This window comes from Glycomyces sp. NPDC050141, assembly GCF_055586545.1.
Map to the genome: position 1 here is coordinate 1 of NZ_JBVJHZ010000028.1, position 57,671 is coordinate 57,671.

Annotated in this window: 45 protein-coding genes (1 of these 45 running past the window's edge); 28 read left to right on the forward strand and 17 right to left on the reverse strand. The window is 70.8% G+C overall.

What is annotated here, in order from left to right; all coding sequences use genetic code 11:
- Positions 1-227: 227 nt before the first annotated feature.
- The 3 genes from ACZ60M_RS17010 to ACZ60M_RS17020 form a co-directional block, all read right to left on the reverse strand.
- Entirely contained in the window at positions 228-1,664 is a 1,437-nt protein-coding gene (locus tag ACZ60M_RS17010) for a GuaB1 family IMP dehydrogenase-related protein (RefSeq protein WP_465419081.1), read from the reverse strand.
- Between the two features lie 176 nt (positions 1,665-1,840).
- The gene (locus ACZ60M_RS17015; RefSeq protein WP_465419083.1) at positions 1,841-3,583 is read right to left on the reverse strand and encodes an acetyl/propionyl/methylcrotonyl-CoA carboxylase subunit alpha; all 1,743 of its coding nucleotides are present in this window, start codon (positions 3,581-3,583) and stop codon (positions 1,841-1,843) included.
- Positions 3,568-4,425: a PadR family transcriptional regulator gene (locus ACZ60M_RS17020; RefSeq protein WP_465419085.1), complete on the reverse strand. Its 858-nt coding sequence runs from the start codon at positions 4,423-4,425 to the stop codon at positions 3,568-3,570. Before ACZ60M_RS17020 ends, ACZ60M_RS17015 begins: the two co-directional genes overlap by 16 nt.
- 131 nt (positions 4,426-4,556) lie before the next feature.
- On the opposite strand from ACZ60M_RS17020, the gene ACZ60M_RS17025 reads away from it, so the two are divergent.
- On the forward strand, positions 4,557-5,525 hold the full coding sequence (locus ACZ60M_RS17025; protein ID WP_465419086.1) for an ATP-binding cassette domain-containing protein: 969 nt from the start codon (positions 4,557-4,559) through the stop codon (positions 5,523-5,525).
- Positions 5,526-5,527: 2 nt separating this feature from the next.
- A complete protein-coding gene (locus ACZ60M_RS17030) occupies positions 5,528-6,289 on the forward strand; it encodes an ABC transporter permease (protein ID WP_465419088.1) in 762 nt (253 codons plus the stop codon).
- Positions 6,290-6,474: 185 nt separating this feature from the next.
- On the opposite strand, the gene ACZ60M_RS17035 is transcribed toward ACZ60M_RS17030, so the two are convergent.
- On the reverse strand, positions 6,475-7,746 hold the full coding sequence (locus ACZ60M_RS17035) for a nucleotide sugar dehydrogenase (protein WP_465419090.1): 1,272 nt from the start codon (positions 7,744-7,746) through the stop codon (positions 6,475-6,477).
- Between the two features lie 337 nt (positions 7,747-8,083).
- Between ACZ60M_RS17035 and ACZ60M_RS17040 the strand changes: the two genes are divergently transcribed.
- Positions 8,084-9,247 (forward strand): glycosyltransferase family 2 protein, encoded by a 1,164-nt coding sequence (locus ACZ60M_RS17040; RefSeq protein ID WP_465419092.1) that lies wholly within the window; start codon positions 8,084-8,086, stop codon positions 9,245-9,247.
- On the opposite strand, the gene ACZ60M_RS17045 is transcribed toward ACZ60M_RS17040, so the two are convergent.
- The gene (locus ACZ60M_RS17045) at positions 9,164-10,606 is read right to left on the reverse strand and encodes a glycosyltransferase family 2 protein (protein ID WP_465419094.1); all 1,443 of its coding nucleotides are present in this window, start codon (positions 10,604-10,606) and stop codon (positions 9,164-9,166) included. The genes ACZ60M_RS17040 and ACZ60M_RS17045 overlap by 84 nt on opposite strands.
- Before the next feature lie 2 nt (positions 10,607-10,608).
- A complete protein-coding gene (locus ACZ60M_RS17050; RefSeq protein WP_465419096.1) occupies positions 10,609-12,108 on the reverse strand; it encodes a glycosyltransferase family 2 protein in 1,500 nt (499 codons plus the stop codon).
- A 163-nt stretch (positions 12,109-12,271) separates the two neighbouring features.
- Between ACZ60M_RS17050 and ACZ60M_RS17055 the strand changes: the two genes are divergently transcribed.
- The 5 genes from ACZ60M_RS17055 (at position 12,272) to ACZ60M_RS17075 (ending at position 18,665) form a co-directional block, all read left to right on the forward strand.
- Positions 12,272-14,788, forward strand: coding sequence for a glycosyltransferase (locus ACZ60M_RS17055; RefSeq protein WP_465419098.1), 2,517 nt, complete (start codon positions 12,272-12,274; stop codon positions 14,786-14,788).
- A gap of 10 nt (positions 14,789-14,798) precedes the next feature.
- On the forward strand, positions 14,799-15,131 hold the full coding sequence (locus ACZ60M_RS17060) for a hypothetical protein (RefSeq protein ID WP_465419100.1): 333 nt from the start codon (positions 14,799-14,801) through the stop codon (positions 15,129-15,131).
- A gap of 116 nt (positions 15,132-15,247) precedes the next feature.
- Positions 15,248-16,102, forward strand: coding sequence for an ABC transporter ATP-binding protein (locus tag ACZ60M_RS17065; RefSeq protein WP_465419102.1), 855 nt, complete (start codon positions 15,248-15,250; stop codon positions 16,100-16,102).
- Complete coding sequence (locus ACZ60M_RS17070; protein WP_465419104.1) at positions 16,099-18,081, forward strand: CDP-alcohol phosphatidyltransferase family protein; 1,983 nt, start codon at positions 16,099-16,101, stop codon at positions 18,079-18,081. Before ACZ60M_RS17065 ends, ACZ60M_RS17070 begins: the two co-directional genes overlap by 4 nt.
- Positions 18,082-18,224: 143 nt before the next feature.
- A complete protein-coding gene (locus ACZ60M_RS17075; protein ID WP_465419106.1) occupies positions 18,225-18,665 on the forward strand; it encodes a hypothetical protein in 441 nt (146 codons plus the stop codon).
- A 5-nt stretch (positions 18,666-18,670) separates the two neighbouring features.
- Here ACZ60M_RS17075 and ACZ60M_RS17080 read toward each other — a convergent pair whose 3' ends face one another.
- Positions 18,671-19,576, reverse strand: a complete 906-nt coding sequence (locus ACZ60M_RS17080) for a polysaccharide deacetylase family protein (protein ID WP_465419108.1) — start codon at positions 19,574-19,576, stop codon at positions 18,671-18,673.
- A gap of 51 nt (positions 19,577-19,627) precedes the next feature.
- Between ACZ60M_RS17080 and ACZ60M_RS17085 the strand changes: the two genes are divergently transcribed.
- Positions 19,628-20,212, forward strand: a complete 585-nt coding sequence (locus ACZ60M_RS17085) for a non-oxidative hydroxyarylic acid decarboxylases subunit B (protein WP_465419110.1) — start codon at positions 19,628-19,630, stop codon at positions 20,210-20,212.
- Between the two features lie 2 nt (positions 20,213-20,214).
- A complete protein-coding gene (locus ACZ60M_RS17090) occupies positions 20,215-20,466 on the forward strand; it encodes a hypothetical protein (protein WP_465419112.1) in 252 nt (83 codons plus the stop codon).
- Between the two features lie 61 nt (positions 20,467-20,527).
- On the opposite strand, the gene ACZ60M_RS17095 is transcribed toward ACZ60M_RS17090, so the two are convergent.
- Positions 20,528-21,922, reverse strand: coding sequence for a UDP-glucose dehydrogenase family protein (locus tag ACZ60M_RS17095; RefSeq protein WP_465419114.1), 1,395 nt, complete (start codon positions 21,920-21,922; stop codon positions 20,528-20,530).
- A gap of 266 nt (positions 21,923-22,188) precedes the next feature.
- Here ACZ60M_RS17095 and ACZ60M_RS17100 point away from each other — a divergent pair, with 266 nt between their 5' ends.
- Both ACZ60M_RS17100 and ACZ60M_RS17105 read left to right on the forward strand, forming a co-directional pair.
- On the forward strand, positions 22,189-23,355 hold the full coding sequence (locus tag ACZ60M_RS17100; RefSeq protein WP_465419116.1) for an acyl-CoA dehydrogenase family protein: 1,167 nt from the start codon (positions 22,189-22,191) through the stop codon (positions 23,353-23,355).
- Between the two features lie 115 nt (positions 23,356-23,470).
- Complete coding sequence (locus ACZ60M_RS17105; protein ID WP_465419118.1) at positions 23,471-24,007, forward strand: hypothetical protein; 537 nt, start codon at positions 23,471-23,473, stop codon at positions 24,005-24,007.
- 46 nt (positions 24,008-24,053) lie between these two features.
- Here the strand turns inward: ACZ60M_RS17105 and ACZ60M_RS17110 are convergent, their stop codons facing one another.
- Positions 24,054-24,953 (reverse strand): sulfite exporter TauE/SafE family protein, encoded by a 900-nt coding sequence (locus ACZ60M_RS17110; RefSeq protein ID WP_465419120.1) that lies wholly within the window; start codon positions 24,951-24,953, stop codon positions 24,054-24,056.
- 385 nt (positions 24,954-25,338) lie between these two features.
- On the opposite strand from ACZ60M_RS17110, the gene mdh reads away from it, so the two are divergent.
- The 3 genes from mdh (at position 25,339) to ACZ60M_RS17125 (ending at position 28,418) form a co-directional block, all read left to right on the forward strand.
- Positions 25,339-26,289 carry a malate dehydrogenase gene (gene mdh / locus ACZ60M_RS17115; protein ID WP_465419122.1) on the forward strand — a complete coding sequence of 317 codons (951 nt, stop codon included), beginning with the start codon at positions 25,339-25,341 and terminating at the stop codon, positions 26,287-26,289.
- Positions 26,290-26,401: 112 nt separating this feature from the next.
- Positions 26,402-27,142, forward strand: coding sequence for a phosphatase PAP2 family protein (locus tag ACZ60M_RS17120; RefSeq protein ID WP_465419124.1), 741 nt, complete (start codon positions 26,402-26,404; stop codon positions 27,140-27,142).
- Positions 27,143-27,179: 37 nt separating this feature from the next.
- A complete protein-coding gene (locus ACZ60M_RS17125) occupies positions 27,180-28,418 on the forward strand; it encodes an APC family permease (protein ID WP_465419126.1) in 1,239 nt (412 codons plus the stop codon).
- A 132-nt stretch (positions 28,419-28,550) separates the two neighbouring features.
- Here the strand turns inward: ACZ60M_RS17125 and ACZ60M_RS17130 are convergent, their stop codons facing one another.
- Positions 28,551-28,943: a DUF3263 domain-containing protein gene (locus ACZ60M_RS17130; protein WP_465419127.1), complete on the reverse strand. Its 393-nt coding sequence runs from the start codon at positions 28,941-28,943 to the stop codon at positions 28,551-28,553.
- 24 nt (positions 28,944-28,967) lie between these two features.
- Positions 28,968-29,753, reverse strand: a complete 786-nt coding sequence (locus tag ACZ60M_RS17135; protein ID WP_392969949.1) for an HAD-IIA family hydrolase — start codon at positions 29,751-29,753, stop codon at positions 28,968-28,970.
- Between the two features lie 151 nt (positions 29,754-29,904).
- Here ACZ60M_RS17135 and ACZ60M_RS17140 point away from each other — a divergent pair, with 151 nt between their 5' ends.
- Positions 29,905-30,495 carry a heme-binding beta-barrel domain-containing protein gene (locus tag ACZ60M_RS17140; protein WP_465419130.1) on the forward strand — a complete coding sequence of 197 codons (591 nt, stop codon included), beginning with the start codon at positions 29,905-29,907 and terminating at the stop codon, positions 30,493-30,495.
- Here the strand turns inward: ACZ60M_RS17140 and ACZ60M_RS17145 are convergent.
- Positions 30,492-32,810: a DEAD/DEAH box helicase gene (locus tag ACZ60M_RS17145; RefSeq protein ID WP_465419131.1), complete on the reverse strand. Its 2,319-nt coding sequence runs from the start codon at positions 32,808-32,810 to the stop codon at positions 30,492-30,494. The two genes, ACZ60M_RS17140 and ACZ60M_RS17145, sit on opposite strands and share 4 nt — an antisense overlap.
- Before the next feature lie 207 nt (positions 32,811-33,017).
- Between ACZ60M_RS17145 and ACZ60M_RS17150 the strand changes: the two genes are divergently transcribed.
- The 12 genes from ACZ60M_RS17150 to rfbC all read left to right on the forward strand — a co-directional run bounded on the left by ACZ60M_RS17150 (position 33,018) and on the right by rfbC (position 48,969).
- Positions 33,018-33,377 carry an STAS domain-containing protein gene (locus ACZ60M_RS17150; protein ID WP_465419133.1) on the forward strand — a complete coding sequence of 120 codons (360 nt, stop codon included), beginning with the start codon at positions 33,018-33,020 and terminating at the stop codon, positions 33,375-33,377.
- A complete protein-coding gene (locus ACZ60M_RS17155; RefSeq protein ID WP_465419135.1) occupies positions 33,374-33,892 on the forward strand; it encodes an ATP-binding protein in 519 nt (172 codons plus the stop codon). The genes ACZ60M_RS17150 and ACZ60M_RS17155 overlap by 4 nt, the downstream gene beginning before the upstream one ends.
- 185 nt (positions 33,893-34,077) lie before the next feature.
- Positions 34,078-36,402, forward strand: coding sequence for a sodium-translocating pyrophosphatase (locus ACZ60M_RS17160; RefSeq protein ID WP_465419137.1), 2,325 nt, complete (start codon positions 34,078-34,080; stop codon positions 36,400-36,402).
- A gap of 154 nt (positions 36,403-36,556) precedes the next feature.
- Positions 36,557-39,316, forward strand: coding sequence for a type I DNA topoisomerase (gene topA / locus ACZ60M_RS17165; protein WP_465419139.1), 2,760 nt, complete (start codon positions 36,557-36,559; stop codon positions 39,314-39,316).
- A gap of 42 nt (positions 39,317-39,358) precedes the next feature.
- Entirely contained in the window at positions 39,359-40,537 is a 1,179-nt protein-coding gene (locus ACZ60M_RS17170; protein ID WP_465419141.1) for a glycosyltransferase, read from the forward strand.
- Positions 40,538-40,630: 93 nt separating this feature from the next.
- Positions 40,631-41,326: a phosphocholine cytidylyltransferase family protein gene (locus ACZ60M_RS17175; RefSeq protein WP_465419143.1), complete on the forward strand. Its 696-nt coding sequence runs from the start codon at positions 40,631-40,633 to the stop codon at positions 41,324-41,326.
- A 150-nt stretch (positions 41,327-41,476) separates the two neighbouring features.
- Positions 41,477-42,544, forward strand: coding sequence for a glucose-1-phosphate thymidylyltransferase (locus tag ACZ60M_RS17180; RefSeq protein ID WP_465419144.1), 1,068 nt, complete (start codon positions 41,477-41,479; stop codon positions 42,542-42,544).
- On the forward strand, positions 42,541-43,527 hold the full coding sequence (gene rfbB, locus ACZ60M_RS17185; RefSeq protein WP_465419146.1) for a dTDP-glucose 4,6-dehydratase: 987 nt from the start codon (positions 42,541-42,543) through the stop codon (positions 43,525-43,527). The genes ACZ60M_RS17180 and rfbB overlap by 4 nt, the downstream gene beginning before the upstream one ends.
- Positions 43,524-44,396 (forward strand): dTDP-4-dehydrorhamnose reductase, encoded by an 873-nt coding sequence (gene rfbD, locus ACZ60M_RS17190; RefSeq protein WP_465419148.1) that lies wholly within the window; start codon positions 43,524-43,526, stop codon positions 44,394-44,396. Before rfbB ends, rfbD begins: the two co-directional genes overlap by 4 nt.
- A 5-nt stretch (positions 44,397-44,401) precedes the next feature.
- Positions 44,402-46,315, forward strand: a complete 1,914-nt coding sequence (locus ACZ60M_RS17195; RefSeq protein WP_465419150.1) for a glycosyltransferase family 2 protein — start codon at positions 44,402-44,404, stop codon at positions 46,313-46,315.
- Complete coding sequence (locus ACZ60M_RS17200; protein ID WP_465419152.1) at positions 46,312-48,345, forward strand: glycosyltransferase family 2 protein; 2,034 nt, start codon at positions 46,312-46,314, stop codon at positions 48,343-48,345. Before ACZ60M_RS17195 ends, ACZ60M_RS17200 begins: the two co-directional genes overlap by 4 nt.
- A 30-nt stretch (positions 48,346-48,375) precedes the next feature.
- Positions 48,376-48,969, forward strand: coding sequence for a dTDP-4-dehydrorhamnose 3,5-epimerase (gene rfbC / locus ACZ60M_RS17205; RefSeq protein WP_465419154.1), 594 nt, complete (start codon positions 48,376-48,378; stop codon positions 48,967-48,969).
- On the opposite strand, the gene ACZ60M_RS17210 is transcribed toward rfbC, so the two are convergent.
- From ACZ60M_RS17210 to ACZ60M_RS17230, 5 genes are all read right to left on the reverse strand, one after another.
- Positions 48,970-50,610 carry a glycosyltransferase family 2 protein gene (locus ACZ60M_RS17210; protein WP_465419156.1) on the reverse strand — a complete coding sequence of 547 codons (1,641 nt, stop codon included), beginning with the start codon at positions 50,608-50,610 and terminating at the stop codon, positions 48,970-48,972.
- A gap of 111 nt (positions 50,611-50,721) precedes the next feature.
- Positions 50,722-52,356 (reverse strand): glycosyltransferase family 2 protein, encoded by a 1,635-nt coding sequence (locus ACZ60M_RS17215; protein WP_465419158.1) that lies wholly within the window; start codon positions 52,354-52,356, stop codon positions 50,722-50,724.
- Positions 52,357-52,482: 126 nt separating this feature from the next.
- On the reverse strand, positions 52,483-54,054 hold the full coding sequence (locus tag ACZ60M_RS17220; RefSeq protein ID WP_465419160.1) for a glycosyltransferase family 2 protein: 1,572 nt from the start codon (positions 54,052-54,054) through the stop codon (positions 52,483-52,485).
- A gap of 162 nt (positions 54,055-54,216) precedes the next feature.
- On the reverse strand, positions 54,217-55,863 hold the full coding sequence (locus tag ACZ60M_RS17225; protein WP_465419162.1) for a CDP-glycerol glycerophosphotransferase family protein: 1,647 nt from the start codon (positions 55,861-55,863) through the stop codon (positions 54,217-54,219).
- A protein-coding gene (locus ACZ60M_RS17230) for a hypothetical protein (protein WP_465419164.1) crosses the window boundary here: on the reverse strand, positions 55,863-57,671 show its 3' portion. The gene runs 279 nt beyond the window's last position; only the last 1,809 of its 2,088 coding nucleotides appear in the window; the start codon falls outside the window, past its right edge; its stop codon occupies positions 55,863-55,865. Before ACZ60M_RS17230 ends, ACZ60M_RS17225 begins: the two co-directional genes overlap by 1 nt.

Consider the following 57,671-nt stretch of genomic DNA (forward strand, 5'->3'; position numbering starts at 1 on the left):
TCCCGCGCCGTCCCGCTCTCCTTCCTCTCCCTCCCCTCCCCCCGCCCCCCCCCCCCCCCCCCCCCCCCACCCCCCCCCCCCCCCAAAACACCCCCCCCCCCCCCCCCCCCCCCCCCCCCCCCCCCCCGCCCCTAACACGCGACGAGCACAAGCGCGAACCAGCGCGGGCACCGAAACACCGCAGGCGCCCGCCAACCGGCCGACGCCCACGGATTCGCTTGCGGCACTTACCAGCTGCTGGGGACCGGCGCACCTTCGGTGTAGCCCGCCGCGGACTGCACACCAACAGCGGCGCGCTCGTGGAACTCTTCCAAGGTCGTCGCACCGGCGTAGGTCGCCGCGGAGCGCACGCCCGCGACGATCGAGTCGAGCAGGTCCTCCACGCCGGGGCGCTTCTGGTCCAGGTACATGCGGCCGGTCGAGATGCCCTCCTCGAACAGGGCCTTGCGGGCCTGGTCGAAGGAGGAGTCGCTCGCGCTGCGGGCCTTGACGGCCCGGGCCGAGGCCATGCCGAAGGACTCCTTGAAGGCCCTGCCGTCAGCGTCGTAGTGCATGTCGCCGGGGGACTCGTGGGTCCCGGCGAACCAGGAGCCGATCATGACGTTCGAGGCGCCCGCGGCGAGCGCCAGGGCGACGTCGCGCGGGTGGCGCACGCCGCCGTCGGCCCACACGTGCTTGCCGTAGCGGCGGGCGGTGGCGGAGCATTCGAGGACCGCGGAGAACTGGGGCCGGCCGACGCCGGTCATCATGCGGGTGGTGCACATCGCGCCGGGGCCGACGCCGACCTTGATGATGTCCGCGCCCGCGTTGATGAGGTCCGTGGCGCCTTCGGCGGTGACGACGTTCCCGGCGGCGATCGGCAGGTTCGGGGCGGCGTCGCGCACGAGCTTGAGCGCGTCGAGCATCTTCTCCTGGTGGCCGTGGGCGGTGTCGACGACGATCACGTCGGCTCCGGCCTCGACGAGCGCGGCGGCCTTGCCGGTCACGTCGCCGTTGATCCCGATGGCGACGGCGACGCGGAGCTTCCCGTCGGCGTCGGTGTTGGGCCGGTAGATGGTGTTGCGCAGGGCCCCGGACCGGGTGAGGACGCCGTGGAGGCGGCCTTCGGCGTCGAGGACGGGCGCGAGCTTGATGTTGGCGTCTTCGAGGATCTTGAACGCCTCGGCGTTCGAGATGCCCGTCGGCAGGGTGACGAGCCGGTCGGAGGCGACCTGTTCGAGCTGTGTGAAGCGGTCCACGCCGCGGCAGTCCGCTTCGGTGACGACGCCGAGCGGGCGGCGCTCGGAGTCGGTGACGATGACGGCGCCGTGGGCGCGCTTGGGGAACAGGGCGATCGCCTCGGCCACCGTGGCGGTGGGCGGGAGGGTCAGGGCCGCGTCGCAGTCGAGCGGGCGGGACTTGACCCGGGCGATGACGTCGGCGACCACGTCGACGGGGATGTCCTGGGGGATGACCGCGAGGGCGCCGCGGCGGGCGAGGGTCTCGGCCATGCGCCGGCCCGAGACCGCGGTCATGTTGGCCGCGATGATCGGGATGGAGTTCCCGGTGCCGTCGTCGGTCGACAGGTCGACGTCGAGGCGGGAAGCCACGCTCGACCGGTTCGGGACCATGAACACGTCCGAGTAGGTGAGGTCGTGGCCGGGTTGTCCGTCGATGAAGCGCATGGCTGTCCCCCTGTAGGGAGTGGTCGGGTTCCGGACGGAGGATTTCCGCCGCCGGGAACCCTAACCTGATTTCGGTCGATGAGAGCAGTGCTTGTGGTGCTACGCACAGCACTGACTATTGTCCCTCTACAAACGGCCGGTTGTAAGTCTGCGATCTGACAGATCGGTTACGTGGATCACTCCGAGATCTGGCAGATGGGGGCCCCGGCAGCCACGACGTCGCCGATGCCGACTTCGAGCCCGGAGACGGTGCCGGACTTGTGCGCCTCGATGGGCTGCTCCATCTTCATGGCCTCGAGGACCACGATGGTGTCGCCCTTGACGACGGACTGACCGTCGTGGACGGCGACCTTCACGATGGTGCCCTGCATGGGCGAGGGAAGGCCGTCGCCGCCGATGGCCGGACCCGCGTCGGCCTGCTTCTTGGGCCCGCGCTTCTTCGGCTTGTTCGATGCGACCGGGTTGAGGAGCCCGGCGGGGATCGACACTTCGAGGCGCTTGCCGCCGACCTCGACGACGAGGCTGGTGCGCTCCTCGCTGTCGCCGCCGGACGCGGCGCCCGCGCCGTACGGCTCGAGGGTGTTGTCCCACTCGGTCTCGATCCAGCGGGTGTGGACGGTGAAGTCCTCGGCGAACGCCGGGTCCTCGATCACGGCCCGGTGGAACGGGAGGACGGTGGCGAGGCCTTCGACCTCCATCTCGGCGAGGGCCCGGCGGGAGCGGCGCAGCGCTTCTTCGCGGGTGGGCGCGGTGACGATGACCTTGGCGAGCAGCGAGTCGAAGTTCCCGTCGATGACGGTGCCCTCTTCGATGCCGGTGTCGACGCGGACGCCGGGCCCGGCGGGGAGCCGCAGCTTCGTGACGGCGCCGGGGGCGGGGAGGAACCCGCGGCCCGGGTCTTCGCCGTTGATGCGGAACTCGATGGAGTGGCCGCGCGGTGCGGGGTCCTCGGTGAGCGGGACGGCTTCGCCGGAGGCGATGCGGAACTGCTCGCGGACGAGGTCGAGGCCGCTGGTCTCCTCCGAGACGGGGTGTTCGACCTGGAGGCGCGTGTTCACTTCGAGGAACGAGATGGTGCCGTCGACGGCGACGAGGAACTCGACGGTCCCGGCGCCGTGGTAGTCCGCTTCCTTGCAGATCGCCTTGGCGGCGTTGTGGATGATCGCGCGTTGCTCTGGGGTGAGGAACGGCGCGGGGGCCTCTTCGACGAGCTTCTGGTGGCGCCGCTGGAGCGAGCAGTCGCGGGTGCCGACGACGATGACGTTGCCGTGCGTGTCGGCGAGGACCTGCGCTTCGACGTGGCGGGGCCGGTCGAGGTAGCGCTCGACGAAGCATTCGCCGCGTCCGAACGCGGCCTCGGCCTCGCGGACGGCGGACTCGAACAGGTCGGGGATCTCGTCGCGCTCGCGGGCGACCTTGAGGCCGCGGCCGCCGCCGCCGAAGGCGGCCTTGATCGCGACGGGCAGGCCGTGCTCGTCGGCGAACGCGAGGATCTCGCTCGCGTCCTTCACCGGGTCCTTGGTGCCGGGCACCAGGGGCACGTTGGCCTTCATCGCCAGGTGGCGGGCGGTGACCTTGTCGCCGAGGTCGCGGATGGACTGCGGGCTGGGGCCGATCCAGGTGAGGCCGGCGTCGATCACGGCCTGCGCGAACTCGGCGTTCTCTGAGAGGAACCCGTACCCGGGGTGGACGGCGTCGGCCTCGGAGCGCTCGGCGATCCGCAGGAGCTTGTCGATCCGCAGGTAGGTGTCGGCGGCGGTGAGGCCGTCGAGGGCGAAGGCCTCGTCGGCCAGGAGGGTGTGGGGTGCGTCGCGGTCGCCGTCGGCGTAGACGGCGACGGACTCGTACCCGGCGTCCCGGCAGGCCCGGATGACTCTCACTGCGATCTCGCCGCGGTTGGCGATCAAAACCTTGCGCACGTTCCGCAGTGTAATGGCCGTGTATCGGAGGTTGGGGGGTCGCCATCACTAAGGGCGTGGATGAACTGGCATATACCGCCCAGGCTTTGGAGGGTCTCCATAAGGAGGGTTGTCGATTTTTTCGCATGATCTCCTAAACGGCCGTTCAGGTCGTCGCCGGAGTGTTCGAGGTCCTCGAGCATGGACTGGCGTTCCCGGGTGTTGTCGAGGAACCGGTCGCCCTTGATCGCCTCCCGCCAGTACTCGGCGTGCTCGGCGTCGAGGTCGTGGCCGAGCACGAGGTCGCCGGTGTCGATCCGGGCGGCCGTGTCCTCGCACCATTCGGCGTCGGTGATCCACAGGTCGATCTGGCGCTTCATCATCGCGCGCGCGTGCGCCGGGACGAAGGCGCCCTCGTCGCCGGGTGTGAATACCGGGGTGGTGGCCGCCAGCAGCACCGTCACCTGCTCGACGCGGGAGTAGAGCACTTCGGCCCGCTGGCGCAGCAGCGCGATGTTCTCGGCGGGGGTGAGGACCTGCGCGAAGGACCAGGCGGTGGCGAACGGGTCCTCGCCGCCCTCGACCTCCCACAGCTTCTCGCGCAGGGTCCGCTGGAACTCCGCTTCGCCCTGCGCGGTGATCCGGTAGGTGGTGCGGGCCGGGCGCGCGTCGACCGACTCGGTGGCGACGACCTCGATGCGGCCGTCGGCGGTGAGCCGCTTGAGCGCGTGGTAGATCGAGCCCGCGCCGATCTCGGCCTTGCCGGGCATCCGCCACGTGTCCAGCTCCCGCCGGACGAGGTAGCCGTGGACGGGACCGAGCCACCGGACGAGGCCGAGGACGAGAAGACGCGTACTCCACATGCCGCAATATTATCGCTTTGACTAATCTGTCGGGCTCTCGTATACCTGGTTGTGCTCTCAGATACCGCCTCGCTATAGTCAACGTTGAACAAGGAAATAGGAACATCGTTCGACCCACCCGTGAGGTACCCATGCTCATCGAGACCAAGGGGCTGAAGAAGACCTTCAAGTCCCGCGGCAAGGAGGTCGAGGCCGTCCGCGGCGTCGACCTGGCTGTGAAGGAAGGCGAGGTCTTCGGCCTCCTCGGCCCCAACGGCGCCGGCAAGACCACCACGATGCGGATGCTCAGCACCCTCATCGAACCCACCGACGGCCACGCCGTCGTCTGCGGCCACGACCTGGCCAAGGAGTCCGCGAAGGTCCGCCGCGACATCGGCTACGTCGGCCAGGCCGGCGGCACCTGGGGCGAGGTCACCGCCCGCGAGGAACTCGTCATGCAGGGCCGCCTGTACGGCATGTCGAAGAAGGCCGCGCAGGCCCGCGCCGTCGAGGTCCTCGCGGCGTTCCAGCTCGGCGAGTACGCCGACCGCAACGTCAAGACCTACTCCGGCGGCCAGAAGCGCCGCCTCGACATCGCGCTCGGCATCATGCACGAGCCGAAGCTGCTCTTCCTCGACGAGCCCACGACCGGCCTCGACCCGCAGTCGCGCGCCCACATGTGGGACGAGGTGCGGGCGCTGCGCGACCGCGGCACCGCGATCTTCCTGACCACGCACTACCTCGACGAGGCCGACGCCCTGTGCGACCGGCTCGCCATCATCGACCACGGCGAGATCGTCGCCGAGGGCACGCCGCTCGAACTGAAGAAGGAGGTCGCGGGGGACGTCGTCGCCGTCGGCGTCGCCGACCGCGCCGACGAGGCCCGGGACCTGCTCGCCGCCAAGGACTTCGTGCGCGAGGTCGAGGCGGGCGCACCCGACCCGGCCACGGGCGTCGCGGTCCTGCGCCTCTACGTCGAGGACGGCGCGGCCGCCCTCCCCGAGCTCCTGCGCGGCCTCGACGCCGCCGCGATCTCCCCGGCCTCCATCGAGCTGCACCGGCCCAGCCTCGACGACGTCTTCCTGAAGCAGACCGGCCGGTCGCTGCGAGAGGAGAAATAACGGTGAAGACCGTCCGCGACACCTGGCTCGTCTACTCCCGGGCCATGAAGCTCAACCTGAAGCAGCCGGTGTGGCTCATCGTCATGCTGGTGCAGCCGATCTACTTCCTGTTCCTGTTCGCGCCGCTGCTTGAGCCGATGGACGGGATGCCCGGCTTCGAGAGCGGCGCGATGGAGACGTTCGTGCCCGGCCTGATCATCATGATGGCGCTGTTCGGCTCCGCGTTCGTCGGCTTCGGCCTCATCGCGGAGCTGCGGCAGGGCGTGATCGAGCGGATGCGTGTCACCCCGGTCAGCCGGGTCGCGCTCATGCTCGGGCGCACGCTCTCGACGGTGACGACCACGCTGTTCCAGTCGCTCGCGCTGGTGCTGCTCGCGTCGCTGACCGGGAAGCTCGACATCTACTGGCCCGGCGTGGGGCTCATGCTCCTCATCGTGATGCTGACGGCGTTCATGCTCGCGGCCGTGTCGCTGGGGCTGGCGATCATCCTCAAGAGCGAGGACGCGATGGCGCCGACGATCAACACGCTCGTGCAGCCGATCATGCTCATCTCCGGCATCATGCTGCCGATGGTGATGGCGCCGCAGTGGCTGCAGAACGTGGCCGATTTCAACCCGTTCTACTACGCGGTGCAGGCCTCGCGCGACCTGTTCGCGGGCGAGCTGTCGACCGCGGTGGTGTGGCAGGCCCCGGTGATCCTCGGGGCGCTCACGATCGTGCTGGTGTGGTGGGCGACGAGGAAGTTCGCCCGCGCGGTCGCCTAGGCGCCGAAGGGGAACGCGAAACCGCCGCGAGCCGTGAGGCTCGCGGCGGTTTGCTCACCCTTTCGGGTGACATTTTCGTTTACGACGGTAAGAACGGCGGTTTTCTGTCGGACCCCCGCGAAACACTTGAATCGGGGTCGCCCCCCTTGGGAGGGCGGGGGACTGCCCGGGGGCGGTCCACCGGCTTAGAGGGCTTCCACGCCCTCGACGCCCCGCAGCGCACCCCTGGTGTCCAGCACCGGAACACCGGCGGGCAGCGCGGCCGCCTGGTACTCGCTGTGGTTGGTGAGCAGCACGATCAGGTCGGCCTTCGCGGTTGCGAGATCGTGGACGCGCTCGACCTGCTGCGAACCCACCGACCAGGTCGGCACGTGCGGGTCGTGGTAGGCGAGCTCCGCGCCCGCGGCGATGAGCTTGCGCGCCACCGGGGTCGAGGGCGACTCGCGCTGGTCGGCGATGTCGGGCTTGTAGGTGACGCCGAGCAGCAGCACCCGGGCGCGCGAGAGCGCGAGCCCGTCCGCGTTCAGCTTCGCCATCGCGCGCTGCACGACGTATTCGGGCATCCGGTTGTTGATCTCCTGCGCGAGCTCCACGAACCGGAACGGGTACCCGAGGGTGCGCACCTTGTAGGAGAGGTAGTTCGGGTCGATCGGGATGCAGTGCCCGCCGACGCCCGGCCCCGGGTAGAACGCCTGGTACCCGAACGGCTTGGTCTTCGCGAGGTTGATCGCGTCCCACAGGTCCACGCCGAGCTCCTGGCAGAACACCGCCATCTCGTTGACGAGCGCGATGTTCACATGCCGGTACGTGTTCTCCAGCAGCTTCGCCATCTCGGCCTCGCGCGGGCCCTTGGCCTCGACGATCGTGTCGATGAACCGCCCGTACAGGCCCTTCGCGGCCGCGGTGCACGCCGCGGTGAGGCCGCCGACGACCTTGGGGGTGTTGACGATCCCGTAGACGGGGTTGCCCGGGTCGACCCGCTCGGGCGAGAACGCGAGGTGGAAGTCGACGCCCGGCTCGAGGCCGGACTCCTCGCGGAGGATCGGCGCGACGACCTCCTCGGTCGTGCCCGGGTAGGTGGTGGACTCCAGGACGACGAGCGCGCCGCGCTGCACGTGCCGCCCGGCGGCGTGCGACGCGCCGATGACGGCGGCGAGGTCGGGCCCGCCGGCCTCGCCGAGCGGGGTGGGCACGCAGATGACGATCGCCTTCGCGCGGGCCTGCACCGAAACGTCCGTCGAAGCGGCGTACCCGCCGCGGAGCATGGTGTCGAGTTCGGCGTCCGAGACGTCGTCGATGTGGCTGGAGCCGGCGTTGAGCGCGTCGACGACCGCCTGCGAGCGGTCGAGGCCGACCACAGTGAGGCCCTTGGCGATCGCGGCCTGGGCGAGCGGCAGACCGACGTACCCCTGCCCGACCACGACCAGGTCGACGTGGGTCTGCTCAACAGTTGCCACAGTGGAGTCCTTTGCGATTCGGAGACGTCTCAGGGATGCTGCGACCAACATTAGCAATGGTGGCCGCCACTATCCTGACCAGGGGAGACGCAGGTTGTTGTAGGTAGTTTGTTCATATCGACGACACCTCGAATCCAATTTTTCGTCGCATTGCCTGCTTGTTCACCTGCTGCTCGAAAAGAGTTCACCATTTTTTGCGTGTCGGCACGGCGCGCGGAATGGCTTCCCAATGGCTTCGGAAATCCGCCGTTTACATGCGCCGATGCCCTATCTGCGGCGTGACACGGGTCCTATTCTCCGGTCAATGCGGGTGTGCCGTTGGGGCTACTATCGACACATGCCCGCTCTGAGCATTGTCATCCCCGTATTCGAGGCCGAGGAGTACCTTCCCGGTTGCCTCGACACCGTCGTCGACGGCGGCGGGGACGAGCTCGAGGTCGTCGTCGTCGACGACTGCTCGCCCGACGGCTCCCGCGAGGTCGCCGAGCGGTACGCCGCCCGCGACGCGCGCGTCAAGGTCATCAGCACCCCGGTGAACGGCGGGTCGGGCCCGGCCCGCAACTTCGGTCTGGCGCAGGCGAAGGGCGACTACGTGTGGTTCGTCGACGCCGACGACGAGCTCAAGCCCGGCGCGGTCGAGCGCGTGCTCGCCGCCGTCTCGGGCCCCCGCCCGCCGGATGTCGTGCTGGTGCAGCACGAGAAGCGCCGCGACACCGGTGTCATCGAGACGGGCGAGCTCCCCGGGCTGGCCGAGCAGTGCCCCGCCGACCCGGCCGGATTCACGCTCGCCGAATGGCCGCGCATCGTCGACTACACGCACACCCCGTGGACGAAGGTCTCGCGCCGAGAGTTCCTCACCGGCACCGGCCTCGGCTTCCCCACCGGCTGGTACACCGACATCCCGTGGACGTACGCGCTGCTGCGCCGCGCCGCGCGGATCGCGGTCGTCGTCGAATGCTGCTACCAGTGGCGCCAGCGGGCCGGGTCCTCGATCACCCGCACCCGCGACGACCGCCATTTCGACGTGTTCACGCAGTGGCAGCGCACCTGGGACGATTTCGAGGACGTCGAGGACGCAGGGGTCCGCGTCGCCCTGTTCAACCACATGGTGTGGCACCTGCTGCTGGTCATCGGCAACACCGAGCGGGTCGAGCCGAAGAAGCGCCGCGAGTTCTTCCGCCGCACCTCCGAGCTGTACCGCCGCTACCACCCCGGCCCCGAGGCATGGCGGCCCGCCGCCGGCGTGACGGGCCTGAAGCAGCGGCTCCTGGCCGCCCGCGCCTACGTCGGGTACGAGGCGTTCCGGCAGGTGTACCGGATCGCCAAGCGCGTCAACCGGACCCGGCCGAAAGTGCCCGCGCCCTCGCCGGAGGCCTCGGAGGTCGAGGCGTCGTCGGCGAACAGCTCGGTGGGCGCCTCAGTCGCCCAGCACGCGCCGGACGAGACGGCGGGCCTTGCCGCGCAGCCCACGCTGCCCGCTCCGCGCGTCTCCGGTTCCTGAACGCCCGAACACTTCGTTGAGCGGCCCGGCGAGCCGGGCGCTGCCCCACACCTGGTCGATGCCGACACCGAGGTGCGCGGCCCGCGCCGCGGCGGCGGCCCGCTCGAGCGTGACGGCCCCTTCAGGGCAGGCGGCTTCGACGAGGCCGAGCCGGTGCCGGCTCGCGTAGCCGGTGATCAAGGTGACCGTGTCGGGTCCGGGGCGTGCCGCAGCGGGCATCCGGATCACGTACGGCACTTGGGGATCGGGCTGGAATTCGGCGGCGAAGCGCACGCGCGGTTCGCCGTTGAAGGCCTCGAGGAGGAGCCGGGCGTCGAGGTCCGGGTCGTCGAGCATGGCGTGGCGGCCGGTGTGCGGCTCGGGCCAGTCGCCGGTGAGGGTGATGCGGATGTCGGGCGCCGTACCGGCCAGCAGTGTGTCCACAGTCGACTCGACGGCGGGGTCCGGACTGGACCCGGTCGCGATGACGATGTCGGCGAGGGGCGTCTGCCAGACCCGGGACGCCCTGGGCCGCTTCAGATCGAGTTCGGGGACGCGCCCGGCGATGCGCGGGCGCCGGTAGGCCTTCGCTAGCTCGCCTCGTTCGGCGATCTGGCGCGGGCCGAGGTGCCACGCGGAGGAGCGGTCGTCGGGGACGAACACGGCCCCGGCCTGGTGGAGCCGGTACCCGAAGATCGTGTCGGAGCCGAGCAGCACGTCGGCGTCCATGCCGCCGGAGGCGTCGAAGAGGCTGCGGTGCAGCGAGAACGAGGCGCCGACGAGGACGCGGAACGCCCGGTGGTCGGCTTGGCGGAGTCCGCCGGTGGCGTCGATGATCTGCTCGGTCCACTGCGGCTCTGAGCGTTCGGTGTCGTACAGGTCAGGTGCTTTGCCGGCGCGCACCGCGTCGAACACGGCCGCCGGGTCGAGGTCGCCTTCGCGGTAGTCCACGAACCGCTTGTGGCCCATCACGGTGAGGTAGTCGGCGGTGTGGTGCCAGCGCAGCTGCGAGGCGACGTGGTCGTCGAAGGCGAGCATGTCCGCGTCGAGGCGCAGGATGACGTCGCCGTCGCTTTGGGCGGCACCGGAGTTCGTGGCGTGCGCCGAGGCCCAGCCGCCGGGGAGGGGTTCGACGATCCGGGTGTTGTCGGGCCGGATGTCGGGCAGGCGCAGCGGCGGTTCGGAGCCGTCGTCGACGACGAGGACTTCCAGGAGCGCGGCGGGGTAGGTCTGGGCGGCGAGGGCGGCGAGGGTGACGTCGAGCTTGTGCTGGTGGCCGTGGGCGGGGATGACGACGCTGACCGCGAGGTGCGGGGTCCAGTCGTCGCCGGGGCGGATCAACGGTCCGTAGTCGTTGCCGCGCAGTGCGGGTGCGGTCATGGTCACCGTCGCAGGAGGGCGCGCAGGCGTGCGCGTTGGCGGGCGTCGAAGAGGCGGCGGGCGAGGCGCCGGGCGGCGTCGGGCGGGCCGGGTTCGTACACCGTGGCTTCGGGTTCGCGGGCGGCGAAGCCGGTGTACTGGGCGGCGCCCCAGATGCCTGCGACGGTGGCGTCGAGGCCGGTGCCGCCGGTGATGTGGCGGGCGCGGGCGAATGCGGCGGTGCGTTCGAGGCGCGCGGGGGGCGCGTCGGGGAGTGCGGCGAGGACGAGTCCGGCGTCGGCGCGTTCCATGTTCGCGAGGAGTTTCCCGACACTGCCCGGCCGCAGCGGGACCGGTTTGGGGAGGAGCAGCCGGTAGGGGGCGGCGGGGTCGGGTGCGGGGGTCTCGGTGGCGATGCGGACGCGCGCTTCGGCGTCGTAGGCCTCTTCGATGAGGCGCAGTTGGGCGCCGTCTCCGGCGAGGATGGACTCGCGGTCCTGCGGGGTGGGGCCGTTGCCGTGGACGAGGGTGATGCGGATGTCGCCGTCGGGTCCGGAGAGGACGGGGGCGACGCACGCGTCGACGTCGGCGGCGGTGGCGTCGTGGACGTCGATCACCATGTCCACGAGGGGGACCCGCCAGGCGCGGGGCGGTGCGGTGCGGCGCATGCCGTGGAGGGGGACGCGCTGGGCGATGTAGGGGACGCGCTGGTGGCGGCCCTCGTCCCATTTCTGGATCATCTGGGGCATGCCGAGGTGCCAGGCGGAGGAGGTGGTCTCGGGGACGAACACGGCTCCGGCCTGGGCGAGGCGGTAGGCGAACTCGGTGTCGGAGCCGAGGCGCAGGTCGGTGTCGAGGCCGCCGACGGACTTGAAGAGGTCGCGGTGGAGGGAGTTGGTGGCGCCCACGAAGACGCGGAAGATCCCGGGGTGGTGCTGGACGAGGCCGCCGGTGTCGGCGATGACGTTCTCGATCCAGTGGGGTTTGGCGTCTTCGACGGGGAAGAGCGCTTCGGCTTCGCCTGCGAGGACTTTCTCGTGGACCTGTTCGGGGGTGAAGCGGCCCGGTTCCCATTCGGTGAAGCGCTTGTGGCCGAGGACGGCGAGGTAGTCGGCGGCGTGGTGCCAGCGCATCTGGGCTTCGACGTGGTCGCGGTAGGGGAGCATGTCGGCGTCGAGGCGCAGGAGGACCTGTCCGTCGGCGTGGCCGGCGCCGGTGTTGACGGCGTGCGCCGATCCCCATGACTCGCTTGTGGTGACGACGAGGCGGGTGTGTTCGGGGCGCAAGTCGGGGAGGCGCAGCGGGGGCGTGGAATTGTCGTCGACGACGACGACTTCCATGAGGTCGGGCGGATAGGACTGGGCGGCGAGGGCCGCCAATGCCAGGTCCAGTTCGGCTTGGCCGCCATATGCCGGTACGACGACGCTTACCGCGAGACTCGGCTTCCAATCACCCGAGGTGGGCGGGTGCAGGGCCCTATAGTCGTTGCGGACGATGCGCGGGCGTTTCGGTGAGTCGCTCATTTCGCGCTCACGATATCCCGGGGTCTTTCATGAGGATTGACCGGCTTCCTAGTTCAGCATCTGTTTACGCGGCTGAGGACAATTGTTCGCGTTCAATTCAGCATTATTGCCATTGGACACGCGAAGATCTGGGCGGAATGCAACCTGGAGATGAACGGACGAGATGCACATAGCTGATGAGACCGCGCGCTATCCGGTCCGGCTCACCGACGACCTGCTGGTCCGCGCGGGTGAGCGGGCGCCGGGGACGGTGGCGGCGACGGCGCTGCGGACCCGTTCTCGCGGGGCCCGCCACCTGCTGGCGCGGGCCGCGTCGCGCGGTGCGGACCTGCCGGGCCTGATCGCGGCCGCGCATCGCGGCGGCCGGGGCGCGGCAAGGGAACTCGAGGTGAACGCGGGGGCGCTGGCGTCGCTGGCGTATGTGGTGGGTCTGCAGTCCGGTGGTGAACAGGACCGGCGGGATGCGTTGGCGCTGTTCGATTTCGCGCTCGATGCGGGGGGGCCGCGCCGTGTGGGCCCGCGTGAGGCGATGGTGCACGCCCAGTTGGCGTTCGCGCTGGGGGACTTGGTGAAGGCGCGGGGTCTGCTGCGGCGGTACGGGAGGCGTCTGCCGGTGCTGGAGCGCGGTGCGCTGGTGGCGGATCTGGCGCACCCTGATGCGGGTGGCGCGGAGGCGGCTTGGCTGCGGCGGTTTCGCGCGGTGGCGGGCCGTCCGGAGCTGCGGCTCGAGCCGGCCTCGGAGGACGGTGAGCCGTGGTTCGACCGGTTGCGTGCGGCTTCGGCCGACACGGTGTCGGGGCCGCGGATCTCGGTGGTGATGACGGCGTTCCGGCCGGGCCGGGCGCTGCTGACGGCGGTGCGTTCGCTCGTCGAGGGCGTTTGGGCGAACGTGGAGGTGGTCGTCGTCGACGACGCTTCCGGGCCGGAGTTCGACGCGGTCTTCGATGCGGTTGCGGGGCTGGACGATCGGGTGCGGGTGGTGCGCCGGGATCGCAACGGCGGGACGTTCGCGGCCCGCAACACCGCGTTCGACGTGCTGACCGGGGATTTCGTGACGGGCCTGGACTCGGACGACTGGGCCGCACCGGGGCGGCTGGCGCGTTCGGTCGCGCCGCTGCTGGCCGGATCTGAGCTGCAGATGACCGTGGGCCGGGCGTTCCTGTGCAACGAGGACTTGACGGTGACGCGCCCGGGCAGGGTCCTGACGACGGTGTCGACGGCGTCGATGATGTTCCGCCGCAGCGTGCTCGACCGGGTCGGGTACTACGACGAGATCCGCAAGGGCGCCGACACCGAGTTCCTGCACCGGGTGTCGGCGGCGTTCGGCGACGACGCGGTGCGCCGCCTGGGGGTGCGCGACACGGTCATGCGCCAGGCCCCCGGGTCGCTGTCGCGCGAGGAGTTCGGGCCCGGCTGGAAGCACCCGGCGCGGCGCGCCTACCAGTCCTCGTACCCGTTGTGGCACGACCAGATCCGCGCGGGCGCCGACCCGTACCTGCCGCGCGTCCCTGCGCGGCGGCCGTTCTGGGCGCCCTACCATGCTGCCGTGGCCCGCGATGAGCAGCGCACGCGCCGTTTCGACGTCGTGTTCTGCCTCGACTGGCGGCCGTTCGGCGGCCCCCAGAAGTCCATGCTCGAGGAGGTCAAGGCCCTCAAGGCGGCAGGCTTGAGCGTCGCGGTCATGCACCTGGAGTCGTGGCGGCACATGACCGTCGAGGACCGGCCGATGTGCGAGCCGTTCCAGCGGCTCGTCAACGACGGGAGCGTGGAGCAGGTCCTCGTCACTGACGACGTGACGTGCGGCCTGCTGGTGCTGCGCTACCCGCCGATCCTCCAGTTCCGGTCCGGCGAGGTGTCGAACGTGCGGCCCGAGCGGATGGTCGTGCTCGCCAACCAGGCCCCGCACGAGCGGGACGGCTCCGACACCCGGTACGTGCCCGACGCGTGCCACGCCAACGCCGCCGACATGTTCGGCGTCGAACCGCTGTGGGTCCCGCAGGGCCCGCAGGTGCGCGAAGCGCTCGCAGGATTGACCGCGACCGCCTTGGCGGACTTCGACATGCCGGGCATCCTCGACGCCGCCGACATCGCCCCGGCCCGCACCGGGTTCCGGTCCGTGCTGCCCGTGGTCGGCCGCCACTCCCGCGACGACTGGACCAAGTGGCCCAACGCCGCCGACCTCCCGCTCGTGTACCCCAGTGACGGACGCTGGGACGTCCGCGTCATGGGCGGCGCGGCCTCGGTCGCCCGCATCACCGGGGAGGACCCGCCGTCGGCGTGGACCTGCTACGGCTTCGACGAGACCGACGTCGACTCGTTCCTGTACCAGCTCGACTTCTGGATCTACTTCCCGCACCCGCAGCAGTACGAGGCGTTCGGCCGGGCCGTCCTCGAAGCCCTCGCGGCCGGGTGCGTCACCGTGCTTCCGCCCCGGTTCGAACCGACGTTCGGCGACGCCGCCCTCTACTGCGAACCGTCCGAAGTGGTCGAATTGGTGGACGGGCTGTACGCCGACCCCGAGCGGTTCCTCGCGCGCAGCGCCCTCGCCCAGCAGCGCGTCCGCGAACGGTTCAGCCACGACTCCTACCGGGCGCTCGTCAAGGAGCTCCTCGACAGCGCTCCCGCCCACGTCGAAGCGCCCGCCCAGGCCGGCGCCGTCCGAAGTACCGCCGCCAGATGAGAGTGCGCCGATGAAGCAGAAGCTGAAAGCCGTGTACGTCCGGTTCGGCCGGCCCTCCCCGCTGCAGGTCGCGGCCTTCGCCGGAGCCCTCTGGGCCCTCGCGCTGCTCGCCGTCGCCCTCTTCGGCGGCCAGCGCCTGGTGTGGGTCGTCTCATCGCTGATGAGCCTGATCACCCTGGGCGGGCTGGGGCTGGTGTGGAACGAGAGCCGCCAGACGCGCCTGGAGGCTCGTGCGTCGGCCGAGCGCGCGGAGGTCACATTGCGCCGCATCCTGGCAGCGTTCGAGGTCGAACGCCTGGCAGCGGAGCGCAGGCGTGCCGCTGAAGGGGAGCGCGCGGCCTGACGGAGGGCCTCCGGCCGGACATGAGGAAGCTCTCGGATCTGCCGCGAGCTGCCGAAAACGGCCGGGCGGTACTATTGGCGCGCTGTGTCAACCACCTGTCCGGGAGGGCCGCCCCCATGGAAGAGCCGATCATTCAGGCTCGTGACCTCGGGATCTGCTTCGCGAAAGGCAAGCAGAAGAAAGGCCGGGTCAAAGACCTGTTCGTCAGGCGTTCGGCGAACCAGAAGGGCGCCGCGGCGCAGGACTTCTGGCCGCTGCGCCATGTCAACTTCGACATCTTCCCCGGCGAGGCCGTCGGCATCATCGGCCGCAACGGCACTGGCAAGTCCACGCTGCTGCGCCTGATCACCGGCGTGCTCATCCCCGACGAGGGGTACGTGCGCCGGGAGGGCCGCGTGGCCCCGCTCATCGCGCTCTCCGCCGGCTTCTCGGGCGACCTGACGGGCCGCGAGAACGTGAACCTCGTGGGTGCGCTGCACGGCATGAGCAACAAGGAGATCAAGGCCAAGTACGACGAGATCGTGGACTTCTCCGAGCTGGAGGACTTCATGGACACGCCGTTGAAGCACTACTCCTCGGGTATGAAGGTGCGTCTGGGCTTCGGCGTGATCACGCAGCTGCCGCACCCGATCCTCCTGGTCGACGAGGCGCTGGCCGTGGGTGACGCGGCGTTCAAGCGCAAGTGCCAGGCGGTCATCGCGAACCTGCTGGACCAGGGGCGCACGCTGGTGTTCGTGTCGCACTCCGAGGGCGACCTGAAGAAGTACTGCAAGCGCGGGATCTTCCTGGACGCGGGGACGCTGGAGACCGACGGCACGGTCCAGGAGGCCCTGGACGCGTACAAGGCGGCCGAGAAGCGCGACGCGGACGCGAAGGCCGAGAAGAAGAAGCGTGAGGCGGCGGCGAAGGCCGCCGCTGAGCAGGCTGCCGCTCCGGCCCTCGTCCCGGGAGCGGTCGAGGCGGCCAGGTGAGCCGAGCCGTCATTCTGCCGGCTCCGGGCGGCCACGCCGAGATATCTGAAGACTGCACGGTGCTCGACCGGTTGATCGCGCAGATCCGCGAGGCCGGGTGCGACGACGTCACCGTGCTCGTCAGGCCCGGGACGGACCGGCCGGTGAAGGCTGCGCAGATCGAGTCGGCCGATGCCGCCTCGGACCTGCGCCACCTCGCCGAGCTGGGGTTCTCGGGGGAGGGCGCGCTGTTCGTGGCGTGTGCGGATCTGGTGGCGTCGCCAACGACCGTGGCGGCGGTCCTGTCGGACTCGTCGCGGCGCTCGGGTGTGCTGGTCGGCGGGGACGACCCGACGGCCGCGCCGGTGCACGTCGAGCGGGGTCTGGTCACCGGGCCCGGTCCGGGGCCGGTGCGTCTGGGCGGGCTCTTGAAGGTCTCGGCCGCGCACCTGGCGCGGTTGAAGCGGCACTGGCCGCGCCGCGCCGAGGGGGACGCGTTCGCGACGCTGCTCGCGGCGCTGCACGCCCGCGCGATCCCGGTGAACGCGTACCGGACGGGCGGCCTGGAGCACCGGCAGGTCGACACGGCCGACGAGGCCCTGGCGACGATCGCGGCGTTCGAGGCCGTCGACATGGACGCGTGGCGGTTGAAGAACGCGGTCAAGCACGACGACGACTTCTTCGCGACGTACGCGGTGTCGACGTGGACGCCGAAGCTCGTGAAGCTCTCGGCCCGCCTGGGCTGGACGCCGACGCCGATCACGTGGGTGTCGATCACCCTCGCCGTCGGGGCGGCCGCGGTCTTCGCCGCGGGCTGGTCGTGGTGGTACCTGGCCGCTTCGGCGCTCATGTACGCGAGTTTCGTGTTCGACTGCGTCGACGGGCAGCTCGCGCGGTACACCCAGAACTTCTCGTCCTTCGGCGGCTGGCTCGACATGATGGCCGACCGCTCGAAGGAGTTCCTGATCTACGCCGGGCTCGCCGCGGGCGCCGTCGCGGGCGGCGCTTCCGCGCCCGCCGCGTGGGGTCTCGCGATCGCCGCCATGGCGACCCAGACGATCCGCCACACCGCCGACACGTGGTACGCGGTCCTGCTCGACACGGCCGTGGTCCGGCAGGCGCGCGAACGCGAGTCCGCGCCGCCGGTGGGCCGCGCCGCCCACCTCGGGCAGCGGCTCGGCTCCGCGTCCGAGCAGGTCATGGGTGCGCACCGGACGCCTTTGTACTGGATCAAGCGGACGATCGTCGCCCCTGTGGGCGAGCGGTGGCTGCTGCTGGCCGTCGCCGCGGTCGCGTTCGGGCCGCAGGTCGCGCTCACCGCGCTGCTGGTGTGGCAGCTCCTCGCGCTCGGTTACACGACGGCGGGCCGGACGCTGCGTTCGCTCGCGGCCCGTACCGCTGCGCTGCGCCGCCCGGACCGGTCGGCGCACCGCGACGACGGGCCGCTGGGGAAGCTCGTGCCGCGCAGTCCTGTCGGCGGCGACATGACGCCGTTCGCGGCCACTGCCGCCGCGGTGCTCGCCGCCGGTGCCGCCGTGCTGGCGGCCGCGCTCGGGACGCCGCCGTGGGTGCCGTTCGGGCTCGCCGCGCTCGCCCTGGTCCTCGCCGCTTCGGTGGCGCGCACCGACCACGAGGGCCTGCTCGACTGGTTCATCCCGGCCGGGCTGCGCGCGGTCGAACTCGGTGCGATCAGTGCCGCGGGGATCAGTGCGGGCGTGTCCTGGCCGGTCCTGTACACGCTGCTCACCGTGATCGCCCTGTACTTCTACGACCTCGCCGCCGGACTCGACAAGGCCGCCTCCCCGGTGGCCCGCCGCGACCTCGGCCTCGGCTGGCCCGCGCGCAGCCTCATCGCGATCAGTGCCGCCGCGGTCGGTGTGGCGACCGTTCCCGCAGTGGCCACTGTGGTCTACGGGGTGCTCGCGGTGTATGTCGCCGCGGTGTTCGTCGGCGCGGTCGTCGCGGGCACCTGGCGCGCTTCCCGCGCGGCCGCCGCCTGACCCGTCCGCCTCCTCTGCTGCAACCGCCGCCGCACCGCGACCGGGCCTGAACGGGCCGTCATGCTTGACCGCCAAGCGAACTCGTTCGGGTTACATGCCCCGACAGGCGAGCATCGCTGGTGTCCCACGACTAAGGTGTACCTGTGCGCAAGTTCCGGCTCTCGCGTCTGGTGCTCGCCGCGACCGTGATCGGGGTGGCGGGCCTCTTCTCGCTGCCCGCGATTCTCGGCGCCACGACCGCGGACGACGCCGCCGAAAGCCGATCCGCCATTTCCCATGTGGACTGGACGAACGCCGACGAGACCTACCCGGTCCCGCCCGGCTCGCCCACGCCCAGCCCCAGCTACGACGGCGACGGCACCTCCGACCCCGACTCGCAGGGCAGCGGTGAAGGGCAGAGCCCCGACCCGTCGGGCGGCGGCGCGTCCCCCGAGTCGGGGCCGCGCGAATCAGGCGGCGGCCAGAGCGGCGGCGGCCTCCTCGGCCTCGCCTTCCCCGCCCAGGCGGGCATGGGCGTCGGCCTGCTCGCCCTCGCGTTCCTCGCGCTCCTGCCCGGCCGCAAGATGCCCGCCGACCTCCGTTAGCGGCGCTACAGCGCGGTGTACGTGTAGCCGCGCCGCGAGAACTCCGCGAAGATCGACTCCAGCGCCCCGCACATGTCCTTCTGGTTCGACGCGCCGTCGTGCAGCAGCACGATCGCGCCCGGGCTCGACCGCTCGAGCACGTGGTCGCGGATCTGCGCCTCGGTCCTCGCGCTGTCCCAGTCCGAGGGGTCCACCGCCCAGTGCAGCGACTCCATGCCCATGTCGGCGGCGACCGCGATGGCCCGGTCGGTCCACTGCCCGCCCGGGTGCCGGAAGTACTTCACCTCGGCTCCGGGCGCGGCCTTGACGATCGCGTCGTTCGTGCGCTGCAGGTTCGCGCGGATCTCCTCCTCGCCCTGCCTGCCCAGGTCGAACTCGTGGAACCACGAGTGGTTGCACAGGGTGTGGCCCTCCCGGACGATGTCCGCGACCAGCTCCGGGTAGGCCTCCGCGTAGGCTCCGATCAGGCAGAACGTCGCCTTGACGCCCTGCTCGCGGAGCATGTCGAGCACTGTCGGCGTCCACTCGGGCGAGGGCCCGTCGTCGAAGGTGAGCGCCACCCGGTCGTCCCCGGTGTGGTTGCGGGTCCCCAGCGGGCCGTCGTACATGTTCGCGGCCGGTGCCGCCACGGGCGGCGTCGGTTCGGCGGGGGCCGCAGGTGACGCGGCCGTCGTCGGGTCGGATGCTGGGTTGCTCGGTTCCGGCTCCGGTTTCGACGAAGTCGCCTCGGGTTCCTTCGTGTCCTCGGCCTCCCCGTCGCCCTCGCTCGCAGGCGCGGACGTGGACGGCGCAGTAGGCTCGGTCGCGGCCGTCGTCGCGCTCGCCGGAGGCTCCGCGCCCTCGGGCCAGACCCAGGCGAGCGTGAGCAGCACGGCGGCCGCGACCGCGATGCCCAGTTTGTAACGAACCATGCCGTGATTGTAAGTGCGCTGGGCCACATTTCGACGAAAGCTGGAGGGGACATGCGACTCGTCGTCGGCATCACCGGAGCGACCGGCGCGATCTTCGGCGTCCGCCTCCTCGAAGCCCTCCGCGACACCGGCGGCGTCGAGACCCACCTCGTCATGAGCCGCTGGGCCCGCACCACGCTGCGACTCGAGACCCCCTACACGGCTGCGGAGGTCACCGCGCTCGCCGACTTCTCGTGGGGGCCGGGGGAGCAGGCCGCGCCGATCTCGTCGGGGTCGTTCCGCACCGACGGGATGGTCATCGCGCCGTGCTCGATGAAGACCGTCGCGGCCGTGCGAACCGGCTACACCGAGGGGCTGATCGGGCGGGCCGCCGATGTGACGCTGAAGGAGCGCCGCCGCCTCGTGCTGCTGGCGCGCGAGAGCCCGCTCTCGGAGATCCACCTGGAGAACCTGCTGGCGCTCTCGCGTATGGGCGCGGTCGTGCTGCCGCCGGTGCCCGCGTTCTACAACCGGCCTGAGACCATCGAGGACATCGTGGACCACGTGGTGGCGCGGACGCTCGACCAGTTCGGACTCGAGCACCCGCGGGCGCGGCGCTGGGACGGCCTGAAAGGCACTGAGCCGGAAGAGGAGTAGCGGTGGACACGCTGATGTGGGAGGCCAAGGCCGCCGAAGGGCAGGGCGCCGCACTGCTGCGCTGGGTGCTCGACGAGGGCGTCCACGCCGTCGCCGACCCGGAGGTCCGCACGGAGGTCTTCATCGCGGGCGAACGCGTCGTCGTGATCGCCGTAGGCCCGAACCCGCCCCGCCGCCTCCCCGACCCGCCCGAGGACCTTGTCGAACGCCCCCCGCACGCGTGGCCCTTCACGCGAGTGAACATCGCCCCGTAGACGACGAACCGCCCGGCGCGTCGTGCGCGCCGGGCGGTTCGGGGAATTCGCGTCTTCGAGTCTAGCGGCCGATGCCCTGATAGGACCAGCCGTGCCCGCGCCACCGCTCGGGGTCGAACGCGTTCATGCCGTCCAGGATGCGCCGCTCGGCGACCTGCTGGCCCAGGGCCTCCGGGTCGAGCGTGCGGAACTCCTCCCACGGGACCATCGCGCACACCACGTCGGCGCCCGCCACGGCCTCGGCGAGCGTCTTCACGAAGCTCAGCTCGGGCGCGAACGCCTTCGCGTTGTCGATGCCCTCCGGGTCGTACACGACCACGTCGGCGCGCGCGGCGCGCAGCCGCCGCGCGATGTCCAGCGCGGGCGAGTCGCGGATGTCGTCCGTGTCGGGCTTGAACGTCGCGCCGAGGTAGGCGATCCGCACCCCCGACAGGTCCGGCCCGTTCGGGCCCGGGGCGCGCCCGGCCAGGTTCGCGACGGCCCGCACGGTGTGCGTGCGGCGCCGCGTGTTGATGCCGTCGACCTCGTCGAGGAACCGGAACGACTCGCCGACGCCGAGCTCCCCGGCGCGCGCCGAGAGCGCCCGGATGTCCTTGGGCAGGCACCCGCCGCCGAAGCCGATGCCCGCGCGCAGGAACTTGTTGCCGATGCGCTGGTCGTAGCCGATCGCGCGGGCCAGGTCGACGACGTCGGCCCCGGCGGCCTCGCTCAGGTCGGCCATCGCGTTGATGAAGGAGATCTTGGTGGCCAGGAACGCGTTCGCGGCCACCTTCACGAGCTCGGCGGTCGCCAGGTCGGTCTCGACCACGGGCACCTCGCGGTCCTCGACGGCGGCGAGTTCGAGGATGCCGCGGTGCACGTCCTTGAGGAGCTGCGAGGCCCACTCGGACTGCGAGGCGTAGACGATCCGGTTGGGGCGCAGGACGTCGTGCATCGCGTTCGACTCCTGCAGGAACTCCGGGCTCCAGCCGACCTCCACGCCGAGCCCTTCGGGCGCGTGGCGGTCGACGAGCTCCTGGACCCACTGCGCGGTGCCCACGGGCACCGTGGACTTGCCGACGATGAGGACCTTGCGGCTCAGGTGCTTCGAGAGCTCGACGACGGCTTCCTCGATGTAGGAGAGGTCCGCGCCGTGCTCGCCCTTGCGCTGGGGGGTGCCCACGCAGATGAAGTGGACGTCGGCGAAGTCGGCCACGGCCTTGACGTCGGTGGTGAACCGCAGGCGCCCGGATTCGAGGTTCTTCTTCAGCAGCTCGGGCAGGCCGGGCTCGTGCATCGGAAGGACACCGCTGTTGAACGACTCGATCTTGGCGGCGTCGTAGTCGTACCCGATCACCTCGTAGCCCAGCTCTGCGAAGCAGATCGCGTAGGTCGCCCCGAGGTAGCCGCATCCGAGGAAGGCGATGCGGGGCCGGGTGGTGGTGTTCTGCGAGGGAGTCGGGTTCGCGTTGGCCATCTGGTGCCCTGTCTGTTCGTTCGGCGGGCGCGCCCTGAGGGGGCGGCGCCCGTGCGTACGTGCGGTGGATCTGTGCGCGGCGACCTCGAATTGTACGTGAATGCGACTATGGCCTGCGCAGTCGTATATTCGGCTTCACGCATGAACTTCGTCCTAAGTTGCGGCGAAGCAGTAGAAAATTCGCGGTGGCGGGCATCACCGGTCGGGTCCGTCGTGGGTTACACTCGATCGGTATTACTCACGAGTAACAAACGCGGGAGCCATTGATGTCCACCGGGTTCAGCCCCTACCAGCTGCCAGAAGAGTACGCCGACATCCGGGCGGCGGCCCGCGAGGTCTGCGACACCGGGGTCGCCCCGCACGCCGCCGAGGCCGACGCGACCGCGACCTTCCCGAAGCGCTCCTACGACGCGCTCAAGTCAGCCGACCTCCACGCCCCGCACATCCCCGCCGAGTACGGCGGCGCGGGCATCGACGCGCTCGGCACCGCGATCGTCATCGAAGAGGTCGCCCGCGCGTGCGCCTCCTCCTCGCTCATCCCCGCCGTCAACAAGCTCGGCTCGCTCCCGCTCCTGCTCGACGCCTCCGAGGAGCTCAAGCGCCGCTACCTGCCGCCGGTGGCCTCCGGCGAGGCGATGTTCTCCTACTGCCTCTCCGAGCCCGAAGCCGGCTCGGACGCCGCCTCGATGACCACCCGCGCCGTCCGCGACGGCGACTCGTGGGTCCTCGACGGCGTCAAGCGCTGGATCACCAACGCCGGCGTCAGCGAGTTCTACACCGTCTTCGCCGTCACCGAGCCCGGCGCGGGCGCCAAGGGCATCTCCGCGTTCCTGGTCGAGAAGGGCGACGCGGGCGTCTCCTTCGGCAAGCCCGAGAAGAAACTCGGCATCAAGGGCTCCCCGACCGCCGAGGTCTACCTCGACTCGGTGCGCCTGCCCGCCGACCGGCTCATCGGCGAAGTGGGCCAGGGGTTCTCGCTCGCCATGCGCACCCTCGACCACACCCGCGTCACCATCGCCGCGCAGGCCCTCGGCATCGCCCAGGGCGCGCTCGACGCCGCGACCGCCTACGCCGCCGAACGCGAGCAGTTCGGAAAGCCGATCGCCGCGTTCCAGGGCGTCCAGTTCCTCCTCGCCGACGCGGCCATGAAGATCAGCGCCGCAAGGGAACTCACCTACGCCGCCGCCGCCCGCTCCGAGCGCACTACCGCCGACCTCACCTACTTCGGCGCCGCCGCCAAGTGCTTCGCCTCCGACGCGGCCATGCAGATCACCACCGACATGGTCCAGGTCCTCGGCGGCTACGGCTACACCCAGGACTTCCCGCTCGAACGCATGATGCGCGACGCCAAGATCACCCAGATCTACGAAGGCACCAACCAGGTCCAGCGCATCGTCATCGCCCGCGAACTCCAGCGCGGCAACGCCTTCTGAGCGACCACCCAGGACTCGCATCGGGAGTGGAGGCCCGGACCGTTCACCGGTTCGGGCCTTTCCTGTTGCCTTGCGGGACTTCCGCACCCGGTGTCCCTTCGCATAGGCTTCGGGCATGAGTGAACCTCTGCACCACGCCCCCCGCCGCCGTCGACTCACCGCGCTGGCGCTCGCCCTGCTCACCGCCACCGGGCTCCTCGCGTTCGCGCCCGGCGCCGCGCAGGCCGCCGCCGCGCCCGCCGACCACTGCGTCGTCAACCTCTCCACCGGCGAGACCACCTGCGCTGCAACCCAGGACAGGGCCCTCGCCGCGGACGCGGCCGCCGCAGAGGAGGTCGGCATCCTGTCCGTCACCCTCATCACCCTCTACGACCGCACCAACTACGACCCGGCCGGCGGCACCCGCTCCTTCGTGGCCGACGGCAGCTACACGTGCTCCGCCGCGTACTCGCCGGTGGAGTTCAGTGTCGACTACCTCGACGCCGCGAACTGGAACAACCGGGCCAGCTCGGTCCACACGTACCGCTCGTGCGACATCAAGCTGTGGGACACCGTGACCCTGTCCGGCGCGTCCTCCACGTGGATCGACAACCTCGCGAACCTCGACACGATCGGCTGGGCCAACCGCGCCGGGTCCTACCAGATCAGCTAGTCAGGAGATGACGAAAGGCCCGGACCGAACGGTCCGGGCCTGCTGTCTACGCTTCGGCTTCCACCGGGTCGGCGTCGACCGCGCCCGCTCTGGCCGCCTTGCGTTTCGGGGCCACGAGGACGAGGGCCCACACTGCCGCGAGCGCCAGGTAGAGGCCCGTCACGACCGGCCACGGGACGTGGAAAGTGGCGAGGAGGGTGCGCAGGTTGAGCGCCACCACGAGCATGCCGATCGTCGATCCGAGTTTCGCGGTGGGGATCTTGCGGGTCAGCCAGGCGGCCAGCGGCGCCGCGGCCATGCCGCCGACCGCCATGCCGACGACGACCGGCCAGAGCACCGTGAGCGTTTCCGGGACGGCCATCCAGAAGCCGATCACGGCCGCCGTCGACGCGAAGACCTGCGCGGTCGAGACCGAGCCGACGACCCGGTGCGGCTCCAGCCGCGAGGTCGTCAGCGTGATCGGCATCGTCACCGGACCCCAGCCGCCCCCGCCGACCGCGGCGAGGAACCCGCCGACGAGGCCGGTGGGGATGGCGAACCCGGACCGGACGGGGCCGTGGCCCGCGCCCCGGCCCTTCACGAAGCGCCACACGATGACCGCGCCCAGGGCGATGAGGATTGCGCTCGTCACCGGCGTCGCCGCGTCGAGCCGCGTCAGCGACGCCAGCGCCCACGCCCCGGCGAAGCCGCCGACGGCGCCGGGGATGCCGAGCTTCAGGGTGGTCGGCCAGTGGACGTTCTGCAGCTTGTGGTGCGAGGCCGCGCTGACCGCGCCGGTGGCGATCGTCGCGACGTTCACGGAGGCGGACGCGACGGCCGGGGCGATGCCGAGGCCGAGGAGGAAGGTCATGGTGATGGTGCCGAAGCCCATGCCGAGGCTGCCGTCGACGAGCTGGGCTACGAAGCCCGCGGCGACGGAGGAGAGGATGGTGGTCGCGAACAGCACGCGCGGCTCCCTCGGATACGGATGGCCACTGAATAGTCCATTACATCGGTAGGACAAGTCAACGAGTGCCCACGCTTCGGGACGCCGGAGCGCGTCGGATGTGCGACACCCCGCGGGCACCCACCCGTCCCCACATCATCCCCCGCCCCGCCCGCCCCTGTCCCTCACACCCGGACCGATCGCATTTGGAGGCCTCCGCCACCCGGTCAGGGGCCGGATGCGCCCTTCGAGACACGGGTCATAGCGTGGACGAACAGACCTGGTTACGCTCGCTGAGCAGATTTACGGCTCGCAAGCTCGCCGAGCCTGCCCACCATTCACTTGGTCGCACACAACCCGAGGGCCTGCGAACCGCACAGGCAGCCTTAATGCAGAGGAGCATTCGATGGGTAAGAAAGTCACGGTCGTCGGCGCCGGATTCTACGGTTCCACCACCGCCCTGCGCCTGGCCGAGTACGACGTCTTCGACGAGGTCGTCCTCACCGACATCGTCGACGGCAAGCCCGAGGGCATCGCCCTCGACATGAACCAGTCCCGCACCATCGAGGGCTTCGAGACCAAGGTCGTCGGCGCGACCACCGACAACGACGGCAACGGCTACGAGAAGACCGCCGGTTCCGACGTCATCGTCATCACCGCGGGCCTGCCCCGCAAGCCCGGCATGAGCCGCATGGACCTCCTCGAGGTCAACGCCAAGATCGTCCGCGGCGTCACCGAGAACCTGGTCAAGCACTCCCCGAACGCCGTGATCATCGTCGTCTCCAACCCCCTCGACGAGATGACCGCGCTGACGCAGCTCGCCTCGGGCTTCCCGAAGAACCGGGTCCTCGGCCAGGCCGGGATGCTCGACACCGCGCGCTTCACCAACTTCGTCGCCGAGGAGCTGCAGGTCCCGGTCAAGTCGGTCACGACCCTGACGCTCGGCTCGCACGGCGACACCATGGTCCCCGTCCCGTCGCAGTCCTCTGTGGACGGCAAGCCGCTCGCGGACCTCCTCCCGGCCGACAAGGTCGACGAGCTCGTCGAGAAGACCCGCAACGGCGGCGCCGAGATCGTGGCGCTGCTCAAGACCGGCTCGGCGTACTACGCCCCGTCGGCCGCCGCCGCCCGCATGGCCAAGGCCGTCGCCGAGGACTCCGGCGCGGTCATGCCCGTGTGCGCGTGGGTCGACGGCGAGTACGGGATCACCGGCGTCTACCTGGGCGTCAACGCCCAGATCGGCGCCGAGGGCGTCAAGAAGGTCGTCGAGACCCCCCTGACGGACACCGAGCTCGCGAACCTCAAGGAGGCCGCCGAGGCCGTCCGCGCGAAGCAGGCCGACGTCGCCGGGCTGTAACCCGGAATTACGACCGCGTTCAAGGGGGCGTCCGCGCGCGGGCGCCCCCTTTCGCCGTCCCCACCCCGATATCGGATTCGCGGGCCGCGCCCCTGTCGCTAGGCTTACGCCCGTGACCGCCGCAGACCAGCGCCGAACCGACGCCCAGGCCTGGCGGCCCTTCGTTCCGAAGCGGCCGCGCTCATGGATACCCGAGATCGCCCTGGCCGTCGCCTTCGTGGCCCTCACCGTCCCGCTCGCATGGCCGAGCCCGCTGGTCGACCTCGACATCTGGATCCGCGACTTCTCCGACGCGCACCGGCCCGACTGGGCGAACTTCATCGCGGTCCAGACCAACCGCCTCGGGCAGGGCGGCCTCCTCGGCGGCATCGCGCTCGGCCTCGCCGCGATCATCGCCTGGCGCGGACGCAACGTCCGCCCGCTCGTCGCCTTCCTCGTCGCCTACGGCATGGCCGGGGCGGTCCTGGTCCTGAAGTACACGCTGCCGCGCGTCTACCCGCACTGGCCGCGCCCCGAGCCCGGCCCGTACGCCGACGCCGCCCAGGCGGTGCTGTTCACGGCGCTCGAACCCTCGGGCGCGTACCCGTCCGGGCACGTGCTCAACACGATCATCTGGTACGGGTTCATCGTCGTCCTCGTCGGCGCCTACCTCAAACCGTGGGTGCGGGGCCTGATGCGGATCGCCCCGCCGATCATCGTCACCTTCTCCACGACCTACGTCAGCTTCCACTGGTTCACCGACACGCCCGGCGGGCTCGTGCTCGGCTTCCTCATCCTCCGCACCGTCCAGCGCATCCCATGGGACACAGTGGAACTCCCGTTGCTCCTGGAACCCGAACGGCGCTATCGCTAAACGGCTTCGCGAAACAACCGCACGGTATCTTCGACCCATGCCCACACCGCCGCGCGAGCGGCCGCCCCTCCAGCGCCGGCTCGGACTGCCCTCCGCCATCGCGATCGGACTCGCCTCGATGCTCGGGGCCGGAGTCTTCGCCGTCTGGGCGCCCGCGACCGGCGCCGCCGGGTCCGGCCCCGGACTCCTTGCCGCCCTGGTCGTCGCCGGGTTCATCGCCTACTGCAACGCCCGCTCGACCGCCCGCCTCGCCGCGCTCCACCCGCAGGCCGGCGGCGCCTACGTCTACGGCACCCTCCGCCTCCACCCCGCCGCCGGGTTCACCGCGGGCTGGGCGTTCCTCGTCGGCAAGACCGCCTCGGCCGCCGCCATGGCCCTCACCCTCGGCGCCTACCTCCTGCCCGACCACCCGCGCGCCCTCGCCGCCGCGGCCGTCGTCGCCTTCTGCGCCATCAACCTCCTCGGCGTCCAGCGCACCGCGCTCGCCTCGGCCGTGTTCGCCGCCATCACGCTCGCCGTGCTCGCGGCCGTCGTCCTCGCCGGGTCCACCGGGCCCGTCGCCGCCCGGGCCACCGAGGACACGCACCCGTGGGGCGTGCTCACCGCCGCCGGGTTCCTGTTCTTCGCCTTCGCCGGGTACGCCCGCATCGCGACCCTCGGCGAAGAGGTCAAACGCCCCGAGAAGACCATCCCGCGCGCGGTGCCGATCGCGCTGGCGGTCACGTTCGCCGTGTACCTGCTCGTGGCGGTCACCGTGCTGAACGTCCTCGGCGCCGACACGCTCGCGGCCTCCGACGCGCCGCTGGCCGACCTGGCCGGGGCCAGCGCGCCCGCGCTGAAACCGGTCGTGGCGATCGGTGCCGGTGTCGCGGTCGCCGGGGTCCTGCTGAGCCTGCTCGCCGGGATCGGGCGCACCGCTTTGGCGATGGCGCGCGACCGGCGGCTGCCGGGCGGCCTCGCGGCGGTGTCGGAGCGGTTCGGGGTGCCGTGGGCGGCGGAGGTCGCCGCGAGCGGCCTCGTCCTCGTCCTGGTGTCCACACTGGACCTGGCGGGCGCGATCGGGTTCTCCAGCTTCTGCGTGCTGGTCTACTACGGGGTCGCGAACGCCTCGGCGGCGACGCTCGACCGGCGCGCCCCGCTGCCGTGGCTGGGGCTCGCCGGATGCCTGCTCGTGGCCGCGAGCCTGCCGCTCTCAGCGGTGCTCGGCGGCCTGGCCGTGTTCGCGGTCGGCGCGGGCTGGTACGCGCTGACCGAGCGCCGCGCGCGCAGAACGTGACGGCCGGACGCGCCCGCAAGGCGTGAACGCACGGCCTTGCCTTCGGAGGCGGTGCGCACGGTGACCGCCGCATTCCAACCGTGCCGAACCGCCGCACGGGCCGGACCGGCCCGCGCGGATCGCTCGCTTCGGCTACCGCTCGGCGCGGCGCTGGTCCCGGGCGGCCCTGAGCCGCCTGACGACCGCGGGCTGTTCCGCGGCCGCCTCCGGATGGTCGATGAGCCGCGCCAGATGCTGGTAGTACCGCTCGGGGGTGAGCTCCAGCTCGTCGCTGATCGCCTGCGTCTTCGCGCCCGAAGCGCGCCACCAGCGCGCCTCGAACTCGAGCAGCCGCGTCTCCAGCGAACTCAGCTTCGACTCGGGGCCGGGCGCTTCCCGCTGCGGCGCGGGCTGCTTGGGCGGCGCCTCCCGCGCGGACGGGGGAGCGGCCTCCCCGCGCGCGGGTCTCGGCGCGGGGACGAAGTCGTCGTCACCTCCCTGCCGCGCACGTGAAGCGGACTTGGCGGGGCGTTGGCCGGGAGGCATGGGGCGGCTCCTCGAAAGCTGCGGCTACTCGATCCAGTCGATGAGGTCCGCCACCGAGTCCTTCACGTGGTTGGGTCGGAAGGGGTAGCGCTCGACTTCCTCCATACTGTCAGTAACCCCCGACAAAACGAGGACCGTCTCGAGGCCGGCTTCGAGGCCCGACAGCACGTCGGTGTCCATGCGGTCGCCGATCATCACCGTGGTCTCCGAGTGGGCTCCGATGCGGCGCAACGCGTTCCGCATCATCAGCGGGTTCGGCTTGCCCGGGAAGTACGCCTCGGAACCGGTCGCCGCAGTGATCATCGCCGCAACCGCGCCGACGCCGAGCATGAGGCCCTCGGGGCTCGGGCCCGTCGTGTCCGGGTTGGTGCAGATCAGCCGCGAACCGGACTTGACCAGCCGCACCGCCGTCGTGAGCGCACCGAAGTCGTACCGGCGCGTCTCGCCGAGCACCACGTAGTCAGGCCGGTAGTCGGTGAGCACGTACCCGATCTCGTGCAGCGCCGTCGTCAGGCCCGCCTCGCCGATCACGTACGCCGAGCCCTTGGGCCGCTGCGACTGCAGGAAGTCCGCGGTCGCCATCGCCGAGGTGTAGATCGACTCGACCGGCACCTGCAGCCCGGAGTTCTTCAGCCGCACATGCAGGTCGCGCGGGGTGTAGATCGAGTTGTTCGTCAGGACGAGGAACCGCTTCCCCGCCGACTGCAGCTTCTCGATGAGCTTGTTGGCGCCGGGAACCGGCACGCCCTCGTGGACGAGCACGCCGTCCATGTCCGAGAGCCAGCTGTCGAAGGGTCCAGGTGTAGTCATGCTCAACATCTTGCCATCGCATCGGTAAAACGACGAGGACCGGACGTAAAGTGGTGCCCGTGGAGACGGCATTGACAGCCGTGCTCGTCATCGCCGCAGGCGCCATGGCGGGCGCACTCGGCTACTGGACCATTCGAACCGCGAGGAACAAATGAGCGAGCGCGAAGTACCCGAAGAGTTCGCCTCGACCTTCGAGAAGGTCGGGCCCTACCCCTTCGAGGAGACCGACGACCTGCGCCGCGGTCCCAACCTGCACGACGACCTGCTGCCGCTGCTGCCCCTCGTCGGCCGCTGGCGCGGCCGCGGCCAGGGCGGCTACCCGGGCACCGGGGACTTCCTGTACGCCCAGGAGGTCAGCTTCCTCCACGACGGCCGCCCGTTCCTGCGCTACCACTCCCGGTCCTGGATTATCGACGCCGACGGCAAGCCCGTCCGCCCCGCGGCCCAGGAGACCGGCTGGTGGCGCGTCGTCAAGGGCGACGACCCCCGCCGCCCCGAGATCGAAGTGCTCCTGTCGCACCCCACCGGCATCCTCGACATGTACTACGGGCATGTGGACGGCACCCGCATCGAGCTCGCCACCGACGCCGTTGTCCGCTCCCCGCAGGCCAAGGAGGTCACCGCCGGGAAGCGCCTCTACGGCATCGTCGAAGGCGCCCTCATGTACGCCCAGGAGCTCGCCGCCGAAGGCAAGCCCCTCAGCCCCCACCTGAGCGCCAGCCTCGCCCGGGTCACCGGCTAGAAGTCGCCCGGCCAGAGGTCGTCTTCCGGCGGTGCGGGCTTCGGGGTGTGGACGGTGGTCTTCACCGGTCCCGCGCCCGCTTTGAGGAGCAGGTCCAGGACCGCGACCGAGCCCTTCTTGTGGAGGGGCTCGTTGCCGTTGCCGCACTTGGGGCTCTGGATGCAGCTCGGGCACCCGTAGCGGCAGTCGCAGCTGGCGATCGCCTCGCGGGTCGCGCCGAGCCAGTCCGTCCACTTGCGGAACGCCTGCTCCGCGAAGCCCGCGCCGCCCGGGTGGCCGTCGTAGACGAACACCGTGGGCAGCTCCGTGTCCATGTGCGCGGGCGTCGAGAGGCCGCCGATGTCCCACCGGTCGCACGTCGCGATCAAGGGCAGCAGCCCGATCGACGCGTGCTCGGCCGCGTGCAGCGACCCCGCCAGGTCCGGGATGCCTTCCAGCGCTTCGGGTTCCACCGTCCACCACACCGCGACAGTGCGGAGCGTCTGCGGCGGCAGGTCGAGCGGCTGCGTGTCGATCACCTCGCCCGAAGGGAGCCTGCGGCGCTGGTACGAGATGACGTTCGACGTCACCTCCACCTCGCCCAGGCACAGCCGGACGTCGCCCATCTCCAGCCGCTCGCGCTCCGACAGCACCTCCAGGTGCGTGATCTCCTGCGCGCTGGTCGTCCACGGCGGCTTCGCCGCGTGCACGAGCGCCACGCCGTCGTCGAGGTCCAGGTCGTCCACGAGGAACGACTCGCCCTGATGCAGGTACAGCGCGCCCTTGTGCACCAGCCGGTGCGAGGCCGCCGCGTCGACCGTGCCGATCAGCCTGCCCGTCTTCGTCTCCGCGATGTCCACGCCCATCGGCCCCGAACCGCGCAGCGTGACCTCCGGCCGCTCCGAGCCGATCCAGTAGTACCGGCCCCCAGGGCGCCGGCGCAGCAGCTTCTGCTCGCACAACTGCTCGGCCACCTCGCGGCTGCCCGGGATCATCTCCAGGTCCGCGTCCTTGAGAGGCAGCTCCTCAGCGGCGAGGCACAGGTGCCCGGCCAGGACATAGGGGTTGGACGGATCGCAGACGCTCGCCTCCACCGGCCGGTCGAAGATCGCCTCCGGGTGGTGCACCAGGAACGTGTCGAGCGGGTCGTCCTTCGCGAGCATGACGGCCAGGGCCTCGGTGTCGCCCCGGCCCGCCCGCCCGATCTGCTGCCAGAACGACGCCAGGCGGCCCGGATAGCCGCAGAGGAGGACCGCATCCAGGCCCGTCACGTCGATGCCCAGTTCGAGCGCGTTCGTGGTGGCGACGCCGAGGAGCTTCCCCTCACGCAGGTCCGACTCCAGATCGCGGCGGTGCTCGCGCAGGTACCCCGCCCGGTACGCCGCGATCCGGCCCGCCGCCGGGTCCGCGCCCAACCGTGACTTCGCTTCCGCCGCAACGATCTCCGCGCCCCGACGCGACGGCACGAACGCGAGCGTCCGGATGCCCCGGCGCGTCAGCTGCGCCAGCATCCGCGCCGTCTCGCTCAACGTCGACGCCTGCTGCGGCTCGCCCTCGATCTCGTACGTGACCGGCTCCCACAGCGCCACAGTCGCACCCGGATGCGGCGAGAAGTCCTGCGTCACCGCGACCGCCGGGCGCCCAGTGAGGACCGACAGCGACGCCGCCGGGTCCGCGGCGGTCGCGCTGGCCGCGATCACCGTGGGGCTCGCCCCGTAGTGCTCGGCGAGGCGCAGCAGCCGCCGCAGCGTGAGCGCGACGTGCGCGCCGAAGACCCCGCGGTAGACGTGGCACTCGTCGACCACGACGTATTTCAGGTTCTTGAGGAGTGACCGCCACATGCGGTGGCGGGGGAGCAGCGAGTGGTGGAGCAGGTCCGGGTTGGACAGGATCAGGTTCGCGAACCGCTGCGCCCACTGCCGGTGCTCGAACGGCGTGTCACCGTCGACGATCGCCGGGATCAGGCCCGGGACCTCGAACTCGCCCACCGCGCGGGCCTGGTCGGCCGCCAGCGCCTTCGTCGGGGCCAGGTAGAGCGTGCGGCCTTCACCGTCAGCTGCCGCTTCGGTGAGCAGCGGCAGCAGATAAGCGAGGCTCTTGCCGGAGGCCGTGCCGGTCGAGACGACCACGTCCCGGCCCTCGAACGCGTGCGTCGCGGCCTCGGCCTGATGCGGCCACGGGCGGGTGATCCCGATGCCGCCCAACGCATCCCGGACCGCATCGGGGACCCACTCGGGCCATTCGGTGCGCACGGACTCGCGAGGCGGGAGGCGGCGCAGGTGGCGCAATCCTCCGTCCTCTGATTCGAGTGCGGCTATGAGCTGGTCGACGGACACCGTCCAATGATGCCGCAGCCCACCGACACGACCGCCCGCCGCCGAAGCCGCGCGCCCGCAATTCGGTCATACGCTCCCGGCTCCACTCCACTGGGAACGCAGTACGCTTATGTCCCAAGACACAGCGTTCACCAGGCGCTGCCGGGCCCGCCCAGGCCCCGCACGCAGCGCCGGTGGCATGCGAAGCCGAGAGAGGGGAGCCACGGCGTGAGGGGAACATCAGGCGACGGCGCGGCCGAGCCCGAGCTGGGGCTCAGCCTCTCCGAGGTCGGCGACTACGCGGTCATCAGCGTGACCGGCGAGATCGACATGTACACCGCGCCGCAGCTGCGCGAGGCCGTCCGCCAACTCTCCTCCGAGGGCCGCATGCGGGTCGCGATCGACCTGACGCCCACCGAGTTCTGCGACTCCACCGGCCTCGGCGTCCTCATCGGCGCCCGCCGCCGCCTCTCCGACGCCGGGGGCAGCCTCGTCGTCGTCTGCGCCAACCCGCGCATCCGCAAGCTCCTGGACCTCACCGGCCTCGACAAGGTGCTCGATGTCCGGGAAGCGGTGCCCGGCGAGTGAACGGCTCCAAGCACGACCGCGCTGGGGGACGGACCGAGGCGGTCACCGTCCGGTTCGCGTTCACCCCCGCCGCCGCCTACGTCCGCGCCGCCCGCCTCGTGGCCGCCGACGTGGCCGCGCACGCCGGGGTCGCCACCGGGCTGCTCGACGAGGTGCGGCAGGCGGTCGGCGAAGCGTGCACGCGTGCGGTGCTGCGGCACCGGGACCGGGGCATCGACGACCTCGTGCGCGTAGAGTTTTCGATCGGTGATCGTTTTGTTGCGAAAATCACGGATAACGCGCAGGATCTGCGCGCGCGCTCGAACGGCCGGATCGGCGCGGGCGTGGGCGGCGGCGATGCACGGGCGAACGATCACGACGCGATCGAAGAGGACACCCTCTCCGAGGAGATCACCCTCATCGTCCTGGGCGGACTGGTCGAAGACCTGGTCGTGACCGGTCCCGACGCCGACGGCGGCACCACGGTCAGCATGTCCTGGCCCCTGCCCGGCTCCGGCTCCGCGACCGACCACTGAGGCATTGACCACGCCCGGAAACAGGCGTGACCGTCCCCACTTCTAAAGCGCTCACATCGTTACACTCCGCACGTTAAGTCTGCCGGGCCGTAGGCCCGGCCCCCGGCCGCAGTCTTACCCGTCCCGCGGCCCCTTACGTGTCTCCAGCGCGCGGTGCCCCGCGCGCTGCACTGTTGGAGGAATACATGCATACGTTGCTCGCCAATGGCGACGAGGGCGTAGGTGAGCTCGCGGGCTCGAACCTCAGCCTGGTCGTGGTCGCCGCAGCGCTCGCGCTGGTCGCCCTCGGCGGCGCCGCCGCGCTCGTCAAGAGCATCCTCGCGGCCGGAACCGGCACCGACAAGATGCGCGAGATCTCCGGCGCCGTCCAGGAAGGCGCCTCCGCTTACCTGCGCCGCCAGTTCCGCGCGCTCGGGGTCTTCGTCGTCATCGCCGTGGTCCTGCTCTTCCTGCTGCCCGCCGAAGGAGGCACGGACGTCCGCATCGGACGCAGCGTGTTCTTCATCGTCGGCGCGCTGTTCAGCTCCTTCATCGGCTGGGCCGGGATGAACATGGCCACCCGCGCGAACGTGCGCGTGGCCGCGGCCGCCCGCGACGGCGAGCCCACCACTGCGATGCACCTGGCCTTCCGCACCGGCGGCGTGGTCGGGTTCCTCACGGTGGGTCTGGGCCTGCTCGGCGCCTCCGTCGTGGTCTTCGTCTACAACGGCGACGCGCCGGTGGTCCTGGAGGGCTTCGGCTTCGGCGCCGCGCTCCTGGCCATGTTCATGCGCGTCGGCGGCGGCATCTTCACCAAGGCCGCCGACGTCGGCGCCGACCTCGTCGGCAAGGTCGAGCAGGGCATCCCCGAGGACGACCCGCGCAACCCGGCCACGATCGCCGACAACGTGGGCGACAACGTCGGCGACTGCGCCGGCATGGCCGCGGACCTGTTCGAGTCCTACGCGGTCGTGCTCGTCGCGAGCCTCATCCTCGGCCGCGCCGCGTTCGGCGAGACCGGCCTGGTCCTGCCGCTGCTCGTCGCCTCCGTCGGCATCGTCTGCGCCATCCTCGGCGTCATCATCACCCGCATGCGGGCCTCCGACGCCTCGGGCCTCACCGCGATCAACCGGGCGTTCTACATCTCCGCGGTCGTCTCCGCGCTGCTCACCGTCGCCGCGGTCCTGTGGTACGTCCCGTCGGACTGGGCCTCGCTCGGCACCGCCATCAGCGACGCCGACGTCCCGGTCAACCCGCAGGTCTTCGCCATCGTCGCCGTCGTCATCGGCATCGCCCTGGCCGCGGTCATCATGGCGCTGACCGGCTACTACACCGACACCCGCCACAAGCCCACCAAGGCCGTCTCGGCCTCGACTCGCACCGGCGCGGCCACCAACATCCTGTCGGGCTTCTCGCTCGGCCTGGAGTCGGCCGTCTACACCGCGCTGTGCATCGCCGCTGCGGTGTTCGGCGCGTACCTGCTCGGCGGCGGCGAGATCCTCGTCAGCCTCTTCGCGGTCGCGCTTGCGGGCTGCGGCCTGCTCACCACCGTCGGCGTCATCGTCGCGATGGACACCTTCGGGCCCATCAGCGACAACGCGCAGGGCGTCGCCGAGATGTCCGGGGACGTGGAGGGCGACGCCGCCCGCACCCTGACCGACCTCGACGCGGTCGGCAACACCACCAAGGCCATCACCAAGGGCATCGCGATCGCGACCGCCGTCCTGGCCGCGACCGCCCTGTTCGGCTCCTACACCGACGCGGTGGCCGCCGAAGGGCTCATGGGCGAGGCGCTGCTGGCCACGCTGAACATCGCCGACCCGGCGAACATCGTGGGCTTCATCATCGGCGCCTCCGTCGTGTTCCTGTTCTCGGGCCTCGCCATCAATGCCGTCGCCCGCTCGGCCGGGGCCGTCGTCACCGAGGTCCGCGACCAGTTCAAGCGGTTCCCGGGGATCATGGAGGGCACCCAGCGGCCCGAGTACGGCCGCGTCGTCGACATCTGCACCCGCGACGCCCAGCGCGAGCTGGTCACGCCGGGCCTGCTCGCCATCACCGCGCCTATCGCGGTCGGTTTCGGCCTGGGCGTCGGCCCGCTCGCCGCGTACCTCGCGGGCGCGATCGCGTGCGGCGTGCTCATGGCCGTCATGCTCGCCAACTCGGGCGGCGCGTGGGACAACGCGAAGAAGGACATCGAGGACGGCAACCACGGCGGCAAGGGCTCCGACGCCCACGCCGCGGCCGTGATCGGCGACACCGTCGGCGACCCGTTCAAGGACACCGCGGGCCCGGCGATCAACCCGCTCCTCAAGGTCATGAACCTGGTGAGCCTCATCATCGCGCCCGTCGTGGTGGTCTACACGGTCGACGGCGTCGGCGAGCACGCCGGCGGGCCGGTCCGCTGGATCATCGCCGGTCTCGCCGTAGCGGTCCTGGTCGCGGCGATCTGGGTCTCCAAGCGCCGTTCTGCGGTGGTGGAGGCGGGGGAAGCCCGCGCCCCGGAACAGCGTGAGTCGGTCGAAGTCGGCTAACTGACTGAGCTCATGCTCAGCTCGCAAGCTCACTGATTCTGGGTTTCGTCAGCGTGTGCCCCGGCCGATCGGACCGGGGCACACCCATACTCAGGGGACGCAATGCGGAAGCGTGAGCTACCGTAACGAATCGAGTGCATTTTCCGAGTGAACGGTGGGAGCAGTGGCGGACATCAAGCGCCTTGTCATCGTGGAGTCCCCGGCGAAGGCCAAGACGATCGCCTCCTATCTCGGCCCCGGCTATATCGTCGACTCCTCGCTCGGGCACATCCGGGACCTTCCGCGCAGCGCGAAGGAGATCCCGGCCAAGTACAAGGACAAGGCCTGGTCGCGGCTGGGCGTGGACGTCGACAACGACTTCGCGCCGCTGTACATCGTGAACCCGGACCGGTCCGCGCACGTCAAGAAGCTCAAGGGCTACCTCGCGGAAGTCGACGAACTCTTCCTGGCCACCGATGAGGACCGCGAGGGGGAGGCCATCGCCTGGCACCTGCTCGAGACCCTGAAGCCGAAGGTCCCGGTCAAGCGGATGGTCTTCCACGAGATCACGCCGCAGGCCATCGCCGAGGCCGCCGCGAACCCGCGCGAGCTCAACCAGGACCTCGTCGACGCCCAGGAGGGGCGGCGCATCCTCGACCGGCTCTACGGCTACGAGGTCTCGCCGGTCCTGTGGAAGAAGGTCATGCCCCGGCTGTCGGCCGGGCGCGTCCAGTCGGTTGCCACCAGGTTGGTGGTCGAGCGCGAGCGGGCGCGTATGGCGTTCCGCGCCGCCGACTACTGGGACGTCTCGGTCAACCTCGCCACCGACGACGACCAGCGCTTCAAGGCCACCCTGATCGCCGTCGAAGGCGACCGCGTCGCCACCGGCAAGGACTTCGACGCCGCCACCGGGCGCGTCAAGGGCAATGTCGTCCACCTCGACGAGGCCGGGGCCCGGGGCCTCGCGCAGCGGCTCGAAGGCCGCGACTTCACCGTGCTCAAGGTCGAGAAGAAGCCGTACCGGCGCAAGCCGTACGCGCCGTTCATCACCTCGACGCTGCAGCAGGAGGCCGGGCGCAAGCTCCGCCTCTCCAGCGCGCAGGTCATGCGGGTCGCCCAGCGGCTCTACGAGAACGGCCACATCACCTATATGCGGACCGACTCGACGAACCTGTCGAACACCGCGATCAACGCCGCGCGCGCCCAGGCCGCCGAGCTGTACGGCGCGCAGTACGTGCCGTCCGAGCCGCGCCGGTACGCGCGGAAGGTGAAGAACGCACAGGAGGCGCACGAGGCCATCCGGCCCTCGGGCGACCGCTTCAAGACCCCGAACCAGCTCAAGGGCCAGCTCTCTGCCGAGGAGTACCGGCTGTACGAGCTGATCTGGCGGCGCACGCTCGCGTCCCAGATGGTCGACGCGACCGGGAACTCGACGTCGGTGCGCACGCGTGCGACGACCGCCGACGGCGAGCAGGCCGACTTCGGCGCGTCCGGTAAGACCATCACGAACCCGGGCTTCCTGCTCGCGTACGTCGAGTCCATCGAGGACGGCGACGCGGACGACGCGGAGAAGCGCCTCCCGGAGCTGGCCGAGCGCCAGCACCTGTCCGAGAAGGGCCTCGAGGCCGCCGGGCACACCACGCAGCCTCCGGCGCGCTACACCGAGGCGAGCCTCGTGAAGGCCCTGGAGGAGCGCGGGATCGGGCGTCCTTCGACGTACGCGTCGATCATGCAGACCATCCAGGACCGCGAGTACGTGTTCAAGAAGGGCCAGGCGCTCGTCCCGGCCTTCCGCGCGTTCGCCGTCATCGGCCTCATGGAGCGCCACTTCCCGCGCCTGGTCGACTACGACTTCACCGCCGGGATGGAGAACGAGCTCGACGAGGTCGCCGCCGGGCAGGAGTCCCGCGAGGAGTTCCTGCGCAAGTTCTACTTCGGCGGGCAGGACAAGGAAGGCACCGTGGCCGCCTCGGGCGGGCTGCGGCACATGATCGAGGAAGAGCTGGCGAAGATCGACGCCCGCGAGGTCAACTCGATCCCGCTGTACACCGATGACAAGGGCCGCAACGTGGTCGCTCGCGTCGGCCGGTACGGCCCGTACCTGGAGCGCACGACGCCGGGGCAGGAGGAGCCCGCCGAGCCGGGCAAGCGCCCGTCGATCCCCGAGTCGATGGCGCCCGACGAGCTCACGCCCGAGAAGGGCCAGGAGCTGTTCGAGCTGGCCGAGAACGAGGGCGAGCTGGGCACGCACCCTGAGACCGATGAACCGGTGTTCGCCAAGACCGGCCGCTATGGCCCGTACGTGACCAGCGGCGAGAAGTCCTCGTCGCTGCTGACGGGCCAGAAGCTCTCGGAGATCACGCTCGCCGACGCGGTGAAGCTCTTGACGCTGCCGCGCCTGGTCGGCAAGGACGCCGAGGGCGAGGAGATCCGCACGGGCCTGGGCCCGCACGGCCCGTACGTGAAGAAGAACCGCGACTTCCGTTCCCTGGAGAACGAGGAGCAGCTGTTCACGCTGACCCTCGACGAGGCCGAGAAGCTGCTCGCGCAGCCGAAGACGCGCGGGCGCCAGCAGCGCGCGCAGACCCTCCTGAAGGAGCTCGGCCCGGACCCGGTGACGGGCAAGGAGGTCACGCTCAAGGACGGGCGCTTCGGCCCGTACGTGACCGACGGCGAGACGAACGCGTCGATCCGCAAGACCGACTCGATCGAGGACCTGACGATCGACCGCGCCGCCGAACTGCTCGCCGAGCGCCGCGAGAAGGTGTCCTCGGGTGCCGTGCCCGCCAAGAAGACCGCGAAGAAGGCGCCGGCCAAGAAAGCGGTGAAGAAGACGGCCGCGAAGAAGACCGCGGCCAAGAAGACCACCGTGAAGAAAGCCGCGGTCAAGAAGGCGGTCAAGAAGGCCGCGGCGAAGCCGTCCGAGGAGGACTGAGGAGGATCGCGCGCGTTCGACGGGCCGCCTTAGGCTTGCAGCGTGCGCATCACTTTCCTCCTCCGCAACGCCTGGGGCCTCGGCGGCACGATCAAGACCACGTTGAACACGGCGCACGCCCTGGTCGAACGCGGTCACGACGTGACGATCGTGTCCTGCACCCGCCACAAGGACAAGCCCGACTTCGACACCGACCCGCGGATCAGGGTCGTGTCGCTGTGGGACATCCGCGATCCCGCGAAGGGCGGCGAGACCCTGTCGCGCGCCGACCGGCTGCGCCGCAGGCTCCCGTCGTTCCTGCACTGGCGGCGCGCGGTCAACATGGACGCCGTCTCGATGCTCCTCGATCGGCGGATCAAGCGGTACGTGCGCTCGGCCGACGCTGACGTCCTCGTCGGCACCCAGGCGAACCTGAACTCCTACCTCGCCCGGTACGCCCGCAAGGGCATGCCCGTGGTCGCGCAGGAGCACCTGTTCCTCGACCACTACCGGCCGCAGGTGCGCCGGGCGGTCCTGCGCGACTGCCGCCGCTTCGACGCGGTCGTGACCATCACCGAAGCGGACGCCGCCGCGTACCGGGAGGCCGCGCCCGCGCGCGCCGGGCTCGTCGCGCACGTCCCGAACTCGATCCCGGCCCCGCCGGAGTCAGAGGCCGAGAGGGGCCCGGTCGTCATGGCCGTCGGCCGCCTCACCCGCATGAAGGGCTTCGACCTGCTCGTGGACGCGTTCGCGGCCCTCGCGCCGAAGCACCCCGAGTGGTCCCTGCACCTGTACGGGCGCGGCAGCGAGCGCAAGAACCTCGAAGCGCGCGTCGCCGAACTCGGCATGAAGGACGCCATCAAGCTCAAAGGCGGGGTCTCCCCGTTGGACGGCGCCCGCGCGGGCGCGTCGGTCGCCGTGGTGCCCTCCCGGTTCGAGCCGTTCGGGCTCGTCATCGTGGAGGCGATGGCCGCGGGGCTGCCGGTGCTGTGCACGGCGGTTCCCCACGGGCCCTTGGAACTCGTGGAGGACGGCGCGAACGGGCTGCTCGTGGCGGCCGAGGACGTCCCGGCGCTGAGCGCGGGCCTGGACCGGCTCATGACCGATGCGGGCCTGCGGGCGAAGCTCGCCGACGGCGGCCGCGCGAAGGCCCGCGAGTACGAGCCGGACGCGGTGGTCGGAGGTCACGAGGCCGTCCTGCGGCGGGCGGTGGAGGAACGGCGGGCCCGTACAGTGGGCTGAACGGTCCTCGCCCCGCCGCGCTGGTAGCGTGAGTGCCATTCGTGATATTTGAGGCCAGTGTGACTGAACGCTACTGAAACGGATGAGAGCGCCGTGTCGACGAACATCGTGATCCTGGCGGCCGGCGTCGGCTCCCGCCTCGGGAAGCCGCACCCGAAGCCGCTGACCCCCCTGGCCTCCGGGGAGACCATCCTCGGCCGCTCGCTCCGGCTGCTCACCTCCCGCTTCAGCCGCCACTCGATCCACCTCGTGGTCGGCTTCAAGAAAGAGGTGATCATGGAGGAGGTGCCCGACGTCGGGTTCATCTACAACCAGGCGTACGGCGACACGAACACCTCCAAGAGCCTGCTCAAGGCCCTGAACATCCTCGGCCCCGGCGGGGTCCTGTGGCTCAACGGCGACGTGGTCTTCGACCCGCGCGTGCTGGACGCGCTGCTGCCGCACATCGCGATGGACCGCTCGTTCATCTCGGTGAACACCGCTTCGGTGGCCGAAGAGGAGATCAAGTACACGCTCGGCCCCGACGGCTTCATCCGGCGCCTGTCCAAAGAGGTCCGCGACGGGGCGCTCGGCGAGGCCGTCGGCGTCAACTACGTGTCCTCGGCCGACCGGTCGATCCTGGCCAAGCGCCTGGCCGAGGTGGGCGACCAGGACTACTTCGAGCGGGGCATCGAGCTGGCGATCGAGAAGGACGGCGTGCACTTCGAGGCCATCGACATCTCCGCGCACGACGTCATCGAGATCGACTTCGCCGAGGACCTCTCCGAGGCCAACCGCCGCTTCCGCTAGGGGTGCGACCCGTTCGCCGGTGAGCGTCGAAGCCGCTCTCCGGGCCCCTCTGCGACCCCTGTGACCTGCGGAATCCACATGATGTGAATATCGCTCGAACGACAGAGGGAACGATCGGTGGCCTGGGCGTGAACTGTTAGGGTGGGCGACATGAAGGCTCTTGTACTCTCCGGCGGCGCGGGCACCCGCCTCAGGCCGATCACCCACACCTCGGCCAAGCAGCTCGTACCGGTCGCGAACAAGCCGGTCCTGTTCTACGGCCTCGAGGCGATCGCCGACGCCGGGATCACCGAGGTCGGCATCATCGTCGGCGACACCGCCGCGGAGATCCGCGAGGCCGTCGGCGACGGCTCCGAGCTGGGCATCAAGGTGACCTACATCCCGCAGGACGCCCCGCTCGGCCTGGCCCACGCGGTCCTCATCGCCAAGGACTTCCTCGGCGACGACGACTTCGTCATGTACCTCGGCGACAACTTCATCGTCGGCGGCATCTCGGGTCTGGTCGACCAGTTCCGCGCCGACAAGCCCGACGCGCAGATCCTGCTCACCCAGGTCTCCGACCCCCGCTCGTTCGGCGTGGCCGAGCTCGACGCGGACGGCAAGGTCGTCGGCCTCGAGGAGAAGCCCAAGGAGCCCAAGAGCGACCTGGCCCTCGTCGGCGTGTACCTGTTCACCCCGCTGATCCACGAGGCCGTGCGCTCGATCGAGCCGTCGTGGCGCGGCGAGCTGGAGATCACGCACGCCATCCAGTGGCTCATCGAGCAGAAGCGCGACGTCCGCTCCACCACGATCCACGGGTACTGGAAGGACACCGGCAACGTCACCGACATGCTGGAAGTCAACCGGACCGTGCTCGAGACCCTCGAGCCCGCCCTCGAAGGCGAGGTCGACGCGGCCAGCGAGATCATCGGCCGCGTCCAGATCCACAAGACCGCGAAGGTCTCCGGCAGCCGCATCGTCGGCCCCGCGATCATCGGCGCAGGCTCGGTCGTCGCCGACTCGTACGTCGGGCCCTTCACGTCCATCTCGGACGACTGCCGGATCGAGGACGCCGAAGTGGAGTACTCGATCCTGCTCAAGGAGTCCTCGATCGTCGGCGTGCGCCGCATCGAGGCCTCGCTCATCGGACGGAACGTCGAGATCACCCCGGCGCCGCGCGTCCCCGCGGCCCACCGGCTCGTCATCGGCGACTACAGCAAGGTGCAGATTTCCTCATGACCACGAAGATCCTCGTGACCGGCGGGGCCGGCTTCATCGGCTCCCACTACGTGCGCACCGTCCTCGGCGAGCACGGCCCGGCCGACGTGGCCGTCACCGTCCTCGACAAGCTCACCTACGCGGGCAACCCGGCGAACCTCGACGAGGTCCGCGAGCACCCGGGCTTCGACTTCGTGCAGGGCGACATCTGCGACGCCGAGCTCGTCGGCAAGCTCATGGCCGAGCACGACCAGGTCGTCCACTTCGCGGCCGAGTCCCATGTGGACCGATCGATCGACGGCGGCGCCGAGTTCGTGCGCACCAACGTGGTCGGCACCCACACGCTCATCCACGCCGCCCACCTCGCGGGGATCGAGACGTTCGTGCACGTCTCCACCGACGAGGTCTACGGCTCGATCGACGAGGGCTCCTGGCCCGAGACCGACCCGCTCGCGCCCAACTCGCCGTACTCGGCCGCGAAGGCGTCCTCGGACCTCATCGCCCTGTCGTACCAGCGGACCCACGGCCTCGACGTGCGCGTGACCCGCTGCTCCAACAACTACGGGCACCACCACTTCCCCGAGAAGGTCATCCCGCTGTTCGTCACGAACCTGCTGGACGGCAAGAAGGTCCCGCTCTACGGCGACGGCGGCAACGTCCGCGACTGGCTCCACATCGACGACCACGTGCAGGGCATCGAACTGGTCCGCACCAAGGGCCGCTCGGGCGAGGTCTACAACATCGGCGGCGGCACCGAGCTCTCCAACAAGGAGCTCACCGGGCTGCTGCTCGAAGCGTGCGGCGCCGACTGGGAGACCTCGGTCGAGTACGTGACCGACCGCAAGGGCCACGACCGCCGCTACTCGGTGGACTGCACCAAGATCGAGACCGAACTCGGGTACACCCCGAAGAAGGACTTCAAGACCGGCCTCGCCGAGACCGTCCAGTGGTACCGCGACAACCGCGCGTGGTGGGAGCCCCTGAAGGACAAGGCCGCCCTGTGAGCACCTGGCTGATCACCGGCGGCGCGGGCATGCTCGCCCAGGACGTGCGCACCCGCCTCGAAGACGCTGGTGTGCGCGCGGTCGTCCTGTCCCGCAAGGAACTCGACATCACCGACGCTGAGTCGGTGGCCGCCGCCCTCGCCGAGCACGCCCCCGCCGTCGTGGTCAACTGCGCCGCCTGGACCGCCGTCGACGACGCCGAGGAGCAGGAGGCCGCCGCCCTCGCCGTCAACGGCGACGGGCCGCGCCGCCTCGCCGAGGCCTGCAAGGAGACCGGGGCCGTGCTGCTCCAGGTCTCCACCGACTACGTCTTCGCCGGGGACGCCACCGCGCCCTACGCCGAGGACGCCCCGACCGCGCCGAAGAGCGCCTACGGCCGCACCAAGCTCGCGGGCGAGGAAGCGGTCCTGGAGCTGCTGCCCGACACGGGCTACGTCGTCCGCACCGCCTGGCTCTACGGCGCCGGCGGCGGCAACTTCGTGCGCACCATGATCAAGCTCGAAGGCATCAAGGACACGCTCGACGTCGTCGACGACCAGCGCGGCCAGCCGACCTGGACCTGGGACCTCGCCGACCGCCTCGTGCGCCTCGGCGAAGGCGCCCTCGCCGGGACCGCGCCCGCCGGGGTCTACCACGGCACCAGCTCGGGCGAGACCACCTGGTTCGGGCTCACGCGCCGGATCTTCGAGCTCCTGGGTGCCGACCCGGAGCGGGTGCGGCCCACCACGAGCGAGGCCTTCAAGCGCCCGGCACCGCGCCCGGCGTACAGCGTCCTCGGGCACGACCGCTGGAAGGACGCGGGGATCGAGCCGATCCGCGACTGGCGCGAGGCCCTGGACGCGGCGTTCCCGGCCCTCCCGAAGGACTGAAGCTCTTGGCGATCAAGGTCAGCGTCGTCGTCGCCGTGCGCAACATCGGGGGTGACATCGACCGCAACGTGAAGTCGATGCTCGCCCAGACGCTGCCCGCCGACGAGTTCGAGGTGGTCTACGTCGACGACGGTTCGACTGACGATTCCGTCGAACGTCTGGAGAAGGCCGCCAAAGGGCGCTCGCACCTGCAGATCGTCCGCTCCGAGCACTCGGGTTCCTATGGCGCGCCCCGCAATCTCGGGCTCGACCGGGCCCGGGGCGAGTTCGTGCTGTTCGTCGATGACGACGACTCGCTGGGGCCGGACGCGCTGCGCCGCCTCTACGAGTTCGCCCACGTCAATGAGGCGGACATCGTGCAGCCGTTGCTCGTCAGCGGGTTCCCCGAGGCCGCGCACCCGGTGCTGCGGCACACGGCGAAGCGCGCCGGGCTCGGCGACTCCGACGTGGTGCGGGCCCTGTCGGGACACAAGCTGTTCCGCCGCTCGTTCCTCCACGATCATGGCCTGCGGTTCGACGAGGGCAAGCGGGTCCTGGAGGACTTCGCGTTCACCGCCGAAGCCTATTGCGCCACTGAGCGGATCGCGGTCTACGCCGACTACCCGGCCTACCAGTGGCGCAGCCGCCACCACGCCGTGCGCGGCGCGGGCGGCCTGCACGGCCGCGAGGCCTGGTTCGCCCACGTCTCGTCCATCATGGACACGTTTGCTTCCGGGCTCGACGGCGCGGCCCGCGACCGGGCCCTCGGCCGGGTCTACGAGGTCGAGGTCCACGACCAGCTGCTGCGCCGCATCGACTGGGTCGACTCCGCGCAGGGCTTCGACGCCTGGTACGAGGAGGCCCGCAAGGCCGTCGCCGCCCACATGCCGTCCACAGTGGGCGGCACGCTGGGCGTCTTCACCAGTGTTGCGAGCGCGCTGCTCGAACGCGGCGACCGCGACCGGCTCGCCGACTGGTACCGGCTCATGCGCTCGGTGCGGACCGCATCGCGGCTCGAACGCGCCGAATGGAATGCAAGCGGCGCACTGGAACTCGACGCGACCGCGCGTCTCGTCTGGGGGGACGGCGACGCGGTCCGCTTCGTGATGGAGGGCGACAGCGTCTTCCTCGACCCGTCGCTGGCGGAGCGGTTCGGCATCGACGCCGCCCTGCTCGACGTCACCGAAGAACTCTTGGCGCACACCGGCGCGCTGTCGATCGCGCACCGCGAGGACGGGCAGCGCTGGCCCTGTCCCGCCGAGCTCACGCTGACGCTTGTCGAGGACGCCGACGGACTCACTTCGGGCTTCAAGGTCTCCGGCTCGGTCCCGACCGAGGCGCACGAGGGCCGCGAGCGGCTCGCGCGCGGCCTGTGGGACGTCAGCATTGAACTGTCCGGCTTCGGGCTGTCCCGCAGCCTGCGGCTCGGTGCCGACCGCGCACCCGGCGCCGATGCGCTCGGTCCGGCCGTCCTCGGTTCGCCCGCGCGCGGCGTGATCCCGTTCTTCACCACCGCCACAGGCGAACTCACGGTCGACGTCGGCAAGAAGGCCCGGACCCTCTCGGGCCACCTGTCCGGCCGCGAGGTCGTCCGCTCCGGCCAGGCACTGCTGCTCGACGCGGCCACCGCGCCGAGTACCGCGAGCGTCGGCTCCAAACTGCTCGTCGAAGACGGCGCCGGAGACTGGTACGAGGTGCCGGTGTCCATGCGCCCCTTCGAGAACCGCTGGCGGCTTGAACTGCCCCGCACCGTCCCCGGCCTCGCGCCCGGCGACGGGCGGCTGTTCGCCCGCCTCGACCCGGGCGACGTGCCGCCCCTGCCGCTCGGTGCCGTGCGCATCGGCCGCGGTGGCGAGCTCGACCCGACCACTGCGTTAGCGCCGAGGCGCGGCGCCCAAGCCATTCCACTGCCATGTCAACGGAAGGACTCGAACCGATGACGGTGAAGGTCAGCGTGATCATCCCGGTCTACAACCCGGGCAAGTACATCGAACCCGCCATCGACTCGCTGCTGCGCCAGACGCTGCCCGCGTCCGAGTTCGAGGTGCTGTTCGTCAACGACGGCTCGAGCGACGACACCCCGGCGATGCTCGACAAGCTCGCCGCCGAGCACGCGCACTTCAAGGCCATCCACATCCCGAACTCGGGCTGGCCGGGCAAGCCGCGCAACGTCGGGGTCGACGCCGCGCTCGGCGAGTACGTGCAGTTCCTCGACCAGGACGACTACCTGGCCTCGGACGCGCTGCGCCGCCTGTACGACATGGGGCACCGCAACGGCTCGGACATCGTGATCGGCAAGGTCGCCTCGAACTTCCGCGGCGTTCCGCACGGCGTGTTCAAGGCCGACCGCGACAAGGTCGACCTGAAGACCTTCCCGCTGTACGACAGCCTCACCCCGCACAAGATGTTCCGCACGGCCTTCCTGCGCGAGAACAAGATCGCCTACCCCGAGGGCAAGCGCCGCCTCGAGGACCAGCTGTACATGATGGAGACGTACTTCCCCGCGAAGGTGGTCTCCATCCTCGGTTCGTACACCTGCTACTACTACTCCAAGCGCGACGACGGCAAGAACGCCGGCTCCGCGAAGCTCGTGCCCTCGGGCTACTACAAGAACCTCCGCGAGGTCCTCGACGTCGTCGTGGCGAACACCGAGCCCGGCGAGTACCGCGACAAGCTCCTGCGCCGCTTCTACCGCGTCGAGATGCTCGGCCGCATCTCCGAGCCCGCGATCCTGCGCTACGAGGACGACTACCGCGACGAGATGATCGACGAGATCCGGGCCCTCATGGCCGACTTCGTCACCGACGGCGTCCACGATGGACTCGGTGCGATCCAGCGGATGCGCTCGCAGCTGCTGCGCGCCGACGACCGCGAGGGCCTGATCCGCATCGCGCGCTTCTCGGCCTCCGTCAAGGCCGCGTCCCGCTTCGAGGACGCCGAGTGGACCGGCGACGGCCGCATGCGCGTCGCCCTCAGCGCCCACCTCACCCACGGCGAGGACGCCGAGCCGTTCGAGTTCCAGGAGAAGGACGGCCGCTACTACCTCGCGCCCGAGCTGACCCGCGAACTCCTCGGCTCGGACGAGCCGGTCGACGTCACCGACGAACTCGACGGGTTCGCCGCCGAACTCTCCCTGCGCAACAGGGAGACCGCGGTCGAGTGGCCCTGCCCGGCGACCTTCGTGGCCGAGCTCGACGAGGCCGGGGACGGCCGCAAGCGCGTCGTCCTGCGCGGCACCGGCTACCTGCCGACCGAGGCCGTCAAGGGCCGCGGGCGCCTCGGCAAGGGCATGTGGGACGTGTGGGCGCCGGTGCGCGGCCTCGGCGTGGTCAAGAAGGCCCGCATCGGGGCCGAGCGCGACAAGGCCCTCGACGCGAACTGCTTCCCGGCGCTGCTCGGATCGCCCGCGCGCCGCGTCATCCCCTACTTCACCGACCCGTACGGCAACATCACGCTCGACGTGAGCCGCGGCGCCCGCGACCTCTCGGAGGTCATGGCGGGCAAGCCGGTCCACCTCGCGAACGAGCACCCGGCCGAGCTGCGCCTGGAGATCTACACGTCCGCGCGCACCGCGCCGCGCGAGACCATGGTTGAACTGAGCTCAGCCGAGCTGTCCTCGGGTGAAGGCACGCACCGCTTCAAGGCCTCGCTCGTGCAGGCCCTGGACCGCGCGCACCTGCGCCTGCCGGGCAAGGTCCGCGGCGTCCCCGCGGGCGACTACGACCTGACCGCGCTGCTGACCAACCCGGAGAAGCCCGGCGTGCGCCTGTGCGGCGCCACTGTGGACGCCTCGGGCCGGCTCACGGTCACGGGCGTCGACCTGCTCGACCAGGCGATGCTCGCGGAGATCAGTGCGAAGCGCCGCAAGGACCTCCTCAAGCGGGCCGTCCGCTCCGTCGGCGTCCCGATCGCGCGCAAGCTCCCCGCCTCGGCGCGCAAGCGCCTGCGGGGCATCGCCGCCCGGCTGTGAACCGAATAACGAACCGGAAAGTGACTCCACATGCGACAGCTTGACATCCCGGGGGCGTGGGTCTTCGAGCCCAAGGTCTTCGGCGACAGCCGCGGCAGCTTCCACGAGTGGTTCAAGGCGCCCGCCTTCACCGAGGCCGTGGGCCACCCGCTGAACCTAGTGCAGGCGAACTGCTCGGTCTCCAGCAAGGGGACCCTGCGCGGCATCCACTTCGCGGACGTCCCGCCGAGCCAGGCCAAGTACGTCAAGTGCGTGCGCGGAGCCATCCTCGACCTCATCGTCGACATCCGCGTCGGCTCGCCGACCTTCGGGCAGTGGGAGCTCGTGCGCCTCGACGACCAGGACCACCACTCGGTGTACCTGTCGGAGGGCCTCGGGCACGGCTTCATGGCGTTGAGCGATGACGCCACGGTCGTCTACCTGTGCTCCGAAGGCTATGCGCCCGAACGCGAGCACGGTGTCAACCCGCTCGACCCCGCTATCGGGATCGAGTGGCCGGAAGGGTTCGAGCCGCTGCTGTCCGACAAGGACGCCGCGGCCCCGAGCCTGGCCGAAGCCGAGGCCCAGGGCCTGCTCCCGACGTGGGAAGCCTGCCAGGCGTACTACGCCGAGCTCAACGGCTAGTTAGACCTTCGAGGACCGCGCGCGCCGCGTGCGGTCCTCGCCCGGCTGCTGGGCCGGGATGCGCGTAGACGTGCCCCGGCCCGCGCCGATCCGCTTCCGGGCCGCCTCGGCTAGCCGCCGGGCGGTGAGGCGGCGGTCGGAACCGAGCATGAGCTGGTTGCCGCGCTTGGTGAAACCCTGTATGAGCTGCCACTGCCCGCTCTTGTCGCGGGCCTGCTGCGGTGCCGGGTGCCGCTTACCGTGCAACGGCCCGCCGAGGCGGGAGCCGAAATGCGCGCGCCGCTCCGCGCCGTCGACGCCGACCACGATCTCGAAGTACCAGTCGCCTTGGGTCGCACTGGAACCGCAGAACGCTTCGACGCCCGTCTCCAGCGTGAAATGCCCGTCCTCGTGTTCGAGGTCGAAGGCGTGCACCGCACCTGAGCGGCAGTGCACCGCTTCGAGCCGCAGCCGGATCAGGTCGCTCGGCACCGGCGCCAACCGCGCCGTCCCCTCGATCCGAAGATGCGAGCCGGTCAACTCGACCCGCTTGAGCCAGTGGCGGACCTCAAGGGAGGCACTGAGGTCGACCCACGGGCCCGGCCCGGTTCCGACCTCGCGGCCCGGCAGGCCGAGGTAGACGCGGCCGCCCCGGCCGGTGAACACCAGGTCGTCGGGGTGCGCGAGCGCCCACTCCAGCTCGTCGGCCAGGCCGTTCAGCACCAGCTGGTAGTACAGCTGCCGGGTGCGGCTCAGCAGGGCCGCCGCCCCGGGGGTGTACCAGAGCTGCGCCGCGTCCCGCAGTGCGCCGAAATGCCGTTGGCGCCCTTCAGGATCGGTCGCATTGGTGAAGCGCTTGAACTGGCTGTCGCCCTCGACCTCCCAATGCCGCTTCATCAGATAGTCCCGCTGCGGCCCGGCCGGGACCTTCGAGGCCACCAGCTCGGCCATCGCCAGCAGGAGCGGCTTGGGAGAGAACGCCCGCCCGCCCGGCGCCGGCGAGCCGCCGTGGGTGAGGTTGCCGCCGTCGTCGCGGTCCACGATGCAGTAGCAGTCGTAGTCGGCGACCACCGAGATGGCGCGGGCGTGGAAGTAGGCGTTGAACGTGAAGAACTGGTCCTCATCCCCGCGCCGGTCCTCCGGGAAGCGGATGCCGTGCTCCTCGAGCAGGCTGCGCCGGAACAGCTTCCAGGGCCCCAGAGTCCAGTAGACCCGCGACGAGTACAGGTCGGCGCGCGGCTGGGTCCGATTGAACATCGAAGCCGGGGGGACGCGCCCGCCCTCGCCCCGCATCTTGCCGAGCACGACGTCGGATTCCTGCTCCTCGGCCATGGCCACCATGCGTTCGAGGCCTTCGGTACCGAGGTGGTCGTCGGCGTCGAGGAAGAACACGTACGTCCCGCGCGCGAGTTCGAGTCCCCGGTTTCGCGGCACGCTCGGCGTACCGCTCGCCGCCTGGTGGAGCACCCGCACCGAACCGGGTTCAGCCGCCGCGAACGCGTCGAGCACGACGCCGCTGCCGTCAGTCGAGCCGTCGTCGACGGCGATCACTTCCATGCGGTCCATGCCGATCGACTGCTTGCGCAGCGACTCGATGCCCTTGTGCAGGTAGGGCATCGCGTTGTGGACGGGTATCACGACCGAGACGATGGGCGTTTCCATGGGCTGAACGGGCTCCGAATCCTCCAGGTCACCGCCTGAACGCGGTGACCTCTGAGGAGAACACTGGAAGCCGGTCCCGCCTGGAAACCGAACGGCGTGTCCGCCGAGCCGTTAAGAGGCGTCGACCCCTCGCGGAGCGGCCACGCGCGTTGCCGCCGCGCCCTTGTTGCGCGGCTTCATGAGGCGGGCCTTCACACGGCCCAGCTTGGACCGGCGGATCGCCGCCCGCGCGATGCGCTTCGCGGTGAAGCGCGGCTCGACGCTGAGAACGAGCTGGTTGCCCTTGCCGTAGTCCACCGCGAGGCGCTGAGCGCCGATCACAGCAGACGGGCGCGGGCGGGCCTTGCCCTGGAGCGGGCCGCCGAGGCGGGCGCCCAGGGGCGCGCGCCGCTCGGTCTCGCCGACCACGACGACGAGCTCGAACCGCCAGGTTCCCTTGCCCGCGTGGAGGAACTCGTCCCGTTCGAACTCGGCCGAGAAGTGGCCGTCCTCGTGGTCGAGGTCGACGGCGATGACTTTCCCGGCGGTGTGGACGGCTTCGAGCCGCAGCCGGATGAGGTCGGAGGGGACGGGCGCGATGCGGCCGGTCCCGTCGACGCGCAGCTTGTCTCCCGAGAGGCGGACGCCCTTGAGCCAGTGTCGGACGTCGAGGGAGTCGCTGAGGTCGACCCACGGGCCCGCACCGGGCGCGACCTCGTCCTCGTAGCCGGGAACCGTGACGTAAACGCGGTCGCCGCGCCCGGAGAACGCGAGGTCGCTCGGGTCGCGCAGGATGCGCAGCAGGTCGTCGAGCCGGTCGTCGAGGACCAGTTCGTAGTTGAGCCGCCGCCCGGGCGGGAGCAGCGCGGCCGAACCGGGGGAGTACCAGCGTTCGGCGAGGGTCCGGAGCGCCTCGAAGCGCTGCTGCCGGGACTCGTCGGTGGGGTCGCTGAGGAGCCGCCGGGTCTCGTTGAGGCCCTCGACCTCCCAGTGGCGCTTCATCAGGAAGTCCCGCTTCGGCCCCTCGGGGAGGAGGCCGCCCACGAGCTCGATGAGCAGCTGCAGGTGGGAGCCCTCGGACTGCTTGAAGTGCTCGGGGGCCTTCATGCCGCCGCTGGTGAGGTTGCCGCCGTCCTCGCGCAGCACCACGTAGTAGCAGTCGTACTCGCCGACCACGGAGATGTTGCGGGCGCGGATGTACCCCTCGATGGTGAACAGCAGGTCCTCGATGAACCGCCGGTCGGTGCGGAACCGCAGGTCGTGCTCTTCCAGCATCGAGCGCCGGAACAGCTTCAGGCACGGCAGGTTCCAGTACACGCGCGAGGAGTACAGGTCCGCGCGAGGCTGGTCGCGTTCGAACATCGAGCGGGCCACGCCCCGGCCGTTGACGCTCACGAGCTTGCCGAGCACGACGTCCGACTCGTTCTCCTCGGCCATGTCGACCATGCGCTCCAGGGCCTCGGTGCCCAGGTAGTCGTCGGCGTCGAGGAAGAACACGTACTTGCCCCGCGCGAGCTCGATCCCCTTGTTCCGGGGGACGCTCGGCGTGCCGCTGGCCTCCTGGTGGACCACCCGGACGGTGTCGGGGTCGGCCGCGGCGAACGCGTCGAGGGCCTCGCCGCTGCCGTCGGTGGAGCCGTCGTCCACGGCGATGACCTCGAGGCGGTCCTTGCCGATCGACTGTCCCAGCAGTGACTCGATGCCCTTGAGGAGGTAGGGCATCGCGTTGTGGACTGGAATGACTACTGAGACGATTGGTGTTGCCATGTGGGCTTCCGGGCTCCGTACCTTCGTTGGTGGGGGCATACTGCGGGGCGGCTATCGATGATAGCCGAAATTGCCTGATCAGACATGGTGGGGCGGGTCGCGAGTGGCGTGTGGCAGGGCCCCTGTTCAGCGCTGCGCGAGGGCCCGCAGGACCGAGCGCGCCTGGCCGCCGCAGCGCAACTGGAGGCCGCCGTCGGGCCCGAACCCGAGCTCGGCCCTGACCCGGCCGAGCCGGTCCCGCCAGCGCGGCATGAAGTGCACGCGCACGCGCCGGTAGCGGCGCATGGGGCCGCCGAACCGCACACCGAAGGGCACGGTGGTCTCGTAGCCGCCGACGGCGATGGCGAGGTTCACGGCCCACGCGCCTTCGGCCTCGCCGATCGGGCCGATCGCGTCGTGCAGGTCGATCTCGGTGGTGAACTTGCCGTCGTTGTGCGGTGCGGGGATGCGGTGGGTCTCGCCGGTGCCGGGGGGGACGAGCTCCAGGTGGAGGGTGAGGCGGTCGGAGGGGATGCCGTCGAGTCGTCCCGTGCCGCGGAGCTTCAGGGCGGTGCCGTTCGTGCCGACCTCGTCGAGCCATTGGAGGACCGGGATGCCGTCGGTGACCTCGACCCAGGGCCCGGGGGTGCTGTCGCCCTCGGCGAGGGCGTCGGGGCCGCGGCCGGGGAGGGCGACCCAGAGGCGTCCGTCGCCGCCGACGAGGTCCAGCTCGTCCTTGCGGCGGCGGGCTTCGACGGCTTCTTCGAGGGTGCCGGTGAGGATGAGGTGGTAGGCGAGGCGCACGTCGGCGTGGAGGCGCGGGGCGATGGCGGGCGTGTACCAGCGCTGGAGGAGCTCGCGGAGCTTCTCGAAGTGGCGGCGCTGCTCATCGCCGCGCAGGCGCACGAGGCGGCCGAGTTCGTTGGGGCCCTCGACTTCCAGGTGGCGCTTCATGAGGTAGTCGCGCTTGGGCCCGGCGGGGACCGTGGCGCCGACGAGCTCGGTCATGAGCTCGAACGTGGTCTGCCAGTTGAAGCTGTTGGTCTTGGGGAGCTTCATGCCGCCGCGCGTGAGGTTGCCGCCGTCGTCGCGTTCGACGATGTGGTAGCACTCGTAGCGGGAGACGACGGAGATGTTGCGGGCGCGGTAGTAGGCGTTGAAGGTGAAGACCTGGTCCTCGCCGGTGCGGCGGTCGATGGGGAAGCGGATGCCGTTGTCCTCGAGGAGGCTGCGGCGGAAGAGCTTCCAGGGGCCGAGGGTCCAGTAGACGCGGGAGCTGTAGAGGTCGGCGCGGGGCTGGTCCTCGTGGAACATCGAGCGGGGCGCGCCGCGTCCGCCGTGGCCGACGACCTTGCCGAGGACGACGTCGGACTCGTTGGCTTCGGCGGCCTTGACCATGAGCTCGAGGGCGCGGTCGCCGAGGTAGTCGTCGGCGTCGAGGAAGAACACGTACTCGCCGCGCGCGAGGTCGACGCCCCGGTTGCGGGGGGCGCTGGGGCCGCCGGTGGCGTCCTGGTGGTGGACGCGGGCGAGGTCGGGGTGGGCGGCGGCGAAGGCGTCGAGGGTGTCGCCGCTCCCGTCGGTGGAGCCGTCGTTGATGGCGATGAGTTCGATGTTCCTGACGCCGATGCTTTGCCGCATAACGGAGGCCAGTGCCTTGTGGAGGTAGGGCATGGCGTTGTGCACCGGCATGATCACTGACACGACTGGCGTTCTCACGTCGCTCCGTACGTTGCTCGGGGGCGGCCCGGGGTTTCGAAGGCCTGTAGAGCATACGCGCGAGCACCCCCGGAAGGTTGCATGCGGAGGCGCGGGTCGCACGGGATTTCGGCTGGTCCGCGGCTCGCGGATCGCCTAATGAAGACGGTCTATATGCAGAGGTCAGTCGCGGTATTCGCGACGCGCGGCGGCGAGGAAGCCCTCTACGGCCGCTTCGCCCGAGGCGTCCCCGAGGAAGTACTCTCGGGTCTCTTTCCGTTGGGGCGCTTTGGAATCGGTGACGAGTAGTTCGTCGAGGACGGCTCCGATATTGGACGCGTCACTGTCGAGCCGGTAGGCGCCCTTGGCGATCCAGGCCTCGTCGGCGAAGCGCTCGCCGAGGCCGCCCATGTCGGTGACGGCGAAGGGCCGGTCGGAGGCGATCCAGTCGGTGGCGACGCCGCTGACGTCGCACACGGCGATGTCGGCGGCGTTGACGCAGTCGACGAGCCCGACGTTGCCGGTGGCCTGGGAGCCCCAGAGGTGGGCGCGGCCGGTGCGTTCGGCGTCGTCGGCGAGGAGCCGTTCGATCTCGTCGAGGTGGCGGGCGGCGGCGAGGTTGAACCGCGTGTAGGGGTGGGCGCGCATGATGACGGCGAGGTCGCGGCCGAGGGCCGCTTCGATGATCCGCTTGCCGATGGCGAGCGAGGAGTAGTCGAACTCGCTGGTGAGCCCGGTCCACGTGGGGGCGTAGAGGAGTACCTGCCGCGGGCCGGAGGCGGTGCGCGGCCCGGTGTGGACGGCGGCGAGCTGGGGGCGGCCGACCTTCGTGAAGTGGAGGTCGAGCCCGTGCGCGCGGTAGCGGTCGACGGCGGCCTGCCCGGCGACGAACACGGTGTCGTAGATCGCGGTGACCTTGTTGAAGCTGGAGGCCTTGTCGGACTCGCCGTGGAACAGCTGCAGGTGCTTGAGGTGCCCGAAGCGCACGAGGTGCGTGTTCAGCGCGGAGCCGTTGACGTAGAACGCGGCCTTGACGCTCGGCACGAGCAGCCGTTCGAGCTCGGACATCGACGGGGCGACGATGATCGGCGCCTCGGTGCGGCCCTGTAGCTCTGGGAGGTGGGTCTTCTCGCGGGCGACGATCGCGTACGGGTCGCCGAGCCGGTCGAGGAACGGCAGCCACATCTCGAGCTGGTAGGCCGATCCGGGCGGGCCGGAGAAGTGGACGATGAACGCGGGTTCGAGCGTTTCGAGCGCGTCGATGACGGCGCCGTCCCCGGCGTGTGCCGAACGGCGCCTTCGCAGGAGCGCCCCGGCGGCACCGGCCCCGGCCGCACCGGCGGTGGCGATCGCGGCGGCGGCCGCGAGCCAGAGCGGCAGTGCCGCGCCGGTCGCGAGCGATGCGGCGGCCGCGAGCGCGAGGGCCCCGCCGCCGATGCTGACGGCCTCGCCCATGACGCGCGGCGTGAACCAGGCGCGGTCGCGTTTGACGTCGAGGTTCGCGGTGGTCATATGGCCGGTCGCGACGGCGACCGCGAGCAGCGGTTCGAAGCCGACGACGGCGATGAGCGCCCCGGCGGCGATCGCGGCCGGGAGCGCGTCCTGCTGCGCCGCAACGATGCCGATGGCCGCGAGGGCGGTGCCGCGCGCGAACCGGTCCCGGTCGGGCCCGAGGTCGCGGTGGGCCCGCCACTCGAGGATCAAGGCGGCGGTTGCGAATGCCCATGCCGCCCAAGGCGTCCAGCTCCATGGGAGGAGCGCGGCCGCGATGGCGAGGGCGGCGAGGCCGGTCGTCGCGGTGCGGGCGAGGAGCTTGCGGAGCAGGCCCATCACTCGACGCTGGTCTCGGCGGGGGCCGGGTCCGGGGCGATGATCTCGGTGGCCTCGTCGGTAGACGTCTCGGCGTCGTGGCTGGCGGCGGCCTCGTCGGCGGTGGCGGTCTGCGCGCGGTTGCGCTGCTCGGCCCGGTCGCCCAGGTCGCGGGCGGCCGCGTTGAACCGCTCCTGCGAGGAAGGCTCGTCGGGGCCGAGGAGGTACGTCTTCAGCTCGGTCCGGTCGCCCGCGAGCGGGTCGGCCTCGGGGTCGCGGACGGCGGCGAGCAGCTCGCCGAGGCCGTCGGCGGCCGGGTCGAGGATGTACGCGGCGCGCACAGCGGTGTTGGCGGCCTTGAAGGCCTTCTCGCCGACCCCGGCCGAGTCGACGACCGCGTACGGCTTGCCGCTGGCGATGAAGTCGGAGACGACCGAGGAGATGTCGGAGACGAGCGCGTCGGCCTCGTTGAAGCAGTCGTACACGTTCGGCTGCGCGCCGGTGACGACGAGGTGCCGGTTCGCGGGCTGCGCGGCCCAGTACGCATCGGTCCAGGTGCGGGCGGTCCCGCGTTCGGCCTCGACTTCCTCAGGTGCGGTGACGGCGTCGCGAGACGACGCCGCATCTGTCCACTTGAGACCGGCGGCGTCGGCGTCGACCTGGCCCGGCGGCGCCGGGACGGCGGCGAGGGGGACCGCGCCGGAAGCCTGGTTCGCGGCCTCGATGAGGGCTTTGATGCGCAGGTCGGCGGCGCGGGCCTTGGCCGAGCGCGTGCCGGTGAACGGGTGCGGCTTGTAGACCACGCGCACGGGCGGCTCGGCTTCGAGCAGCGCCTTCACGATGATCTCGCCTTGCACGATCACGGAGGTCGTGCCCGGCTCGTCCGTCCAGTTCTCCCAGGTCGGCGCGTACAGCACGGTGGGGATGTCGCGCCCGGTCGGCTCGGTCGAGATGCCGTCGAGCTGCGGCCGCCCGACCTCGGCGACGTCCTCGTCGCGGACGCCGACGTCGGCGAGCGCCCAGCGGTCGCGCCCGGCCTTCCCGGCGGTCCACAGCTCGTCGTAGGCCTTGCCGAACGGGTTGATGCTGGCGACCTTGTCGCTGTCGCCGTGGCCGATGAACGCGTGCTTCATGGTCGGTACCCGCAGCAGGTGCAGGTTCTTGCCCACGTGCGCCGGGTACAGCGCCACGCGCACCGTGGAGAAGTCCATGTTCATGAGGTCGACCGCGCTGGGCACCACGAGCACCGGCACCGAGGTGCGGGCCAGGTCGGGCATGGAGTGCATCTCGCGCAGGATCACCAGCGGGCGTTCGCCCTCCATGCGCTCCAAGGTCTCCAGCCACATGTTGACCTGGTACGTCGCGTCCTTCGTGCCGGAGAACGAGAGCGCCACGGTCGGCTGGTAGCCCTCGCGCAGCCACCGGTTGAGCCACGACATGGCCTTCCCGGGGCTCGGCACCTGGTGGAACGGGCCCGCCCAGACGCTGAGCACGGCCAGGTACCCGAGGGCGGCCGCGAACGTGACGGCCGCGCCGATGTACCCGGGCGTGTTCGTGAGCGTGAACGAGGAGACCACGAGCCCGGCCACGAGCGGCACGTCCGTGTGGAGGACCTTCTCGCCCGCGCGGTTCTCGAGCCACGTCGGCGGCGCGTCCGAGATCTTCAGGGACGTCATGTCGATGTTGCGCGAGGCGAACGGCAGGGACCGGCTCTTGCGGACCATCGCGGTCAGGCCGCCGTGGAGGACCTGCACGGCCACGAGCGCGACGAACGCGAGCGTGGCGAGCAGGACCGACCGGTAGCTCAGGCCGTGCGAGCCCGCGAGACG

Excerpts from the sequence above, each read along its gene's own strand:
- ACZ60M_RS17010 (WP_465419081.1), bottom strand. The coding sequence starts at position 1,664 with ATGCGCTTCATCGACGGACAACCCGGCCACGACCTCACCTACTCGGAC.
- ACZ60M_RS17020 (WP_465419085.1), bottom strand. The coding sequence starts at position 4,425 with ATGTGGAGTACGCGTCTTCTCGTCCTCGGCCTCGTCCGGTGGCTCGGT.
- ACZ60M_RS17025 (WP_465419086.1), top strand. The coding sequence starts at position 4,557 with ATGCTCATCGAGACCAAGGGGCTGAAGAAGACCTTCAAGTCCCGCGGC.
- ACZ60M_RS17040 (WP_465419092.1), top strand. The coding sequence starts at position 8,084 with ATGCCCGCTCTGAGCATTGTCATCCCCGTATTCGAGGCCGAGGAGTAC.
- ACZ60M_RS17045 (WP_465419094.1), bottom strand. The coding sequence starts at position 10,606 with ATGACCGCACCCGCACTGCGCGGCAACGACTACGGACCGTTGATCCGC.
- ACZ60M_RS17050 (WP_465419096.1), bottom strand. The coding sequence starts at position 12,108 with ATGAGCGACTCACCGAAACGCCCGCGCATCGTCCGCAACGACTATAGG.
- ACZ60M_RS17055 (WP_465419098.1), top strand. The coding sequence starts at position 12,272 with ATGCACATAGCTGATGAGACCGCGCGCTATCCGGTCCGGCTCACCGAC.
- ACZ60M_RS17060 (WP_465419100.1), top strand. The coding sequence starts at position 14,799 with ATGAAGCAGAAGCTGAAAGCCGTGTACGTCCGGTTCGGCCGGCCCTCC.
- ACZ60M_RS17065 (WP_465419102.1), top strand. The coding sequence starts at position 15,248 with ATGGAAGAGCCGATCATTCAGGCTCGTGACCTCGGGATCTGCTTCGCG.
- ACZ60M_RS17080 (WP_465419108.1), bottom strand. The coding sequence starts at position 19,576 with ATGGTTCGTTACAAACTGGGCATCGCGGTCGCGGCCGCCGTGCTGCTC.
- ACZ60M_RS17085 (WP_465419110.1), top strand. The coding sequence starts at position 19,628 with ATGCGACTCGTCGTCGGCATCACCGGAGCGACCGGCGCGATCTTCGGC.
- ACZ60M_RS17095 (WP_465419114.1), bottom strand. The coding sequence starts at position 21,922 with ATGGCCAACGCGAACCCGACTCCCTCGCAGAACACCACCACCCGGCCC.
- ACZ60M_RS17100 (WP_465419116.1), top strand. The coding sequence starts at position 22,189 with ATGTCCACCGGGTTCAGCCCCTACCAGCTGCCAGAAGAGTACGCCGAC.
- ACZ60M_RS17105 (WP_465419118.1), top strand. The coding sequence starts at position 23,471 with ATGAGTGAACCTCTGCACCACGCCCCCCGCCGCCGTCGACTCACCGCG.
- mdh (WP_465419122.1), top strand. The coding sequence starts at position 25,339 with ATGGGTAAGAAAGTCACGGTCGTCGGCGCCGGATTCTACGGTTCCACC.
- ACZ60M_RS17125 (WP_465419126.1), top strand. The coding sequence starts at position 27,180 with ATGCCCACACCGCCGCGCGAGCGGCCGCCCCTCCAGCGCCGGCTCGGA.
- ACZ60M_RS17130 (WP_465419127.1), bottom strand. The coding sequence starts at position 28,943 with ATGCCTCCCGGCCAACGCCCCGCCAAGTCCGCTTCACGTGCGCGGCAG.
- ACZ60M_RS17135 (WP_392969949.1), bottom strand. The coding sequence starts at position 29,753 with ATGACTACACCTGGACCCTTCGACAGCTGGCTCTCGGACATGGACGGC.
- ACZ60M_RS17140 (WP_465419130.1), top strand. The coding sequence starts at position 29,905 with ATGAGCGAGCGCGAAGTACCCGAAGAGTTCGCCTCGACCTTCGAGAAG.
- ACZ60M_RS17160 (WP_465419137.1), top strand. The coding sequence starts at position 34,078 with ATGCATACGTTGCTCGCCAATGGCGACGAGGGCGTAGGTGAGCTCGCG.
- ACZ60M_RS17180 (WP_465419144.1), top strand. The coding sequence starts at position 41,477 with ATGAAGGCTCTTGTACTCTCCGGCGGCGCGGGCACCCGCCTCAGGCCG.
- rfbB (WP_465419146.1), top strand. The coding sequence starts at position 42,541 with ATGACCACGAAGATCCTCGTGACCGGCGGGGCCGGCTTCATCGGCTCC.
- ACZ60M_RS17200 (WP_465419152.1), top strand. The coding sequence starts at position 46,312 with ATGACGGTGAAGGTCAGCGTGATCATCCCGGTCTACAACCCGGGCAAG.
- rfbC (WP_465419154.1), top strand. The coding sequence starts at position 48,376 with ATGCGACAGCTTGACATCCCGGGGGCGTGGGTCTTCGAGCCCAAGGTC.
- ACZ60M_RS17210 (WP_465419156.1), bottom strand. The coding sequence starts at position 50,610 with ATGGAAACGCCCATCGTCTCGGTCGTGATACCCGTCCACAACGCGATG.
- ACZ60M_RS17215 (WP_465419158.1), bottom strand. The coding sequence starts at position 52,356 with ATGGCAACACCAATCGTCTCAGTAGTCATTCCAGTCCACAACGCGATG.
- ACZ60M_RS17225 (WP_465419162.1), bottom strand. The coding sequence starts at position 55,863 with ATGGGCCTGCTCCGCAAGCTCCTCGCCCGCACCGCGACGACCGGCCTC.